This window comes from Streptomyces sp. NPDC088387 (assembly GCF_044753385.1).
Lineage (GTDB): Bacteria > Actinomycetota > Actinomycetes > Streptomycetales > Streptomycetaceae > Streptomyces.
The window spans coordinates 1-57,671 of the sequence record NZ_JBIVNC010000021.1; the positions used below are offsets into that span (position 1 = coordinate 1).

The 57,671-nt window shown below is 72.0% G+C and carries 48 protein-coding genes (1 of these 48 running past the window's edge); 33 read left to right on the top strand and 15 right to left on the bottom strand.

From position 1 onward, the window contains the following. Positions 1-139 (top strand): Fe-Mn family superoxide dismutase (locus tag ACIQAC_RS37255; RefSeq protein ID WP_402199600.1); only part of this gene is annotated, 139 nt, incomplete at its 5' end. Positions 140-271: 132 nt separating this feature from the next. Here ACIQAC_RS37255 and ACIQAC_RS37260 read toward each other — a convergent pair. Continuing rightward, positions 272-889, bottom strand: coding sequence for a histidine phosphatase family protein (locus tag ACIQAC_RS37260; protein WP_402199385.1), 618 nt, complete (start codon positions 887-889; stop codon positions 272-274). A gap of 124 nt (positions 890-1,013) precedes the next feature. After that, positions 1,014-2,438: an FGGY-family carbohydrate kinase gene (locus tag ACIQAC_RS37265; protein ID WP_402199388.1), complete on the bottom strand. Its 1,425-nt coding sequence runs from the start codon at positions 2,436-2,438 to the stop codon at positions 1,014-1,016. Positions 2,439-2,594: 156 nt separating this feature from the next. Here ACIQAC_RS37265 and ACIQAC_RS37270 point away from each other — a divergent pair, with 156 nt between their 5' ends. The 9 genes from ACIQAC_RS37270 (at position 2,595) to ACIQAC_RS37310 (ending at position 11,512) form a co-directional block, all read left to right on the top strand. After that, complete coding sequence (locus tag ACIQAC_RS37270) at positions 2,595-4,019, top strand: ABC transporter substrate-binding protein (RefSeq protein WP_402199390.1); 1,425 nt, start codon at positions 2,595-2,597, stop codon at positions 4,017-4,019. A 2-nt stretch (positions 4,020-4,021) separates the two neighbouring features. Next, entirely contained in the window at positions 4,022-4,897 is an 876-nt protein-coding gene (locus ACIQAC_RS37275) for a carbohydrate ABC transporter permease (RefSeq protein WP_402199391.1), read from the top strand. After that, positions 4,894-5,724 (top strand): carbohydrate ABC transporter permease, encoded by an 831-nt coding sequence (locus tag ACIQAC_RS37280; RefSeq protein ID WP_402199393.1) that lies wholly within the window; start codon positions 4,894-4,896, stop codon positions 5,722-5,724. The genes ACIQAC_RS37275 and ACIQAC_RS37280 overlap by 4 nt, the downstream gene beginning before the upstream one ends. Next, complete coding sequence (locus ACIQAC_RS37285) at positions 5,721-6,803, top strand: ABC transporter ATP-binding protein (protein WP_402199394.1); 1,083 nt, start codon at positions 5,721-5,723, stop codon at positions 6,801-6,803. The genes ACIQAC_RS37280 and ACIQAC_RS37285 overlap by 4 nt, the downstream gene beginning before the upstream one ends. Continuing rightward, positions 6,800-7,618 carry a DeoR/GlpR family DNA-binding transcription regulator gene (locus ACIQAC_RS37290; protein ID WP_402199395.1) on the top strand — a complete coding sequence of 273 codons (819 nt, stop codon included), beginning with the start codon at positions 6,800-6,802 and terminating at the stop codon, positions 7,616-7,618. Before ACIQAC_RS37285 ends, ACIQAC_RS37290 begins: the two co-directional genes overlap by 4 nt. Continuing rightward, positions 7,596-8,699, top strand: coding sequence for an ABC transporter ATP-binding protein (locus ACIQAC_RS37295; RefSeq protein WP_402199397.1), 1,104 nt, complete (start codon positions 7,596-7,598; stop codon positions 8,697-8,699). The genes ACIQAC_RS37290 and ACIQAC_RS37295 overlap by 23 nt, the downstream gene beginning before the upstream one ends. Further along, positions 8,696-9,736: a 2-hydroxyacid dehydrogenase gene (locus tag ACIQAC_RS37300; RefSeq protein WP_402199399.1), complete on the top strand. Its 1,041-nt coding sequence runs from the start codon at positions 8,696-8,698 to the stop codon at positions 9,734-9,736. The genes ACIQAC_RS37295 and ACIQAC_RS37300 overlap by 4 nt, the downstream gene beginning before the upstream one ends. Before the next feature lie 109 nt (positions 9,737-9,845). Continuing rightward, positions 9,846-11,288 (top strand): FGGY family carbohydrate kinase, encoded by a 1,443-nt coding sequence (locus ACIQAC_RS37305; RefSeq protein WP_402199402.1) that lies wholly within the window; start codon positions 9,846-9,848, stop codon positions 11,286-11,288. After that, on the top strand, positions 11,285-11,512 hold the full coding sequence (locus tag ACIQAC_RS37310) for a hypothetical protein (protein ID WP_402199405.1): 228 nt from the start codon (positions 11,285-11,287) through the stop codon (positions 11,510-11,512). Before ACIQAC_RS37305 ends, ACIQAC_RS37310 begins: the two co-directional genes overlap by 4 nt. Before the next feature lie 3 nt (positions 11,513-11,515). On the opposite strand, the gene ACIQAC_RS37315 is transcribed toward ACIQAC_RS37310, so the two are convergent. Then, complete coding sequence (locus ACIQAC_RS37315) at positions 11,516-12,154, bottom strand: DsbA family protein (protein ID WP_402199408.1); 639 nt, start codon at positions 12,152-12,154, stop codon at positions 11,516-11,518. A 149-nt stretch (positions 12,155-12,303) separates the two neighbouring features. On the opposite strand from ACIQAC_RS37315, the gene pepN (ACIQAC_RS37320) reads away from it, so the two are divergent. Then, on the top strand, positions 12,304-14,883 hold the full coding sequence (gene pepN, locus ACIQAC_RS37320) for an aminopeptidase N (protein ID WP_402199409.1): 2,580 nt from the start codon (positions 12,304-12,306) through the stop codon (positions 14,881-14,883). Positions 14,884-15,346: 463 nt separating this feature from the next. After that, the gene (locus tag ACIQAC_RS37325) at positions 15,347-16,420 is read left to right on the top strand and encodes a hypothetical protein (RefSeq protein ID WP_402199411.1); all 1,074 of its coding nucleotides are present in this window, start codon (positions 15,347-15,349) and stop codon (positions 16,418-16,420) included. Positions 16,421-16,508: 88 nt separating this feature from the next. Here ACIQAC_RS37325 and ACIQAC_RS37330 read toward each other — a convergent pair whose 3' ends face one another. Both ACIQAC_RS37330 and ACIQAC_RS37335 read right to left on the bottom strand, forming a co-directional pair. After that, positions 16,509-17,651: a serine hydrolase domain-containing protein gene (locus ACIQAC_RS37330; protein WP_402199414.1), complete on the bottom strand. Its 1,143-nt coding sequence runs from the start codon at positions 17,649-17,651 to the stop codon at positions 16,509-16,511. Between the two features lie 113 nt (positions 17,652-17,764). Further along, positions 17,765-19,531: a TIGR03767 family metallophosphoesterase gene (locus ACIQAC_RS37335; RefSeq protein ID WP_402199416.1), complete on the bottom strand. Its 1,767-nt coding sequence runs from the start codon at positions 19,529-19,531 to the stop codon at positions 17,765-17,767. 469 nt (positions 19,532-20,000) lie between these two features. On the opposite strand from ACIQAC_RS37335, the gene ACIQAC_RS37340 reads away from it, so the two are divergent. After that, positions 20,001-23,297, top strand: coding sequence for a S8 family serine peptidase (locus ACIQAC_RS37340; protein ID WP_402199418.1), 3,297 nt, complete (start codon positions 20,001-20,003; stop codon positions 23,295-23,297). Positions 23,298-23,360: 63 nt separating this feature from the next. Here ACIQAC_RS37340 and ACIQAC_RS37345 read toward each other — a convergent pair whose 3' ends face one another. After that, a complete protein-coding gene (locus ACIQAC_RS37345; RefSeq protein WP_402199420.1) occupies positions 23,361-24,233 on the bottom strand; it encodes a hypothetical protein in 873 nt (290 codons plus the stop codon). A gap of 1 nt (position 24,234) precedes the next feature. Continuing rightward, positions 24,235-24,768, bottom strand: coding sequence for an RNA polymerase sigma factor (locus ACIQAC_RS37350; RefSeq protein WP_402199421.1), 534 nt, complete (start codon positions 24,766-24,768; stop codon positions 24,235-24,237). Positions 24,769-25,012: 244 nt separating this feature from the next. Here ACIQAC_RS37350 and ACIQAC_RS37355 point away from each other — a divergent pair, with 244 nt between their 5' ends. Continuing rightward, positions 25,013-26,029: an aspartate-semialdehyde dehydrogenase gene (locus ACIQAC_RS37355; RefSeq protein ID WP_402199424.1), complete on the top strand. Its 1,017-nt coding sequence runs from the start codon at positions 25,013-25,015 to the stop codon at positions 26,027-26,029. A gap of 58 nt (positions 26,030-26,087) precedes the next feature. On the opposite strand, the gene ACIQAC_RS37360 is transcribed toward ACIQAC_RS37355, so the two are convergent. Genes ACIQAC_RS37360 through ACIQAC_RS37370 form a run of 3 tightly spaced genes read right to left on the bottom strand, consistent with a single transcriptional unit; the run spans position 26,088 to position 27,182 of the window. After that, positions 26,088-26,435: a type II toxin-antitoxin system PemK/MazF family toxin gene (locus tag ACIQAC_RS37360; protein WP_402199426.1), complete on the bottom strand. Its 348-nt coding sequence runs from the start codon at positions 26,433-26,435 to the stop codon at positions 26,088-26,090. Beyond that, positions 26,422-26,652 (bottom strand): ribbon-helix-helix domain-containing protein, encoded by a 231-nt coding sequence (locus ACIQAC_RS37365; protein WP_402199428.1) that lies wholly within the window; start codon positions 26,650-26,652, stop codon positions 26,422-26,424. Before ACIQAC_RS37365 ends, ACIQAC_RS37360 begins: the two co-directional genes overlap by 14 nt. Before the next feature lie 56 nt (positions 26,653-26,708). Continuing rightward, a complete protein-coding gene (locus tag ACIQAC_RS37370) occupies positions 26,709-27,182 on the bottom strand; it encodes a DUF1203 domain-containing protein (protein ID WP_402199430.1) in 474 nt (157 codons plus the stop codon). Positions 27,183-27,295: 113 nt separating this feature from the next. Between ACIQAC_RS37370 and pepN (ACIQAC_RS37375) the strand changes: the two genes are divergently transcribed. Beyond that, on the top strand, positions 27,296-29,866 hold the full coding sequence (pepN, locus tag ACIQAC_RS37375; RefSeq protein ID WP_402199433.1) for an aminopeptidase N: 2,571 nt from the start codon (positions 27,296-27,298) through the stop codon (positions 29,864-29,866). A gap of 109 nt (positions 29,867-29,975) precedes the next feature. Here the strand turns inward: pepN (ACIQAC_RS37375) and ACIQAC_RS37380 are convergent, their stop codons facing one another. Further along, the gene (locus tag ACIQAC_RS37380; RefSeq protein ID WP_402199435.1) at positions 29,976-31,265 is read right to left on the bottom strand and encodes a M14 family zinc carboxypeptidase; all 1,290 of its coding nucleotides are present in this window, start codon (positions 31,263-31,265) and stop codon (positions 29,976-29,978) included. Between the two features lie 385 nt (positions 31,266-31,650). Between ACIQAC_RS37380 and ACIQAC_RS37385 the strand changes: the two genes are divergently transcribed. Then, positions 31,651-32,178, top strand: a complete 528-nt coding sequence (locus ACIQAC_RS37385) for a MarR family winged helix-turn-helix transcriptional regulator (protein WP_402199438.1) — start codon at positions 31,651-31,653, stop codon at positions 32,176-32,178. Positions 32,179-32,346: 168 nt separating this feature from the next. Here ACIQAC_RS37385 and ACIQAC_RS37390 read toward each other — a convergent pair whose 3' ends face one another. The 3 genes from ACIQAC_RS37390 to ACIQAC_RS37400 form a co-directional block, all read right to left on the bottom strand. Further along, the gene (locus ACIQAC_RS37390; protein WP_402199440.1) at positions 32,347-32,622 is read right to left on the bottom strand and encodes a hypothetical protein; all 276 of its coding nucleotides are present in this window, start codon (positions 32,620-32,622) and stop codon (positions 32,347-32,349) included. A gap of 90 nt (positions 32,623-32,712) precedes the next feature. Beyond that, positions 32,713-34,791, bottom strand: a complete 2,079-nt coding sequence (gene malQ / locus ACIQAC_RS37395) for a 4-alpha-glucanotransferase (RefSeq protein ID WP_402199443.1) — start codon at positions 34,789-34,791, stop codon at positions 32,713-32,715. Next, a complete protein-coding gene (locus tag ACIQAC_RS37400) occupies positions 34,792-35,031 on the bottom strand; it encodes a hypothetical protein (protein ID WP_402199445.1) in 240 nt (79 codons plus the stop codon). Positions 35,032-35,243: 212 nt separating this feature from the next. On the opposite strand from ACIQAC_RS37400, the gene ACIQAC_RS37405 reads away from it, so the two are divergent. Genes ACIQAC_RS37405 through ACIQAC_RS37415 form a run of 3 tightly spaced genes read left to right on the top strand, consistent with a single transcriptional unit; the run spans position 35,244 to position 37,821 of the window. Beyond that, complete coding sequence (locus ACIQAC_RS37405; protein WP_402199447.1) at positions 35,244-35,777, top strand: PadR family transcriptional regulator; 534 nt, start codon at positions 35,244-35,246, stop codon at positions 35,775-35,777. Next, on the top strand, positions 35,774-36,481 hold the full coding sequence (locus tag ACIQAC_RS37410) for an ABC transporter ATP-binding protein (protein WP_402199449.1): 708 nt from the start codon (positions 35,774-35,776) through the stop codon (positions 36,479-36,481). The genes ACIQAC_RS37405 and ACIQAC_RS37410 overlap by 4 nt, the downstream gene beginning before the upstream one ends. Then, entirely contained in the window at positions 36,478-37,821 is a 1,344-nt protein-coding gene (locus ACIQAC_RS37415; protein WP_402199450.1) for an FtsX-like permease family protein, read from the top strand. The genes ACIQAC_RS37410 and ACIQAC_RS37415 overlap by 4 nt, the downstream gene beginning before the upstream one ends. Positions 37,822-38,031: 210 nt before the next feature. Here ACIQAC_RS37415 and ACIQAC_RS37420 read toward each other — a convergent pair whose 3' ends face one another. Then, positions 38,032-38,568 (bottom strand): HNH endonuclease, encoded by a 537-nt coding sequence (locus tag ACIQAC_RS37420; protein WP_402199453.1) that lies wholly within the window; start codon positions 38,566-38,568, stop codon positions 38,032-38,034. A gap of 311 nt (positions 38,569-38,879) precedes the next feature. Here ACIQAC_RS37420 and ACIQAC_RS37425 point away from each other — a divergent pair, with 311 nt between their 5' ends. From ACIQAC_RS37425 to ACIQAC_RS37490, 14 genes are all read left to right on the top strand, one after another. Continuing rightward, positions 38,880-39,986: a mechanosensitive ion channel family protein gene (locus ACIQAC_RS37425; protein ID WP_402199455.1), complete on the top strand. Its 1,107-nt coding sequence runs from the start codon at positions 38,880-38,882 to the stop codon at positions 39,984-39,986. Between the two features lie 220 nt (positions 39,987-40,206). Next, complete coding sequence (locus ACIQAC_RS37430) at positions 40,207-41,424, top strand: ROK family protein (RefSeq protein WP_402199458.1); 1,218 nt, start codon at positions 40,207-40,209, stop codon at positions 41,422-41,424. Between the two features lie 168 nt (positions 41,425-41,592). Continuing rightward, positions 41,593-42,930, top strand: a complete 1,338-nt coding sequence (locus ACIQAC_RS37435) for an ABC transporter substrate-binding protein (RefSeq protein ID WP_402199460.1) — start codon at positions 41,593-41,595, stop codon at positions 42,928-42,930. Between the two features lie 6 nt (positions 42,931-42,936). Then, positions 42,937-43,881: a carbohydrate ABC transporter permease gene (locus tag ACIQAC_RS37440; protein WP_402199463.1), complete on the top strand. Its 945-nt coding sequence runs from the start codon at positions 42,937-42,939 to the stop codon at positions 43,879-43,881. Further along, the gene (locus ACIQAC_RS37445) at positions 43,878-44,771 is read left to right on the top strand and encodes a carbohydrate ABC transporter permease (protein ID WP_402199465.1); all 894 of its coding nucleotides are present in this window, start codon (positions 43,878-43,880) and stop codon (positions 44,769-44,771) included. The genes ACIQAC_RS37440 and ACIQAC_RS37445 overlap by 4 nt, the downstream gene beginning before the upstream one ends. An 89-nt stretch (positions 44,772-44,860) precedes the next feature. Further along, positions 44,861-46,126: a 6-phospho-beta-glucosidase gene (locus ACIQAC_RS37450; protein ID WP_402199467.1), complete on the top strand. Its 1,266-nt coding sequence runs from the start codon at positions 44,861-44,863 to the stop codon at positions 46,124-46,126. Next, positions 46,117-47,085, top strand: a complete 969-nt coding sequence (locus ACIQAC_RS37455; protein ID WP_402199469.1) for an N-acetylglucosamine kinase — start codon at positions 46,117-46,119, stop codon at positions 47,083-47,085. The genes ACIQAC_RS37450 and ACIQAC_RS37455 overlap by 10 nt, the downstream gene beginning before the upstream one ends. 625 nt (positions 47,086-47,710) lie before the next feature. Continuing rightward, positions 47,711-49,165 (top strand): hypothetical protein, encoded by a 1,455-nt coding sequence (locus tag ACIQAC_RS37460; protein WP_402199472.1) that lies wholly within the window; start codon positions 47,711-47,713, stop codon positions 49,163-49,165. A 14-nt stretch (positions 49,166-49,179) separates the two neighbouring features. Further along, positions 49,180-50,196, top strand: coding sequence for a glutamate ABC transporter substrate-binding protein (locus ACIQAC_RS37465; protein WP_402199473.1), 1,017 nt, complete (start codon positions 49,180-49,182; stop codon positions 50,194-50,196). Between the two features lie 95 nt (positions 50,197-50,291). Next, positions 50,292-51,614 (top strand): hypothetical protein, encoded by a 1,323-nt coding sequence (locus tag ACIQAC_RS37470; protein ID WP_402199475.1) that lies wholly within the window; start codon positions 50,292-50,294, stop codon positions 51,612-51,614. 10 nt (positions 51,615-51,624) lie between these two features. Further along, complete coding sequence (locus ACIQAC_RS37475) at positions 51,625-54,381, top strand: tetratricopeptide repeat protein (protein WP_402199477.1); 2,757 nt, start codon at positions 51,625-51,627, stop codon at positions 54,379-54,381. A gap of 3 nt (positions 54,382-54,384) precedes the next feature. Beyond that, on the top strand, positions 54,385-55,887 hold the full coding sequence (locus tag ACIQAC_RS37480; RefSeq protein WP_402199479.1) for a PP2C family serine/threonine-protein phosphatase: 1,503 nt from the start codon (positions 54,385-54,387) through the stop codon (positions 55,885-55,887). 187 nt (positions 55,888-56,074) lie between these two features. Further along, positions 56,075-57,421, top strand: coding sequence for a VWA domain-containing protein (locus ACIQAC_RS37485; protein ID WP_402199480.1), 1,347 nt, complete (start codon positions 56,075-56,077; stop codon positions 57,419-57,421). Between the two features lie 106 nt (positions 57,422-57,527). After that, positions 57,528-57,671, top strand: the 5' end (the start) of a protein-coding gene (locus ACIQAC_RS37490; protein ID WP_402199481.1) for an FHA domain-containing protein. 1,227 nt of this gene lie beyond the right edge of the window; only the first 144 of its 1,371 coding nucleotides appear in the window; it begins with the start codon at positions 57,528-57,530; the stop codon falls past the right edge of the window.

Here is a 57,671-nt window from a genome sequence, read left to right on the forward strand (position 1 = left end):
GCACGCCTTCTACCTCCAGTACAAGAACCAGAAGGTCGACTTCATCGACGCCATGTGGGCCGTCGTCAACTGGCAGGACGTGGCCCGGCGTTACGAGGCCGCCAAGTCCCGCGCCGACGTCCTCCTGCTGGCCCCCTGACCCCACGAGGTCCCTGTGACGTCCTGCCTCGTGATCGTCTTCTCAACCTTCACCCGGCAGGCGGATGGAGGAAAGCCCCCGCGAGGACGTGACTCGCGGGGGCTTTCCCGTGCCCGGCACGGAAGCCGCCGCTCAGGCGTCCTCGCACGGCACGTTCAGTGACAGCAGGGCCGCCGGGCCGTTCGGGGCGAGCCGGAGTTCGGTGATCGCCGTGTTGCGCAGCCGCGGGAAGACCCGCCGGTACTCGCCGAGCGGGATGGACAGCAGCGCGCACAGGACCAGCCGGAGCAGGGTGTTGTGGGCGACGACCAGGACCCGCCCGTCCGGATGCGCGGCGGCGATCCGGCGCAGTGCCGCCGTGCCGCGGGCCGCCGCCGCGGCGGGGTCCTCGGCCGCGGGGAAGGGGTGCGCGACCGGGTCGGTGCGGAACGCCTCCGCGCGCTCCGGGTCCTCGGCCGCGAACTCCGCGAGGGTGCGGCCCTCCAGGACGCCGAAGTCGCACTCGGTCAGGGCCGGTTCGCGGTGCGGGGCGAGGGAGAGGGCGGCGCAGGCCGGTGCCGCCGTCTCGACGGCCCGGGACAGGGGGGACGTCCAGATCGCGTCGACGGGGTGCGCCGTCGCCCACCGTCCCAGGGCCCGCGCCTGTGCACGGCCCACGTCGGTGAGCGGGACGTCACTGATCCCGGCGTAACGGTTCTCGGCGTGCCAGACCGTCTGACCGTGCCGGGCGAGGAGGAGGGTGGCGCTCATGGTTCGCCAGTATCCCAACCGGCGGCCACCTCGCGCGCGGCGCGCATCCCGTCCGACGACCGCATCCCGCCCGACGACCGCATCCCGTCCGACGCCGGCCGCCCGCCCGGCCGCCCCATGGACGTCATCGACGTGAGTCCTCCTCCACCCGTCCCCGCGCATGCGCCGCCACCGGTGCCGGGAGCCAGCCGCGGGTCTCCAGTTCGTCGACCAGCCGGGTGTAGGGCTCGGCGTAACGGGTCGTGCCGGAGGGTTCGAGGACGGTACGGATGTGGACCATCCGCTCGGCCGTGGTGGCGAGGGAGTCGTCGGCCGCGGTGCCGTAGGCCGCCAACGCGGCCATGCCCAGGGCCGGTTGGGGCTGTTCCGGGACGCGGGCGGGGCGGCCGAGGATGTCGGCGCGGAGCTGGTTCCAGTAGGGGCTGCGGGCACCGCCGCCGGTGAAGGTGAGCGGGCCGTCGAGCGGGGCGCCGAGGTGGTGGAGGTAGTCCAGGCAGAGGCGTTCGGTGAAGGCGACGCCCTGGAGCAGCGCGGCCCACAGGTCGGCGGCGCCGGCCGGTTCGCCGAGGACCAGGGCGGTGGCGTCCGGCGCCAGGAAGGGGAACCGTTCGCCGGGCGACACCAGGGGGTAGGCGACCGCGCCGGAGGGTTCGTAGGCCGCCGCCCGTGCGTCCATGGCGGCGGGGTCGGCGCCCGAGAACGCGGCCGTGAGCACCCCGGCGCCCACGCTGGACGCCCCGCCGGGCAGCCAGCCCCCGTCCGGGGCCCGGTGGTTGTAGACCACGCCGGTACCGTCGTGGACCGGCGTCGGGGAGGCGCCCTTGAGGACGAGGGTGGTGCCGAGCACCGAGTTCCAGGAGCCGTCGCGCAGCGCGCCGGAGGCGATCTGGGCAGCGCAGCCGTCGGTCATCCCGGCGATCACCGGGGTGCCGGCGGGGATGCCGGTGGCCTCGGCGGCGGCCGTGCAGACCTCGCCGAGCCGGGTGCCGGGCCGTACGACGTCGGGGAGGGACCCGTCGGGCAGGCCGAGGATGTCGGGCCAGGCGTCGCGCTCGACGTCGTAGGCCGTCTTCAGGGCGTGGCTGGAGTCGGTGGGCACGGGCCGGCCGACGAGCCGGGTGGTGATCACGTCGGGCTGGTGGGTGAGCCGTCCGGGCCCGTACGTCTCGGCCAGCCAGCGGGCCTTGGGCAGCGCCCAGGTGTCCTGCACGGCGAGGCCCGCCGCCCGTGCGCGCAGGCCCTGCTCGGCGGCGCGTCCGTCGTCGTACATGAGGGCCGGTCCGGTGGGCCGGCCGGTGGTGTCGGTCAGCAGGACGGTCCCGGACGTGCCGCACACGGCGAGCCCGTCGACACGTACCGCCCCCGCGGTGGCCTGCCGGGAGGCGGCACACACCGCGTCCCACCACTGCCCCGGATCCTGCTCGTGCCGTACCCCGTCGCGGTGCCCGGTCAGCGGGGCCGTGCCGCTGCCGAGGACCGTGCCGTCCCGGGTCACGAGCAGCGCGCGTACACCCTGCGTACCGAGGTCGATCCCGAGCCATGCCTCCATCGGACCTCCCACCTTTGGCCGTGAACTTCTCACTGTGCACCGAGATTTCCGCCCGCGCGAGGGATTGACGGCCATCTTCCGCCGTTCCACCCTCTGTTAACGAGTCGACTCAACGTGTTATCGGACCGGACCGAACCCCCGACGTGGAGGTCACGGATGGACATGCACGTGCACGACCGCCGACGCTTCCTCACCCTCACCGCCGCGGCCGGCGCCGCCCCGCTGCTGGCGTCCTGCGGCACCGGGTTCGGCGGTGACGAGGCCGCGAACGGGGACGGCTCGGCCGCGGACGACGTCACCGGCTCCTTCGACTGGAGGCGCGAGCGGGGCACCACCGTCAAGGCGCTGCTCAACAAGCACCCCTACTCGGATGCCCTCGTCGCCGATCTGAAGTCCTTCACGGAGCTGACCGGTATCGAGGTCGAGTACGACGTCTTCCCCGAGGACAACTACTTCGACAAGCTCACCGTCGACCTGGCCGGCGGACGCGCCTCGTACGACGTGTTCATGCTGGGCGCGTACATGGTCTGGCAGTACGGGCCGCCGGGCTGGCTGGAGGATCTCGGGCCCTGGATGAGCAACTCGTCGGCCACCGGCGACGAGTGGGACCAGGCCGACTTCTTCCCGAACCTGCTCCAGGCCGACCAGTGGTCCCTGAAGGCGGGCGCGCCGCTCGGACAGGGCGGGCAGTACGCGCTGCCGTGGGGCTGGGAGACGAACGTCGTCGCCTACAACACCGAGGTGTTCGACAAGCTGGGCCTCCGGCCCGCCGAGTCCTTCGAGGAGTTGGCGGAGCTCGCCGCCGTGGTCAAGCGGCGGGCGCCGGGCGCGGGCTTCGACGGGATGTACGGGATCGCCGTACGCGGCTCGCGGAGCTGGGCGACGATCCACCCCGGCTTCATGACGATGTACGCCCGGTACGGGCTGCGGGACTTCACGGTCGACGGCGGGAAGCTCACACCGGCGATGAACACCCCGCAGGCGGTGGCGTTCACCCGTGACTGGGCCGACATGGTCAAGCGGGGCGGGCCGCCGTCCTGGACGTCGTACACCTGGTACCAGTGCTCCAGCGATCTGGGCGCGAAGAAGGCCGGGATGCTGTTCGACGCGGACACCGCCGCCTACTTCCAGGCGGTGAAGGGCGCGAGTCCCGCCTCGGGGAGGATCGCCTTCCATCCGGGGCCGAAGGGGCCCGACGGGTCGCTCGCCACCAACATGTGGATCTGGTCGCTCGGCATGAACGCCAGGAGCAGGCGCAAGAGCGCCAGTTGGCTGTTCCTCCAGTGGGCGACCGGCAAGGAGCATCTGCGCAGGGGCGCGATCACCCACAACCACATCGACCCCGTGCGCAGGTCCGTCAGCGAGGACGCCGCCTACAAGGACAAGATGGGCGCGCTGCCGGGGTTCCTGGAGACCTTCGAGACGGTCGTCGACCGGACCCGCATCCAGTTCACCCCGCAGGCGCAGTTCTTCGACGCGACGACCAGTTGGGCGGCGGCCCTCCAGGAGATCTACGGCGGCCAGGACGCCAGGTCCGTCCTCGGCGGCCTCGCGGACGACCTGGCCGACAAGGTCGACTAGGGATGCGGCTCGCCCTGCGCCCGTATCTGCTGGTCCTGCCGGCACTGGCCCTGACCTGCGGGATCCTCTACCCGTTCGGGCTCGGCCTCTACTACACGGTCTTCGACTTCTCGGCGGCCAAACCGCGGCCGGACATGGTGGGGTTCGAGAACTACGCGACCGTCTTCACCGAGGAGGCGTTCTGGAACTCGGCCTGGGTGACCGTGCTCTACGCCGTCGGCGCGGCGGGGGTGGAGACCGTGCTCGGTGTCGCCGTCGCCCTGCTCCTGTACCGCTCGTCGCTGCTGGGCCGGGTCCTGGAGAAGATCCTGATCCTGCCGCTGATGATCGCTCCGGTGATCGCGGCGATCATGTGGAAGCTGATGCTCCAGCCGTCGGTGGGGGTGGTGAACCATCTGCTCGGGCCGGTCGGTCTGGGTGAGGTGCAGTGGACGGACACCCCCACGGGCGCCCTGCTGTCGTCCATCGCCGTCGACGTGTGGGTGTACACGCCGTTCGTGGCGATCCTTGCCCTCGCGGGGCTGCGCTCGCTGCCCACCTCGCCCTTCGAGGCGGCGGCGGTCGACGGGGCGGGCTGGTGGTACACGTTCCGGCGGCTGACCCTGCCGATGCTGTGGCCGTACGTCCTGGTCGCGGTGATCTTCCGGTTCATGGACTCGCTGAAGGTCTTCGACATCATCTACGCCCTCACCGAGGGCGGGCCCGGCGACTCGACCGTGGTTCTCCAGATCCGGGCCTACCTGGAGGCGATCCGCTTCCAGCGCTACTCGTTCGGCATCAGCTACACGATCGTGCTGTGGGCCGTGGTGTACCTCGCCGCGATGGTCCTCGTACGCCGTCTGGGCCGGATCCAGCGGAAGGCGGCCGAGGCCAAGTGAATTGGAAGACAAGGCTGTTGGGGTGGCTGGCGGACGGGGCGCTCGCCCTCTACTTCCTGTTCGCGCTGTTCCCGATCGCCTGGATGGTGATCCTCTCCCTGAAACCCACGAACCAGCTCTTCAGCACGTACTTCTCCTTCTCCCCCACCCTCGACGGCTACCGGACCGTGCTCGGCGACAGCGGCGGCATCCCCTTCGTCCGCTTCTTCGTCAACAGCCTGGTGGTGTCCCTGGGGGCGGTCGCCCTCTCGCTCGTAGTGGGGCTGCCGGCGGCCTACGCGTCGGCGCGCTGGCGGTTCCGCGGCTCCGAGAACCTGATGTTCACCCTGCTGTCGTTCCGGTTCGCGCCCGAACTGACCGTGATCATCCCGCTGTTCGTGCTGTACCAGAAGCTGGGGCTGTTCGACACGTACGTCGGCATGGTGTGGGTGCTGCAACTCGTCACGCTGCCGCTGATCGTGTGGATCATGCGGTCGTACTTCGCCGACCTGACGCCGGAGCTGGAGCAGGCGGCGCTGCTGGACGGCTACACCCGCAAGCAGGCCTTCTTCAGGGTGGCGATTCCGCTGGTCAAGCCGGGTATCGCGGCGGTGTCGCTGCTCGCGTTCATTTTCGCCTGGAACAACTTCGTCTTCCCGCTGATCCTCACCTCCAACGAGGCCCAGACCGTGACGGTGGGCGCGCTGTCGTTCCTCGGCGGCGACCGACCCAAGTACAACCTGACGGCCGCGGCGGCGCTCGTCTCCGTCGTACCACCCCTGCTGCTCGCCCTGCTGATCCAGCGGTATCTGGTCCGTGGGCTCTCCTTCGGGGCGGTGAAGTCGTGATCAGGCTGACGGGGATCCGGAAGACCTTCGGGAAGAAGGTCGCGCTGGACGGGCTCGAACTCGACGTGCGGGAGGGGGAGTTCTTCTGTCTGCTCGGCCCGTCGGGGGCGGGCAAGACGACGACCCTGAAGACGGTCGCGGGGCTTGAGCAACCCGACGCCGGGACAGTGGTGCTCGACGGCAGGGACATGGCGGGTGTCGAGCCCTACGACCGGGGCGTCGCCATGTGCTTCGAGAGCTACGCCCTCTACCCGCACCGCTCGGCCTACGACAACCTCGCCTCCCCGCTGCGCTCACCCCGGTACCGGCTGCCCGCCGCCGAGGCCCGGGACCGGATCGGCGCGATCGCCGAACTCCTCGGCATCAGCGGCCTGCTCGACCGCCGGGTCGGTCACCTCTCCAACGGCCAGCGCCAGCGTGTCGCCCTCGGCCGGGTCCTCGTCCGCCCGGCCCGCGCCTTCCTGCTCGACGAGCCGCTCTCCCACCTCGACACCAAACTCCGCCAGCAGATGCGGGCCGAGCTGAAGGCGATCGGCGCGGTCCGCAACACCACGACCCTCTACGTCACCCACGACGCCGTGGAGGCGCTCGCCCTCGGCGACCGGATCGGCGTGGTCCGCGACGGGCGGATCGTGCAGACCGGCACCCGGGAGGAGATCTGGTACCGGCCCTGCGACACGGAGGTCGCGCGGGCCTTCGGCCGGCCCCGGATCAACCTGCTGCCGGGGACGGTCACCGGCACCGGCAGCTTCCGTACGGCGGACGGCGGGGTGGAGATACCGCTGGACACGCCCGCCCCGACCGGCGCCGAGGTCCTGGCCGGCGTACGCCCCCGGGACCTCACCCTGCACGGCCCCGGCCACGAGCTCACCGGGACGGTGTACGTCACCGAGGTGCTCGGGCGGTCCGTCGAGGTGACCGTGCGGGTGGGCGGGCAGTACGTGTCGCTCGTGGCGCCGCGCGCCGACACGGCGGGACTGCGCGCCGACGATCCGGTCCGGGTGCGGGTCCGGCCTGAGAACCTGCTCCTGTTCGAGGCCGACCGGCCGGAGCGTCCAGGACGAAGGATCGGGCGATGACCAACGCACAGCAGGGCCCCGCGGCCCGCCAGGCCGCCATGGCCGAGCAGGTCCTGGCCGACGGCACCGCCACCGCCGCCGACCTGGCCGAACGCTTCGGCGTCAGCCTGATGACCATCCACCGCGACCTGGACGAACTGGAACGGCAGGGCATCGTACGGAAGTTCAGGGGCGGCGTGACCGCACAGCCGTCCGGGGTCTTCGAGTCCAACGTGCAGTACCGGCTGAAGACCATGCGCGCCGAGAAGGCCGCCGTCGCCGCGCGGGCGGTGCAGTCGATAGAGCCCGGCATGGCGATCATGCTCGACGACTCCACCTCCACCCTGGAGATAGCCCGCATCCTCCGGCACGGCGACCTCACCCCGCTCACCGTCGTCACCAACTTCCTGGAGGCGATCACCCTCCTCGCCGACCAGCGCGGCATCCACCTCATGGCCCTCGGCGGCGACTACGACCCCCTGCACTCCTCGTTCCTCGGGGTGTCCTGCGTCGAGGCCGTGCAGTCGCTGCGCGTCGACGTCTGCTTCGCCTCCACGTCGGCCGTGCACGGGGGTTACGCCTACCACCAGGAACAGCACATCGTGTCCGTGAAGCGGGCGATGCTCGACGCGGCCGCGCGCAACGTCCTGCTCATCGACCACACCAAGCTGGACAGGACCGCCCTGCACCGGGTGGTGCCGCTGTCCCGCTTCGACCTCGTGCTGGTCGACGACGGGGCCCCGGACCAGGCGCTGCGGGAGCTGGACGAGCACAAGGTCCGTTACGAGGTCTGCGCGACGAAGGGCGGCGGTCATGACCCGGCTGGAGCTGTGTGAGCTGCGCAAGACCTACCGGGTGCGCGGCCGGCCACCGGTGGACGCCGTCCGCGGTATCGGCCTGACCCTGCGCTCCGGCGAACTCCTGGGTCTGCTCGGCCCCTCCGGCTGCGGCAAGTCCACCACCCTGCGGATGATCGCCGGCCTGGAGACGGTGACCGGCGGGGACATCCTGATCGACGGCACCTCGGTCGTGGACCGCCCGGCACAGCGGCGGAACATCGGTGTCGCCTTCGAGAACTACGCCCTCTACCCGCCGCTGACGGTCGCCGAGAACCTGGCCTTCGGCCTGCGCGCGCGCCGGCGGGCGGCCCGCGGTGACGTGGCCCGCAGGGTCGCCGAGATCGCCGAACGCGTGGACCTCACCGGCATCCTCGACGCCCACCCGGCGAGCCTGTCCAGCGGCCAGAAACAGCGGGTCTCGCTGGCCCGCGCCCTGATCCGCGAGCCGGACGTCCTGCTTCTCGACGAACCGCTCTCCCACCTGGACGCCGCCCAGCGCGACACCACCCGCCGCGAACTCAAGCGCATCCAGCGGGACCTGGGCCATACGACGATCCTGGTCACCCACGACCAGGAGGAGGCGCTCTCCCTCGCCGACCGCATCGCGGTGATGAAGGACGGCGTCGTCCAGCAGCTCGGCACCCCCTACGAGATCTACGACTCCCCCGCCAATGTCTTCGTGGCGGACTTCGTGGGCGAACCCGCGATCAATCTGCTCCCGGGGATCGTGGACGGCGAGGGGCGGGCCCGGCTCTCGGCGGCCGTGCACGTCGCGCTGCCGGTGCCGGTCGCGGAGGGCCACGAGGTCCTGGTGGGCATCCGCCCGGAGGACCTGCGCCTGACCACCGGCGCCTCCGACAGCACCGGCACCGCCGGCACCCTGCCCGCGCGGGTCAGGGCCCACGAGCCCCTTCTGGAGTCGGGCATCGCCACCCTCGCCCTCGACGGCGTCGAACGCCCCCTGGTCGTCCTCACCGACCCGGAGACCCGCCTCACCCACAACGAGCGGGTCCGGGTGCGCCCCGACACCCGACTGACCCATGTGTTCGACGCCGGAACAGGGAAGGCACTGCGATGAGCGAGCCACTGCGGGTACTGGCCGCGGGAGACCACTTCGTCCTGCCGGGACTGATCACCTCGGCACTCGCCCACGAGCTGCCGGAACACCCGCACGATGTACGGGAGTTGACGCTGGGCTGGCCGCTGGAGCCGTTCGGTCCGGTGGCCGAGGTGACGGAGGCCAGTGACGCCGAGGACACGCTGATCGAGGCGCTCTCGGACGACCGCGAGGTGCTCGTCACGCAGATGGCCCCGGTCACCGAACGGGTCCTGGCCGCCTGCCCGGCGCTGCGTCTGGTCGTCGTCTGCCGGGGCGGCCCGGTCAATGTGAACACGGACGCGGCCAAGTCCCGTGACGTACGGGTCTGTTACGCGCCGGGGCGCAACGCGGCCGCCACGGCCGAGTTCACCGTCGGCCTGCTGCTGGCGGCCCTGCGCCGCATCCCGCACGCCCACGACCTCCTTGCCCGGCAGGGGAGTTGGCAGGGGTCGGCGTACTACACGTACGCACACAGCGGCCTCGAACTGGAGGACCTGCCCGTCGGGCTCGTCGGCTACGGGGCGGTGGGCAGCAGGGTGGCCCGCGTGCTGAGCGCCTTCGGCGCCCGGGTCATGGTCCACGACCCCTATGTGCAGGGCGAGATCCACGGTCTGCGGGTGCCGACGCTGGACGCGCTCCTCGCCGCGTCCCGCGTCATCACCCTGCACGCCCGGCTCACCCCGGAGACCCGCGGTCTCGTCGGCCGGCGGGAACTGGCCCTGCTGCCCGAGGACGCGGTGGTCGTGAACGTGGCCCGCGGGCCCCTCCTGGACGAGGAGGCGCTGTGCGACGCGCTGGAGAGCGGGCGGCTGCGCGCGGCGGCCCTGGACACGTACACCCACGAGCCGCTGCCCGCGGACTCCCGGCTCCTCTCCCCCGCCCTCGCCGAACGTGTCGTCCTCACGCCGCACCTGGGCGGCGCGAGCCGGGCCACCGCGGAGAAGGCGGCGGTGATCGCGGCCGGCGAGGTCGGCCGGTGGGCGCGCGGGGAGGCGCCGGCGCATGCGGTCGAGTGAGATCGCTCAAGGTCGCTGAACCCGGCGAGCGAAAGCCGGTGAGGGCCGGTGACCGGTGGGGGCCGGTGGGGGCCGGTGGGGGCCACAACGAGCAGAAGGCGGTGACGACATGTACATCGGCATCGACGTGGGCACGTCCACGGTCAAGGCGGCCGCGTTCGACCACTCCGGCACCGAACTGGCCGTGGAGGCACGGCCGGTACGGCTCTCGCTGAGCGGCGGGTTCGTCGAGCAGGACATGGAGGAGGTGTACGGGACGGTCGTCGCCGTGCTCGACGCGCTGACGGCCCGGCTCCCCGGGGAGCCGGTCGAGCTGGCCGGGCTCACCGGGCAGGGCGACGGGGTGTGGCTCGTCGACGGGGAGGGCCGGCCGGTGCGGCCCGCCGCCTCCTGGATGGACGGCCGTGCGCACGAACTGCTGGACCGCTGGATGGCGGACGGGACCTTCGAGACGGTGTTCCGGCGGACCGGCAACGCCATGTTCCCCGGCTGTCCCGGCCCGCTTCTCGCGTGGCTGGACGCGCACGAGCCGAAGAGCCTCGACGCCGCGCGGGCCGCCGTGTACTGCAAGGACATGGTCTTCCAGCGGCTGGCGGGGGCGGCCGGGCCGGCGACGGACGTGTCGGACGCGTCGATGCCGTTCCTGGACCCACGGACCCGGGCGTACGACGAGGAGACCGTGGAGCTGCTCGGGCTGACCCACCGCCGGGGACTGCTCGCGCCGGTCAGCGATCCGCCGGCCACGGCCGAGGCGCGGGGCGCGGGGCTGCCGGCCGGGACGCGGCTCGCGAACGGGCCGTACGACCTGCCCGCGAGCGCGCTGGGGGCCGGGGTCACGACTCCCGGCGACGGTCTGCTGATCGTCGGCACCTGTCTGGCTGCGCTGGTCGCGACGGCCGAGCTGGATCTGACCGGCGAGCCGGCCGGTATGTACATCTCGACGGACCGGCCGGGGTACTGGCTGCGCGCGATGCCCGCGATGGTGGGGACGGCGGCCCTGGACTGGGTGCTGTCGACGACGGGCGTCGCCCACGAGGAGGTGGACGGGCTCCTCGCGGATACTCCGCCGGGGGCGCACGGGGTGCGGGTGCTGCCGTACTTCGCGCCGTCCGGCGAGCGCGCCCCGTTCGTCGAACCGGGCATGCGGGCCGAACTGACCGGCGTCAGCCTGGAGTCGACCCGGGGTGATCTGGTCCGGGCGACCTGCGAGGGCATCGGCTACGCCGCCCGGCACTGTCTGGAGGCGGCCGGACTGGACGGCACACTCGCCGTGTGCGGCGGGGGCACCCGCAGTCACGCCTGGATGCGGCTGCTGGCGGACGTCCTGGGGCGGCCGCTGCGGGTGGTGGGGGGCGAGGTGGGGGCGCGCGGCGCGGTGCTGGCGGCGGCCGAGCGGTACGGGGTCGCGCTGGACGCCGGGACGTGGACCGAGCCGACGGAGATCGTCCGGCCGGACGCGGGGCGGGCCGCGTACTACACCGAGGGATTCGCGGAGCATCTGGACCGGCTGGCGCGGGCGCGGGTCCGTGCCGGGGCGCGGAGGGGCCGATGACGATCAGCCGAATGTGCCCGACCTGCCGGAACCGGCAGGACTTCCGCAAGCTCGACGACGCCGAGCAGGCGGCCGTACGGAAGGAGAAGGGCGAGCGGCACTACGTACACGACCTGTGGCGGTGCACCGCCGAGGGCTGCCGCTGGTACCAGCCGTATCTGCACACGGCCGGCGGGGGTCTGCTCCCCGAGCGGTTCGGGAAGCAGGCCGCCGCCGACGGATAGGTCCTACAGGTTGCTGAAGTCGGGGCCCTTGGTGCGGGTGCGCTTGATCTCGTAGAAGCCGGGGACCGAGGCCACCGCGAGGGTGCCGTCCCACAGACGGGCGGCGTCCTCACCCTGCGGGGTGGGGGTGACGACCGGGCCGAAGAAGGCGATCTGCTCGCCGTCGGCGCCGGGGACGGCGATGACCGGCGTGCCGACCTCCTGGCCGACCTTGTCGATGCCCTCCTTGTGGGAGGCGCGCAACTGCGGCTCGTAGGCGGTGCCGTCCCAGTGGTCCATGAGGGAGTCGGGCAGACCGACCTCCTTCACGGCGGCGGCGACGGCCTCCTTGGTCGGGCCCTCGCCCTGGTTGTGGATACGGGTGCCGAGCGCGGTGTAGAGGCCGCCGAGCACCTCGGCGCCGTGCTCCTCCTGCGCGGCGATGACGACCCGGACCGGGCCCCACGCCTTCTTCTCCAGCAGCTCGCGGTACTCCGCGGGGAGGTCGTCCAGCTTGTCCTCGTTGAGGACCGCGAGGCTCATCAGGTGCCAGCGGACCTCGATGTCACGGACCTTCTCCACCTCCAGGACCCAGCGCGAGGTCATCCAGGCCCAGGGGCACAGCGGGTCGAACCAGAAATCAACGGGGGTCTTGTCCGACATGTCTCTCCTCATGAGGCAAGCAGGTCTCTCGGCTGAACCTCTCGGGCAACGCCTCCGGCCGCCCGGTCATTCCCCGGTGCCAGGGGTCGGGGGCGCATGGCAGGATCGGGCTGTCCGCATACTGAACACCACCTCAGGGAGTGCCGCCCGTGCCCGGTGAGAATCTGTCCCGCGACGAGGCCCGCGAGCGGGCCGCCCTGCTGTCGGTCGACGGATACGAGGTCTCCCTCGACCTGCGCTCCGCCGTGGGCGGCGACGAGACCGGTCCGCGCACCTTCCGGTCCGTGACCACGATCCGCTTCCGGTGCGCCGAGCCGGGCGCGGCGAGCTTCGCGGACCTGATCGCGCCGAGCGTCACGGCGGTCTCCCTCAACGGCCGCGATCTCGACCCCAGCGAGGTCTTCGACGGCTCCCGGATCGCCCTGGAGGACCTTGCCGCGGACAACGAGCTGGTCGTGGACGCCCAGTGCGCCTACTCGCGCACCGGTGAGGGCCTGCACCGCTTCGTCGACCCCGAGGACGGCGAGGTGTATCTGTACACGCAGTACGAGCCGGCCGACTCGCGCCGGGTCTTCGCCAACTTCGAGCAGCCGGACCTCAAGGCGCCCTACCGCTTCGAGGTGCGGGCGCCCGAGGGCTGGACGGTGTGGAGCAACGGCGCCGGAACGCTCGCGGACGGGGTGTGGCGGTTCGCGGAGACGAAGCCGATCTCGACGTACATCACGTGTGTCGTCGCGGGCCCGTACCACTACGTCACGGACAGCTACACCCGGACCTTCGACGACGGTACGACGCTGGAGATCCCGCTGGGCGCGCTGTGCCGCAAGGGGCTCGCGCCGCACTTCGACGCGGACGACGTGTTCCTGGTGACGAAGCAGGGGCTGGACTTCTTCCACGACCACTTCGACTACCCGTACCCGTTCGGCAAGTACGACCAGGCGTTCGTGCCCGAGTACAACCTGGGCGCGATGGAGAACCCTGGTCTGGTCACGTTCCGCGAGGAGTACATCTTCCGCGGCAAGGTGACCCGGGCCTCCTACGAGGGCCGGGCCAACGTCATCCTGCACGAGATGGCGCACATGTGGTTCGGCGACCTGGTCACCATGGAGTGGTGGGACGACCTGTGGCTGAAGGAGTCCTTCGCGGACTTCATGGGCGCGTTCTCGCTGGTCGGCGCGACCCGGTTCACCGACGGCTGGATCACCTTCGCCAACCGCCGCAAGGCGTGGGCCTACCGGGCCGACCAGCTGCCCTCCACCCACCCGATCACGGCCGACATCCGTGACCTCCAGGACGCCAAGCTCAACTTCGACGGCATCACGTACGCCAAGGGCGCGTCGGTGCTCAAGCAGCTGGTGGCGTACGTCGGTCAGGACGCGTTCCTGGAGGGCGCGCGGCGCTACTTCAAGCGGAACGCCTACGGGAACACGCGCCTCGGCGACCTGCTGTCGGTCCTTGAGGAGACCAGTGGGCGGGACATGGCCGGCTGGGCGCGGTCGTGGCTCCAGACGGCGGGGGTGAACTCGCTGACCCCGGCCGTGCTGCTGACGCCCGAGGGGCTGGTCGACGAGCTGGCGGTGGTGCAGGAGGCTCCGGAGTCGCATCCGGAGCTGCGGCCGCACCGGGTGGCGGTGGGTCTGTACCGGCTGACGTCCGAGGGCGCCCTTGAGCGGTATGCGCGGGCGGAGGTGGACGTCGACGGGCCGCGTACGGTCGTGACGGAGCTGGCCGGTGCGCAGGCGCCCGCGCTGGTGCTGGTCAACGACGACGATCTGACGTACTGCAAGATCCGGTTCGACGAGACGTCGCTGGCGACGCTGCGGGACGCGCTGGGCGGGATGCGGGATCCGCTGGCGCGGGCGCTGTGCTGGTCGGCGCTGTGGAACATGACGCGGGACGCGCTGCTGCCGGCGCGGGAGTTCGTGGACCTGGTGCTGCGGTTCGCGGGGCGCGAGAGCGACATCGGGGTGCTGCTGATGCTGCACGCCTGGGTGCGGTCGGCGCTGACGCACTACGCGTCGCCGGCGTGGCGGGCGGACGGGGAGCGGCTGTTCGCGCGGGGTGCGCTGCGGGAGCTGCGGCTGGCCGAGCCGGGCAGTGAGCACCAGCTGGCGTGGGCGCGGTGCCTGGCCGCGGTGGCGTCCGGCGACGACGAACTGGGGCTGCTGCGGGGTCTGCTGGAGGGCACCGAGAAGATCGACGGGCTGGCGGTGGACCAGGAGCTGCGGTGGGCGTTCCTGGAGCCGCTGACGGCGCACGGGGTGGTCGACGAGAAGGTGCTGGCCGCGGAGCTGGCGCGGGACGACACGGCGTCCGGGAAGCGGCATCAGGTGCGGTGTCTCGCTGCGCGGCCGTCCGCCGCGGTGAAGGCGCAGGCGTGGGCGCAGGTCGTGGAGTCCGAGGTGTTGTCCAACGCGTTGGTGGAGGCGACGATCTCGGGGTTCGTGCAGGGGTCCCAGCGGGGGTTGCTCGCGCCGTACGCGACCCGCTATTTCGAGGTGATCGAGCGGGTGTGGGGCGAGCGGTCGATCCAGATCGGGATGGATGTGGTGCGGGGGCTGTTCCCGGAACTGGCCGACTCGCCGGAGACGCTGGCGGCGGCGGACGCGTGGCTGTCGGCCCACGAGTCCGCGGCGCCTGCGCTGCGACGGCTGGTCCTGGAGGCGCGTGACGATCTGGCGCGGGGGTTGCGGGGACAGGCGTGCGACGCCGCCGCGGCGGTGGGCTGAGCTCCCGTCCCCGGCGACCCGGTGGGCCCCGTTCGCGCAGTTCCCCGCGCCCCTGGGGATCAGCGGCCGTCGTTCGGGTGCGGGTCCGTCGTGGCTCGTCGCGCAGTTCTCCGCGCCCCTAGAAGCAAAAGCCCTCCCCCCGCGTAGCCGCGGGCAGTCGTGCCGCTGGGGCGGCACGGGTGGGCGCGGCGGCACCCCGTATGCGCCGGGCTGCGCAACGTCCCCCACCCGCACCCCATGCCGGGCATCAGTGTCGGGTGCGGGACGGTGGGGGGCTGGGCGTGCAGTTCTCCGGGGTCGTTACGGAATGCGTGGGGTGTGGGCCGTAACCGCTGGGCGGTGTTGAGGCCACCAGGGAGTTTCGGCATCCGAACATCTGTCCTTTAGGGCAGGGTTGTCCTGGTTTGTCGACGGGGTTGTAACAGGGGTTCAGAGAGGGGCCGGGGGCGGGAAATTGCGGGTCATGAACCACGACACCCCGCTCTCCCCGCTCACCCCCCGCCCCCTGGCCCAGCTCTCCGCGGAACGCCACCGCGTACTGACGGCGGCACAGCTGCGCGCCCACGGGGTCGGCCCCGCCGAGGCCAACGAGCAGTGCCGCCCGGGCGGCCCCTGGCAGCAGATCCTGCCCGGTGTGTTCCTGCTGCACCCCGGCCCGCCGACCAGCGAGGAGCGACTGCACGCGGTGCTGATGTACGCCACGCGCGAGCCCGCGCCGGGCGTGCCGGTCCAGCCCGCGACCGGGCCCGGGGGCGGCGGACGGCGGCCGGTCCCGGCGTACCCCGAGGCAATGGTCACCGGACTCGCGGCGCTGAATCTGCACGGGTTCACCTCGGCACCCCCGCTGCTGTCGCTGGACCACGTCGACGTGCTGGTGCCCAGGCTGCGGCGGCTGCGGACGACCGGCTGCGCGCGGATCGTACGGACCGCGGAGCTGCCCACGCCGGTGCAGCGGACGGGCCTGCCGGTGGCGCCGGTGCCGCGCGCCCTCGCCGACGCGGTGGCGCAGCTGACGGACGCGGTCGCCGTACGCCGGCTGCTGACCGAGGCGGTGCGCGGCGGGCACTGTGAACCGGGGGCCGTGGTGCGGGAGTTGAACCGGGCCAAGCTGCTGGGCCGCCCGCACGTGGTGGACGCGGTGGACTCGCTGCTCGCGGAGGGGCGCGCGATCGCCGAGGACCGGCTGTACCGGATGGTCCGCGAGCACGGTCTGCCCGAGCCGCTGTGGAACGTCGATCTGCGGCTGCCCGGCGGCCCGCACCTGGGCGGTCTGGACGCGTACTGGCCGGAGCAGGCCGTCGCGGTGGAGCTGGACACCCGCGCGCCGCGGCAGGGCGACCCGCAGGACGAGGACGCGCTGTGGGAGGAGTACGCCCTCAAGCGCGAGCACCTGGAGCGGCTGGGCATCTCGGTCGTGCACATCACGCCCCGCAAGCTGCGGGACGCGATGGAGCAGCAGGCCGCGGTGGTCCGTACGGCCCTGATGGCCTCCGGCGACCGCGAGCCGGCCGCCTATGTCGTGGTGCTGCCCCGGTAGTGACGGACCGGAACGGCTGCATCAGGAGGGGAGAGGAGGGGCCGCCGGGCGCCCGGCGGCCCCTCCTCGTGTCTTCGTCCCGGTGCGGCTACTTGTTGCAGAACTCCGCGGTGATGACGGCCACGCTGTCGCCGGACCAGTCGCCGTTGAAGTTCAGCGCGAGGCTGTGCTTGCCGTCCGCGGTGGAGACGGCCTCGCTCGTGGAGCCGTGGATGCCGCCGCTGTGGCCCCAGACGGTGACGCCGCAGGACAGGTTGTACTCGATCAGGCCCAGCCCGTAGCGCATGCCGGGGAAGTCCGGCGAGGAGATCGTGGTCTTCATCTCCTTGAGCTGCTGGGGCGGCAGCAGCTTGCCGCGCAGCAGGGCGCTGGTGAAGCGGTTGAGGTCGTCCGAGTCGGAGATCATCTCGCCGGCCGCGGACGCGGCGGTCGGGTTGAGCCGCGTGACGTCGTAGGTGGGGCCGGTGGGCAGCCGGGAGAGCTTGGAGTAGGCCCGGCTGCTGGGCTTCGGGACGCTCACACGGTCGCCGGGCACGGACGTCTCGTCCAGGTCCAGCGGTTCGATGATCCGGTCCTCGATCTCCTCGCCGTAGGGGTTGCCGGTGACCCGCTCGATGAGCATGCCGGCCAGGACGTAGTTGGTGTTGGAGTAGCTCCAGGACGTGCCGGGCTTGAAGTCCGGCTTGTGGGTCATGGCGATGCCCACGAGGTCGGCCGGGTCCCGGTGGTCGTAGCGGTACTGGAAGAAGCCCTCCGCGAGGAAGATCTGGCGCTCGAACTCCTCGTCGGACGTGTAGTCGTAGATGCCGCTGGTGTGGTTGAGCAGCTGGCGCAGGGTGATCTTCCTGCCGTCGTTGCCGTTGCCCCGGACAACGCCGGGCAGCCACTTGTCGACGGTGTCGTCGAGGGACAGTCTGCCCTCGGCCTCCAGCTGGAGCACCACGGTCGCCACGAAGGTCTTGGTGATGCTCGCGATGCGGTAGTGGTCGTCGGCCGAACGCGGGGCGCCCGTCCGGAGGTTGCCCACGCCCTCGGTCGCCCGCCAGGTGCCGCGGGAGTCACGCGCGGTGGCCGTCACGCCGGGTACCCCGATCTGCACGGCGGCCCGGATCGCGTCGCGCGTGGCGTCGTGGTCCCGGTCGGTCGGCGCCGCGAAGGCGGGAGCCGCGAGGGACAGCGACAGCGCTGCCGCCGTCGCCGCCAGCACGGTCGCCCGAACACGTACGGTCATGTCTTTCCCCCTGTCTCGCCCGCCCCCCGTCGGAGCGGGTCGTGGTCAGTTCGAGGGCGAAGACCTGCACCGATTCGCGAGGGTTGCTCGCCTGTCACCCGGTTGAGTGACTTTCAGCCCTTCTTGAGTACGAGTTCCGTGTTGCGGTCGCGGGCGGATCCGCCGAGGTCGGTGCGGGAGCCGGGGGCGTTGTAGGACAACTCCCGGTAGAGGGCGGCGAGTCCGGTCTGGGAGAGGTCGGCGAAGTCGGTGGAGTGCGGGGCCGCGGACTCCACGAGCGTGGTGAACAGCGAGAGGGTGCCGTCCTTGTTGTCGGCCAGCTCGACGACCCGGGCGAGCTGCGGGTAGTCGACGTGGGAGGCGGTGGAGATCTCCCAGAACGAGTAGCCGTCGCGGCCCGGGTGCGCGGTGATGACGTTGCGGTGGATGTGGCCGTTGACCCAGGCCAGGACGTTGCGGTGCTGGTTGAGCAGGGCGACGACCTCGCCGCCGTTGTGGCGGCGCTCGCCCGGGCGGGCCGGGTCCGGGCGGGTGTTGTCCATGGACTCGCTGGTGTGATGGCTGAAGATCACCGCGTACGAGTCGCTGTGCTCGCGCAGCGTGCGCTCCAGCCACTTCAGCTGGGCGGTGCCGATGGAACCCTCGTAGTGGCCGCCCGCGTCGGTGGTGTCGAGGCTGATGCCGATGACGTCGTCCGCGATGCGGAACGAGTAGTACTGCGTGCGCGCGTCGACGTTCGCCGTGGAGTAGCCGTGGCCGACCGGGCCCATGCCGGTGTAGGCCGGGTCGAGGTGGGCGTTGAGGTACTCGGTGGCGGTGAAGGGGGCGCGGCGCTCGTCCGGCGTGATCGAGCGCAGGTCGCGGCTGTGCGCCCTGAGCAGGTCGCGGAACTGCGTGCCGATCGGGTCCTTGGCCTTCTTGATGGCGTCCTGGAGCTTCTTGGCCTCGCCGGCGGCCAGGCTCATCAGCTTCCTGCCGCCGGTGGCGAACTCGGCGAGGTAGGAGTCACCGTGCCCGTAGCAGCCGAGCGGCAGGGAGTCGTGGTTGCCGACGGTGGAGTACCAGGGCAGGTTGAGGCCGGGGCTCTGCACCTCGCGTACGGCGGCGGCGAGGAAGCCGTCGAGCCGCGGGAAGCCGCGCTGCTTGTCGGCGTCGCGGACGGTGGCGTCGGGCTGCCAGTACTGCTTGAGGCCGCTGTTCTGGACGCCCTCGTAGCGGCGCGGGTCACCGGAGTTGGGGGTGATACGGCCGCCGCTCATGACGGTCAGGTACCACTCCAGCTCGGTCCTCGCGTTGTTGTCCGTGTTGTCGCCGGTGGTGATGGCGAAGTGCAGCGGGGAGCCGGTGACGGGGGCGCCGCGCAGCGCGTTGACCCGCTCCACGAGCGAGATCGCGCCCTGTACGGTCAGCGCCTCCTGGGGCCGCCAGGCGTGCACGTCGGCGGAGCGCAGGAACTCCAGGCGCAGCGGGTGCTGGGCGTCGATGATGTGCAGGTCGGTGAGCTGGACGAAGGCGGCGAGGGCGGTACGGCGGTCGGCGCGCCCGGACCTGGCGGCGGCGAGGTCGCCGCGTACGACCCGCTTCCAGCCGATGCCGTCGCCGAGCCGGCGGTATCCGGTGCCCGCGCGGGGCGTGGCGACGGTGTTGAGGGTGGTGCCGCGGCTGTAGGGGGCGAGGGGTGCTGCGGGTGCCCGGCGGGAGACGGCGATGGGCGCCTCCTCGGCGGCCACCGGTACGGCGGCGGCCTGGCTGTCGGTGGGCCGCAGGGCGTAGCCGACGCCCGCGGAGAGCGTGACGGCTCCGGCGGTGGCGAGGACGGCGCGGCGGTTGACCGCCACGTTTGCGGCGGCGGAGCTGGCGACAGAGCGTATGCGCGACATGGCGCGATCTCCCCGAGTACGGACGCGTCGGCAGTGGTCGCGGGTGGTCGCAGTCGCGAACCTCCCGCTCGTACTGGATGCTTGGCACCAGGGGTGGCCTGCGCGTAAACGAGACGACAACGCACAACGCCGATCTCCGTACGTCGATCTTGGGCCGACCGGCGCGCCCTGTGCCGCTCCCTCAGCGGCTCGCAGACCGTCACTCAGGGTTCATCTGGCGGGGTAGGAGGGCCCTCACGCGGGGCCGCACCATGCCGGGAACGGGCGACTTGTCACGGCTCGGGGGTTGTCTCCGGATAAGTCGTCGCGGGTTTTCCCCACGAATCCATCTCCATGCTGCCAACTCTTCCCAAACATCTGTCGCTTGCGTAAGGCTGAGCGGTCGTCCGGGATCGCGTTCCGGACAGTCGCGGCCAGGACCGATCGGCCCAGGTCGCTCCACGCTCGTTCCTTACCTATAGGGATGCCGATGACCCTCACCCCCGAGAGCGAACCGAGACCGGGCGCGAGACGCGCGGCCCGGATCGCCGTGGCCGCCGGCCTGGTGGCCGCACTCGCCGCGGCCGGGCCCGTACCCGTGGCCCTCGCCGCCGACGCCCCGCCCGCCGCGGCGGACCCGAGCGTCAAGTCCGCCCACGACAAGCTGGGTTCGGACGACGCGGAACTGCTCGCCGACGCCAAGGCCGAAGGCGACAAGACCATCACGCTGATGGTCGCCACCGCACCCGGCCAGACCGAGCAGGTCGCCGGACAGCTCGACGCGGTCGACGGCGGCCTCGTGGGCCAGACGTACGACAAGCTCGGCTACGTCCGCGCGACCGTCCCGACCGGCCGGGCGGACGCGGCGATCGCCGCCGCCACCAAGCTGTCCTCCGTGCACGGCATCGACCTGCGCGAGGAGATACCCCTGGAGGACCCGCGTCCCGACGCGTCCTCCACCAAGGGGGCTTCGGCCACCGGCACCTACCCGGCGCCCGGGAAGAAGACCCCGGCCGAGAACCCGTACAACCCGTCCTTCGAGACCGGTGCCGTCGACTTCGTCGACGACCACCCCAAGGCGGACGGCCGCGGCATCACCATCGGCATCCTGGACTCGGGCGTCGACCTCGGCCACCCGGCGCTCCAGAAGACCACCACCGGCGAGCGCAAGATCGTCGACTGGGTGACGGCGACGGACCCGGTCTCCGAGGGCGACGGCACCTGGCGCCGGATGACCACCTCGGTCTCCGGGCCCGCCTTCTCCATCACCACGCAGGACCTCGGCACGGAGGCCTTCAAGGCCCCGGCCGGCAGCTACAAGTTCAACTACTTCGCCGAGTCCGCCACCACCGGCGGCGAGATGGCCGGCGACCTCAACCGCGACGGCGACACCACGGACGTCTGGGGTGTGCTCTACGACCCGGCCTCCGGCACCGCGCGCGTCGACCTGAACGACAACCTCGACTTCACCGACGACACCGCGATGAAGCCGTACAAGGACGGCTACCAGATCGGCTACTTCGGGACCGACGACCCGGCGACCGCCATCGCCGAGCGGATCCCGTTCGTCGTCGAGATCCGCAAGGACGTCGTCTACAACGCGGCCGGCGCCAAGGCCGACTACGTCAGCATCGGGGTCATCGAGGGCGCGCACGGCACCCACGTGGCCGGCATCACCGCCGCCAACGGCCTGTTCGGCGGCGAGATGAACGGCGCGGCGCCCGGCGCCAAGCTGGTCTCCTCGCGCGCCTGCACCTGGACCGGCGGCTGCACCAACGTCGCGCTCACCGAGGGCATGATCGACCTCGTCGTCAACCGTGGCGTCGACATCGTCAACATGTCCATCGGCGGCCTCCCGGCGCTCAACGACGGCAACAACGCGCGCGCCGAGCTCTACACCCGCCTCATCGACACCTACGGCGTGCAGCTGGTGATCTCCGCGGGCAACTCCGGCCCCGGCGCGAACACCATCGGCGACCCCGGCCTGGCCGACAAGGTGATCTCGGTCGGCGCGACCATCTCCAAGCAGACCTGGGCCGCCAACTACGGCTCCAAGGTGGAGAAGTCGTACGCGATGATGCCGTTCTCCTCGCGCGGTCCGCGTGAGGACGGCGGCTTCACGCCGACCCTGTCCGCGCCCGGCGCGGCCATCAACACCACGCAGACCTGGGCGCCGGGCGGTCCGGTCGCCGAGGCCGGCTACACCCTGCCGCCCGGCTACTCGATGCTCCAGGGCACCTCGATGGCCTCCCCGCAGCTGGCCGGCGCGAGCGCGCTGCTGCTGAGCGCGGCGAAGCAGCGCAACCTCGATCTGACCCCGGCCGTGCTGCGCACGGCGCTCACCTCCACCGCCGACCACATCAAGGGTGTGCAGGCGTACGAGGAGGGCGCGGGCCTCATCAACATCGAGGACGCCTGGGACGCGATCCGTGACGGGGCGACCGCGCACGAGTACACCGTCAAGGCTCCGGTGGACACCGCGATCGACCAGTTCCTGAAGACCCCCGGCTTCGGCACCGGCATCTACGACCGCGAGGGCGGTCTGAAGGCCGGCCAGAAGAAGACGTACGAGATCACGCTGACCCGTACGTCCGGCGCGGACAAGGCGCTCCGGCACGAGCTGCACTTCGAGAACAACGCCGGCTCCACCTTCCGGATCGTCGGCTCCGACGAGGTGAAGCTGCCGCTGAACCAGCCGGTCACCGTCAAGGTGCAGGCCGCGCCGAAGTCGGCCGGTCTCAAGAGCGCGATCCTGGAGGTCGACGACCCGCGCACCGAGGGCATCGACAAGCAGGTGCTGAGCACGGTCGTCGTCGCGGCGCCGGTGAACTACAGCTACTCCGCGTCGGGTTCGGTCCAGCGCAACAGCACGACCTCGTACTTCGTCGACGTGCCCGCGGGCGCGAAGACGCTGGAGGTCGCGATCGGCGGGCTGAAGGACAAGAGCCAGACCCGGTTCATCTCCATCCACCCGTACGGCGTTCCGCTCGACAACACCTCGACGCCGTTCTGCTACAACAACTACCTCGACGGCAACGGCTGCCGCCCCGACGTGCGTTCGTACGTGGACCCGCAGCCCGGCGTCTGGGAGATCGAGGTCGAGTCGCGGCGTACGTCGCCGCTGCTCGACAACCCGTACAAGCTGGACGTCACCGTCCTCGGCGCGGCCTTCGACCCGGAGACCGTGACCGTTCCCGAGGCGAAGGTCGGCACGCCGGCCCCCGCCTCCTGGAAGGTGACCAACGAGGCCGGCGCGATCGACGGCAAGCTGGTGGGCGGCCCGCTCGGCTCGTCGCTGACCACCCGTCCGGAGATCCGGACCGGTGAGGTGGACACCACGACGGTCGTGGTGCCGGAGGGCGCCAGCTCGCTGGACGTGGCGATCGGCAACGTCTCCGACAACAGCGCCGACCTGGACCTCACGGTCCTGGACGACAAGGGCGTCGTCGTGGGCGAGGCGGCCGACGGCGACTCCGAGGAGGCCGTGTCGATCCCGCAGCCCAAGGCGGGCACGTACACCGTGCGGGTGATCGGCTACTCGGTTCCGGCCGGGACGACCGCGTACGACTACCGGGACGTCTTCTTCTCCCCGGCGCTGGGCAGTGTGAGCGTCGACGGTACGCCGGTGAAGCTCGGTACCGGTGACTCCGTGGACGTCTCCGCGAGTGTCACGGCCGCCGCGCCGGCGCCCGAGGGACGGGCGTTCTTCGGCGAGGTCCGGCTGGTCAACGCGCGCGGCACCACCGCGGGCGTGGGCAGCGTGGTGATCGGCAAGGTCACGCCGTAACCCGAACCACTGAGGGCGGGCGTCTTCGGGCGCCCGCCCTTTGTGTTGCCCGCGCGACCCGCGCTACCCGCAGCCGAGTCCCCGGGAGGCGGGCAGGGCGTTGGTGATCCAGTCCCGGTCCTCGGCGATGGCACGGGCGCCCACGGTCCACAGTTCGGGTACGTCGGTGTCGGCGCGGAAGCCGACCAGGGCGGGTTCGCCCTCCTGGAGCGGGGGCTGGGCGTCCTGCGCCATGAGGAAGGTGATCTCCCGGTCGCCCTTGTCCGGTTTGAAGTAGCGGGTGACGTCCAGGGTGATCTGGTACTGGTCGCCGCCCGGCCGGCGGCGCACGGTGGTGACGTCGCCCTCGACGACGAGGTTCAGACAGGCCAGATAGGTGGGGCCCGTCTGGGCCGCGGTGGCGGGTGCCGTCGCCTTGTCCTCCGCGGCCCCGCCGGCGTCGCTGTCGCTGCTGCTGGCCGCCTCGTTCGGCCCACCCGAGCCGACGACGAGCCAGCCGAGGCCGGCCAGCACGGTGACCGCGCAGGCCGCGGCGAGGGTGCCGAGGGCGATGGGCAGGAACCGGCGGCGGGGGCGGGGGGCGCCGCGCCGCGCGGGGACGGGGGTGGGGATGGGCTTGGTCGTGGGCCCGGGTTCGGTTTCGGCGGCGGGTACGGGCTCGGGTTCGGGTTCGGGGGCCGTGAGGGCTTCGGCGAGGACTCCCAGCTGCTCGCGCAGCAGCTCCACGTCGGTGGCCGCGGAGCGGTACCCGGCCATGAACGCCGCGTCCGCGCGGGCCTCGTCGGTCAGCGGCTCCTCCAGGAGCACGGCCAGCAACGGGTCCATGGCGTCGTACGGCCCGTCGGACGCACGGTCGGACCTGCGGTCGGACCTGCGGTCGTCCTCATGGCCGTCGGAGCCGTCGTAGCCGTCGTAGCCGTCGTGTTCGACGGACACGTCACACCACCTCGTCCTCGTGCAGCCGGGCGCGCAGGGCCCGGACCGCGGTGTGCAGCCTGCTCTTGACCGTGCCCTCCGGTATGCCCAGCTCCTCGGCTATCCCGCGGACCGGAAGGTCGGCGTAGAACCGCAGGATCAGGACCTGGCGCTGGGCGTCGGGCAGCTCGTCCAGGCCGCGGGCGACGGCCAGGGAGAGCAGACGGGTGTCCTCGCCCGAGGGCAGCACCGGCTCGTGGAGTGCGGCGAGCCGTTCGCCGAGCCGCTCCTGGCGGCTTCTGGCGCGATGCCAGTCCATGGCGAGGTTGGAGGCGACGACCGCCGCCCAGGCGGAGACGTTCCGCGGTGCCTCGCGGCCGCTCGCCGCCCGTTCCAGCAGCCGCAGGCGGACCTGCTGCACCCCGTCCGGCAGGTCCGCCTGCGGTACGCCGCCCAGCGCGAGCACGGCTCGCACCCGGCGTTCCTGGGCCGCGTCCAGCGGGTCGTCCGCCAAGCGGTCCGCCCCCTGGCCGCGGCGGGCCATTCTGCGCAGCACAGCCACCCCTCTCTTGCCGCGTTTCCCCTAGGACGCCGGTCCGGGCCAAAACGTTCGGTGGTGGTCCGAAGATCTTCCGGAGTCCTCGAGTCGTACGTCACACCGGGCCCGCGGCCCGGCCCCCGCGCGCGTGCCGGTCCACCCCTTGGGCAAACGACTGGACACATGTGGCGGGGTCCCGCGCATGATGGAAGGGTCCGGATCGTCCCGGGCACGCACACGCACGTCACGCAGAGGAGTCGCAGTGAGGGTCGGAATCGTCGGAGCCACCGGTCAGGTCGGCACGGTCATGCGCGGGATTCTCGCGGAGCGGAAGTTCCCGGTCGAGGAGCTGCGTCTGTTCGCCTCGGCCCGCTCGGCGGGGACGGTCCTCGACGGCGTCACGGTGGAGGACGCGTCCACGGCGGACTACTCGGGCCTGGACATCGTGCTGTTCTCGGCGGGCGGCTCGACGTCGCGGGCGCTGGCGGAGAAGGTCGCCTCGCAGGGTGCCGTCGTGATCGACAACTCCTCGGCGTGGCGCCGGGACCCGGACGTGCCGCTGGTGGTGTCCGAGGTGAACCCGCACGCGATCGCGAACCGGCCCAAGGGCATCATCGCCAACCCGAACTGCACCACGATGGCCGCGATGCCGGTGCTGAAGCCTCTGGCCGAGGCGGCCGGGCTCGAAGCGCTGGTCGTCTCCACCTACCAGGCCGTGTCCGGCTCCGGTCTCGCGGGTGTGGAGGAGCTGTTCGAGCAGGTCAAGAAGGTCGGCGACGACGCGCCCAAGCTGACCCACGACGGTGCGGCGGCAGAGTTCCCGGCGCCGAACAAGTACGTCGCGCCGATCGCGTACAACGTGCTGCCGCTGGCCGGCTCGATCGTGGACGACGGTCTGCACGAGACCGACGAGGAGCAGAAGCTCCGCCACGAGTCCCGCAAGATCCTGGAGATCCCGGAGCTCAAGGTGTCCGGCACCTGTGTGCGCGTCCCGGTCTTCACCGGCCACTCGCTCCAGATCAACGCCCGCTTCGCCCGTCCGATCAGCGCCGAGCACGCCAAGGAGCTGCTGGCCGGCGCGCCGGGTGTGGCCATCGCGGAGGTGCCGACCCCGCTGACGGCCGCCGGCCAGGACGTCTCGTACGTCGGCCGCATCCGCGAGGACGAGACCGTCGACAACGGCCTCGCCCTCTTCGTCTCCGGCGACAACCTCCGCAAGGGCGCCGCCCTCAACGCGGTGCAGATCGCGGAACTGGTGGCGGCGGAGCTGAAGAGCTGACGCCGGTACGTGCCGGAAAGGGGGCGCTCCGCTTGAAGGGGCGCCCCCTTCGACGTGCTCAGAGGTCCAGGTGCAGTCGCAACGCGGCCTCGATCTGTGCCATGCGCTGACGGGGTACCGACCCGATCTGCCGCAGCAGCCGATCCGGAGCCAGCGCCCGGATCTGCTCGCACTGCACCTTGGAGTCCTTGAGGAGACCGGCCTCCCCTGCGGGAAGCAGCACCTGGAACGGGTACACGCGCGCGGTGTTCGTGGTCAGGGGGACCAGGGTCACGACTCCCTGCCGGGTTCGCTCCACGGCCGTGTTGGCGCCGTCGTTCGAGACGATCACCGCCGGTCGGGACTTGTTGGCCTCGCTGCCGCGCGCCGGCTCATAGTCGACGAGGTAGACGTCACCGCGCTTCATCTGTCAGCCCGTCCCCTGAGAACTGGTCCCAGAACGCGGCGTCCTCACTGCCGTCCCACTCGGCGAACGCCTCCGCGTATTCCTGCTCCAGGTGGGCCTTGCGGAGCAGATCGATGGCGTCGTGTATCACCGCGGACCGGGAATCCGCCGATCTCCTGGCGACGTACTCGTCGACGAACGTCACATCCTCCTGCGGCAGACTCACGCTGATCTTCATACCCCACAGATTACCAGGGTATGACTCACTTGGCTACCAATGCTACTACCGTTCGGTCACTCACCCCTGCCCACCTCGAAGAGGAAACACCCGTACTCCACCGCCCGCACATGGACCAGTGCCACCTCCGGATCCGCGAAGGCAGCCGTGAGGGCCTCGTCGAAGGCGGTCTCGACCAGCTCGCCGCCCAGGATCCGGCCCGCCGCCGAGTAGCGGCGCAGTACCCGGTGGGAGGTGGTGAACGGCAGGGCGGGCGTCTCCGGCCCCGCGCAGTCGCCGGCGTGGACGAAGACCGGGCCCTGTTCGTCGTACGCGCCCGGATCGGCGCCGGTCCCGGCCGCCCAGCGGCGCAGGGGGGCGTACGAGACCAGGGCGATCGACTCGCCGGGCATGCTGCGGCGCAGGCAGCAGCGCAGTGGGGCGCCGCCCTCCTCGTCGGTCAGGGGAACCATCGGGCGTCCGGCGTCGTCCACGGTGCGCAGTTCCTTCAGGACCACGGGTGCGATCGGTCGTGCGGTGTAGGTCGTCATGAGGCCCAGCCTCACGCGCGTACGCCCCGCTGACCGGCGGGATCCGGACATCGCGCTCCCCGCGGCTCCCGTGGAAGGATGGCGCGAACCACACATAACGAGGAGATGACCGCGTGCCTGGCACAAACCTGACTCGCGAAGAGGCACAGCAGCGGGCGAAGCTGCTCACCGTTGACTCGTACGAGATCGATCTCGACCTCTCCGGCGCGCAGGAGGGCGGCACCTACCGGTCGGTGACCACCGTGCGCTTCGATGTCGCCGACAGCGACAGCGAGTCCTTCATCGACCTGGTGGCGCCCGCCGTCCACGAGGTCACGCTGAACGGCGACGCGCTCGACCCCGACACCGTGTTCAAGGACTCGCGGATCGCGCTCGCCGGCCTGCCGGCGGGCCGGAACGTGCTGCGGGTGGTCGCGGACTGCGCGTACACCAACACCGGTGAGGGCCTGCACCGCTTCGTCGACCCGGTCGACGACCAGGCCTACCTGTACACCCAGTTCGAGGTGCCGGACGCCCGCCGCGTCTTCGCGTCCTTCGAGCAGCCCGACCTGAAGGCGACCTTCCGGTTCACGGTGAAGGCGCCGACCGGCTGGACCGTCATCTCCAACTCCCCGACGCCCGAGCCCAAGGACGACATCTGGGCCTTCGCGCCGACGCCGCGCATCTCGTCGTACATCACCGCGCTGATCGTCGGCCCGTACCACTCGGTGCACAGCGTGTACAAGAAGGACGGGCAGAGTGTGCCGCTCGGCATCTACTGCCGGCCCTCGCTCGCCGAGTACCTGGACTCCGACGCGATCTTCGAGGTCACGCGGCAGGGCTTCGACTGGTTCCAGGAGAAGTTCGACTACGCGTACCCGTTCGAGAAGTACGACCAGCTGTTCGTGCCGGAGTTCAACGCGGGCGCGATGGAGAACGCGGGCGCGGTCACCATCCGCGACCAGTACGTGTTCCGGTCGAAGGTGACGGACGCCGCGTACGAGCTGCGCGCCGAGACCATCCTGCACGAGCTGGCCCACATGTGGTTCGGCGACCTCGTGACCATGGAGTGGTGGAACGACCTGTGGCTGAACGAGTCGTTCGCCACCTACACGTCCATCGCCTGCCAGGCGTACGCGCCCGGCTCGCGCTGGCCGCACTCGTGGACGACGTTCGCCAACTCCATGAAGACCTGGGCGTACCGGCAGGACCAGCTGCCGTCCACGCACCCGATCATGGCGGAGATCGGCGACCTGGACGACGTCCTCGTCAACTTCGACGGCATCACCTACGCCAAGGGCGCCTCCGTACTGAAGCAGCTCGTCGCCTACGTCGGCATGGACGAGTTCTTCCGGGGCGTGCAGGCCTACTTCAAGGCGCACGCGTACGGCAACACCCGGCTGTCCGACCTGCTGGGCGCCCTGGAGGAGACCTCCGGGCGGGATCTGAAGACCTGGTCGAAGCAGTGGCTGGAGACCGCCGGGATCAACATCCTGCGCCCGGAGATCGAGACGGACGCCGACGGTGTCATCACGTCGTTCGCCGTCCGCCAGGAGGCGCCCGCGCTGCCGGCCGGCGCCAAGGGCGAGCCAACGCTGCGCCCGCACCGCATCGCGGTCGGCGCCTACGACCTCGACGCCAACGGCCGGCTGGTGCGCGGCGACCGCGTCGAGCTGGACGTCGACGGTGAACTGACCGCCGTACCGGAGCTGGTGGGCAAGCGCCGCCCGGCGGTGGTACTGCTCAACGACGACGACCTGTCGTACGCGAAGGTCCGCCTCGACGAGGAGTCCCTCGCGTTCGTCACCGAGCACCTCGGCGACTTCGAGGCCTCGCTGCCGCGCGCCCTGTGCTGGGCGTCGGCGTGGGACATGACCCGGGACGCCGAACTGCCCGCCCGCGACTACCTCTCGCTGGTGCTGTCCGGCATCGGCAAGGAGACCGACATCGGTCTGGTGCAGTCGCTCCAGCGGCAGGTGAAGCTGGCGATCGACCTGTACGCCGACCCGGCCGCCCGGGAGGCGCTGCTGACCCGCTGGACCGACGCCACGCTCGCGCATCTGCGGTCGGCGGCGCCGGGCAGCGACCACCAGCTGGCCTGGGCGCGGGCGTTCACGGCGACCGCGCGGACGCCGGAGCAGCTGGATCTGCTGGACGCGCTGCTCGACGGGTCGGGCAGCGTCGAGGGGCTGGTCGTGGACACCGAGCTGCGCTGGGCGTTTGTGCAGCGGCTCGCCGCGGTGGGCCGCTTCGACGAGGCGGAGATCGCCGGCGAGTACGAGCGGGACCGCACGGCCGCCGGTGAGCGCCACGCGGCCACCGCGCGGGCCGCGCGTCCGACGGCGGAGTCCAAGGCGGAGGCCTGGGCGTCGGTCGTGGAGTCGGACAAGCTGCCCAACGCCGTGCAGGAGGCGGTCATCGCGGGCTTTGTGCAGACCGACCAGCGTGAGCTGCTCGCGCCGTACACGGAGCGGTTCTTCGAGGCGGTCAAGGGCGTGTGGGAGTCCCGCTCGCACGAGATGGCCCAGCAGATCGCGGTCGGGCTGTACCCGTCGGTGCAGGTCGCGCAGGACACCCTGGACCGGACGGACGCCTGGCTGGCGGCGGCCGAGCCGAACGCGGCCCTGCGCCGCCTGATCTCCGAGTCCCGCGCGGGCGTGGAGCGCGCCCTGAAGGCCCAGACGGCGGACGCGACGGCGGAGTAACACGCGGGTTCCGCGAGCACGGACACGCAGAGGGAGGCGGGCGACCGGACGGGTCGCCCGCCTTCCCCATGGCCGAAGGGGCGGGTCCGAGGGGCGGGTGGCCGGACGGTCATCCGTCCTTCGCGTGGTCCCGGTCGTGGTTGCGGGTGCAGACTCGGCCCGCTATGTCCACCATCGTCCGTACGTGCAGGCCGGTCTGGGCGGAGATCGGCACCCAGCGTGGCGCGTACGTCTTGTCCAGTTCCTGGCACCACTCGCGCACCAGGTCGCCGAGGGCGTCCGCGGTGCGGGGCGCGACGGGGGTCAGTGCGCGCCGCATCATGCCGGCCGCGCGCAGCGGGATGCGCCGGGCGGCGACGGCGAGGGTCGCGAAGTGGCCGCGGGAACCGCCGAGCTCCTCCGCGGCCCAGGTGGCGGCGACCGACGGCGCGACCGCGACCAGCTCCCGGGCGGCGTCCCGCAGCGGCGCGAGTTCCTCCGGTACGTCCGCCCCGGCCCGGGCGCCGAGCACGTCCGCCAGCTCTCCGGTCCGGCCCATCAGCAGCCGCCCGATCCGGGTGACCTCGCGGCCGGGGTCGGTGGCGGTCCGGGAGTCGCTCACCGCGGGAACGGACCAGGCCGGCGCCTCGACGAGGGTGGTCAGCGTGCCGTACCGGCGCGGGTAGAGCCAGGTGCTCTCGGCGACGAAGCCACTCGGGTCGCGCTCGGTGCAGGTGCGGCCGTCGGGGAGCAGCAGCACACCGGGCGGGGCGGGCAGCCAGTCGGGGCCGTCGCAGGGGTGGTCGTCGAGCGGGACGCGGAGCAGCGCGGCCGTGGTGCGGAAGGCGCGGGCGGCGCCGGGCACCGGGCGGGTCATCATCGTGAAGGCGCCGCCGAACTCGATGCCGTGCAGGGTGAACTGGGCCACCGGCCGCAGTTCGTCGAGGAGCCGGACCAGCGTCGCCGACTCGGGCAGGGGGCGGCGGTCCTCGCCGCGCACGGGCAGTGACTCGGGCTGGCGGGCGAACGCGGGCCGGTAGAAGCGCAGATGGCACTCCTCCAGCGAGGGCGCGGGCTCCTCGGGGACCCAGCCGTGCGCGAGGCTCGCCCCGTCGGGGTCGAGGCAGAGCAGGAAGTGCCAGGTGCAGCCGAGCCGTTCGAGGGTCTCGGGGCGGCGGGCGAAGAGACGGGCGAGGCGGAGCGCGGAGGCGCCGCCGACCGGTTCGTTCGCGTGGGCGCCGGCGACGGTGAGGATCTGCCGCTCGCCGTGGCCGGCCGAGAGCAGCCACAGCGGGCGTCCGGCGCGGCTCTCGCCGGCGGCGCGCAGCCGCAGGGTGCCGGGTGCCGCGGCGGCCAGTGCGTGGGCCTGCCGCTCCAGTTCACCAACGGCCGGGTACACCGGCTGCCACGAGGTCCGCACGCCGGCGTCCGCTCAGGCGTCCTGGAAGGTGCGTTCCCCGGGGGTCTCGTGTGTGTCGAGCGGGTCGGGCCTGTCCAGCGGGCGCGTCACGGTCGCCTCGGCCATGTGAATGTCCTCCCCGTTCAACTCTCCTGCTGCGCACACCACTTGACTGAAAACAAAGCCCCCTCGCGGGAGCTTCCTGCCCACTGTCGTGCGGGTGAACAACAGTGTCAAGGGTGCGTTTTCGAGTCGGATGTCGCAGTTGGGAGCGTACCTGCGTATCGGTGCGGTGTGGCCGAAAATGTTGGTCGCTTTTGTTGGGAGGTGACAGTGCGCGACGCCGTCTGCTCCCTCTGCCGGGTCGCTTGCTTGCGACTGACCAAAGCGGGGCACATAGTCCCCCATGACCTCGAACCCGACCCCCGCCGACGGCCACCACGACGACGTCGACACAATCGTCGAGCAGTGGGCCGACGTGCGGCCCGATCTGGACGCGCGCGCGATGGAGGTCTTCGGCCGGGTCTTCCGGCTGTCGCGGGTGATGGGCGACCGGATGGAGGGCGCGTGCGCGCGGTTCGGGATCTCCCGCGGGGAGTTCGACGTCCTGGCGACCCTGCGGCGCTCCGGCACGCCGTACACGCTGTCGCCGCGCCGGCTCTCGGCGACGCTGATGCTGACCACCGGCGGTATGACCGGCCGCCTCGACAAGCTCGAACGCGCGGGGCTGCTGCGGCGCTCGCCCGATCCCCACGACCGCCGGGGCCTCAAGGTGACCCTCACCCAGGAGGGGCTTGACCTGATCGAGGAGGCGGTCGACGCGGGCCTCGCGGTCCAGTCGGCGGCCCTGTCCGTCCTCGACGAGCAGGACGCGGCCCAACTGTCCCACCTGCTCCGCAAGCTACTCGCCGGGGCACAGACCGAGCGGGGCTGACCACCTCAGGAGGGTCACCCGAACGGCCCCGGCAGCCACCGGCGAGGAGGCCCGTGGGGGCGGAAACACGTCGAGGGCGGCGGTCCCGGCGTCGTATGCCCATCGGGATACGGCGGCGAGATCGGCGCCCTCGTGCGAGAACCGGCCCGCGTGCGAGAACCGGAAGGGTCAGGCGTCCGCCTTCGCCTTGGGGCGGGTGGCGGGGACGGTCACCCGGTGCGACGGGTGGGACTTGTCCAGGACCAGCACCAGTCCGGTGATGACGCCGAACAGCACCAGCGGGGCAAACACGAACCAGCCCAGCGTCTCGATGACGCTCAGGCCCGTGCCGGGGTCGTCGCCGTCGTCGCGGGTCAGCGCGAGCGCGGGGGACGACATGAGCAGCATCATCAGCGTCGTACCGGCAGCCAGGGCGCCGGCGCGCAGGGCGTTCTTCTTGTCCACGGGCCCAAAAGTACCGAACGCCGGGTGACGGCGCGCGTCCGGGGTGCCGTAAGGCCTCCGCGTCGCGCGCCCCGCCCTCTCGGAGGCGCCCTACGGGACCCCGTCGATCTCCCCCCGCACAACCTCCAGCAGCGCGTGCAGCCGTGCCGAGGCGGCGAGTCCCTCCAGCGTGACCGGCCGGCCCTCGGCGTCGGCGATCGGCAGCCGCCAGTTGGGGTACTGGTCCCAGGTCCCCGGCAGGTTCTGCGGGCGCCGGTCGCCGACCGCGTCCGGGAGCCAGAGGCCGACCAGCCGGGCCGGTGTGCGCAGCAGATAGCGGTGGAGTGCCTGTACCTCGGCCTCCTCCTCCGAGGTGCCGATCCCGCCGCTGCCGGAGAGCAGGCCGAGCCGGGTGAGCAGGGCCAGCCACTCGCTGGTGTCGGCGGCGGCCTCGGCGCGCTCCACGGACAGCGGGCGGGTCAGCAGGCCCAGGCGGTCGCGGAGTTCCACGTGGTCGCCGGTGAGGCGGGACGCCGTGGGCGGCAGATCGTGGGTGGTGGCGGTGGCGAGGCAGTCGGAGCGCCAGCCGTCCGGCGGAAGCGGGGTGCCGTCGCCCGCCCAGTCCCGCTCGAACCACAGCACGGACGTGCCGAACACCCCGCGCTCGCGCAGCGTCTCGCGGACACCCGGCTCCACGGTCCCCAGGTCCTCGCCGATCACCACGGCCCCGGCGCGCGAGGCCTCCAGGACCAGGACGGCGAGCATGGCCTCGGCGTCGTAGCGGACGTAGGTGCCCTCGGTGGGCGGTTGGCCCAGCGGGACCCACCAGAGGCGGAACAGGCCCATGACGTGGTCGAGACGCAGGGCGCCCGCGTAGCGGAACAGGCCGCGCAGGAGTTCACGGAAGGGCGCGTAGCCGGAGTCGGCGAGCCGGTCCGGGCGCCACGGGGGCAGGCCCCAGTCCTGGCCGCGGGCGTTGAAGGCGTCGGGCGGGGCGCCGACGGACATGCCTGCGGCGAAGTACTCCTGCTGCGCCCAGGCGTCGGCGCCGCCGGGGTGCACACCGACGGCGAGGTCGTGCACGATCCCGACCGGCATACCGGCCTCGCGGGCGGTGCGCTGGGCGGCGGACAGCTGGGTGTCGGTGAGCCAGGCGAGCCGGCAGTGGAAGTCGACGCGGTCCATCAGCTCGCCGCGCGCGCGGGCGGTCTGCGGCGAGCGGGGGTCGCGCAGCTCCGCCGGCCAGTTGTGCCAGTCGGAGCCGTGCACCTCGGCGAGCGCGTTCCAGGTGGCGTGGTCCTCCAGGGACTGGCCACGCGCGGCGAGGAAGTCGCAGTAGGCGGCCCGGCGTCCGGGCCCGAGCGGCACCTCGGCGAGCAGCTCCAGCGCCTCCCGCTTGAGCGCCCACACGGCGTCCCGGTCGATCAGCTCGCCCTTGTCCAGCACGCTCTCGCGCAGCCGCCCGGCCCGCTCCAGCAGCCCGCGTACCCGGTCGCGGTCCTCGGCGTAGGCGAACTCGGGCACGTCCTCGACGCGCAGGTGCACGGGGTCGGGGAAGCGGCGGGAGGAGGGCCGGTAGGGCGAGGGGTCGGTGGGTGTGCCGAGTACGGCCGCGTGCAACGGGTTGACCTGCACGAATCCGGCGCCGAGCGAACGTCCTGCCCAGGCGGCGAGTTCCCCCAGGTCACCGAGGTCGCCCATGCCCCAGGAGCGCTGCGAGAGCAGCGAGTACAGCTGCACCAGAAGTCCGTACGAGCGTCCCGCGGGCGTCGGCAGCCGCGGCGGGGCGACGACGAGGTGGACGTCGGCGGTGCGGCCGTCGGGCGCGGTGGCGGTCAGCCGGTGGACGCCGGTCGGCAGTTGGGCGACGAACTCGCTGGTCTCCCCCTGCTCGGTCTCGACCCGCAGCCGGGTGCCCTCGGGCAGCGCCTCAAGGGCGGCGGGGAGGGTGTCGCCCCAGGCGACGACGGTCGGCGGCAGCAGCCGCTCGTCGAGCGCGCGGCGGCGGTCGGCGAGTGCGGCGCGCGCGGCCTCGGGGGTGGCGGTGTCGACACCGAGTGCGGTCAGGGCCCGGGTGATCGCGGCGGCGGAGGCCGTGACGGTCTGGTCCGGGGCGGGGCTGTAGGAGGTGGCGACGCCATGCAGTTCGGCGAGACGGATCAGGTCCTCGGCCGGCCGGGGTGCGTTCATCTACGGCCTCGTGGTGTCGGAGTCCACGGCGGCGAGCGGCGGCTCGCTGGTGAGGGGTTCGGCGTGTGGCAGCGGCGGCTCGCTGGTCAGTGGTGCCTGCGCGCAGCTGCTCTCGGAGTGGAAGACGCAGATGTGCCAGTCGTCGGGGTCGGTGACGGCATGGTCGTCGGACGGGCCGCCGGGCCGGTCGTCGGGCCGTTTGGAGAGGGCCGAGAGCAGAAGATGCGCCGATGCGGCCACGGGGGCCTCCTTCTTGTCGTGTACCGGCCCGCGGACGGGACGGTGTACGTCATGGGCTAAGGCAGCCCTACCCAGTGCACGCCGACACAGACGTGTCTCCTGTGACCGACTGCTGTGACCGGCTGTGACCGAATGTGACCGGCCGATGTGACCTGCCGATGTGGCCGGGAGACTATTCACTCAGTACATGTACTCAGTGCATACTGATGCCCATGAGCACCCGCCACATCCTGCTCGGCCTGCTCGGCACGGGTTCCAGCCATGGCTACGACCTCAAGCGACGCCACGACGAACGTTTTCCGCAGGCCCGGCCGCTGGCGTACGGGCAGGTGTACACCACGCTCCAGCGGCTGGTCCGCGACGATCTCGCAGAGGTCGACGGCACCGACTCCGACGGCGGCCCGGAGCGCACGCTGTACCGGGCCACCGAGGCCGGCCGCCGCGAACTGGCGCGCTGGGTGGGCGAGGTCACCCCGCCCGCGCCCTTCGTCACCAACGAGATCTTCACCAAGGTCGTCGTCTCGATCCTCGCCTCGGCGGACCCGGCGGGCCATCTGCGCGACCAGCGCGCGGCCCACATGGCGCGGATGCGGGAGCTGACGGCGGTCAAGACCGCCCCGGACGCGGACCTGTCGACGGTTCTGTCGGCCGACTACGCCCTGTCCCACCTGGACGCCGACCTGCGCTGGATGACCACCACCGCGACCCGGCTGGCGTCCCTGACCGCGGAGGTAGACACCGCATGAGCACAGCATCCGCCGCCCCCGACACGCCCCTGCTGGAGGCACGGCACGTGTCCAAGGCGCACGGCGCGACCCGGGCACTGCGCGGCGCGTCGGTCGCGCTCGGCGCGGGCGAGATCCTCGCCGTCACCGGACCGAGTGGCAGCGGCAAGTCCACGCTGCTGCACTGCCTGGCCGGGATCGTCCGGCCCGACGCGGGCGAGGTGCACTACCGCGGCGAGCGCGTCGACCGGCTCCCGGAGCACCGGCTGAGCGAGCTGCGGCGTACCGGGTTCGGTGTGGTGTTCCAGTTCGGCCAGCTGATCCCGGAGCTGACGGCGCTGGACAACGTGGGGCTGCCGCTGCTGCTGGCCGGCCGGGGGCGCGGGGAGGCGCGGGCCGCGGCGGGCGAGTGGCTGGAGCGGTTCGGGGTGCTCGGGCAGGGGGAGCTGCGGCCGGGCGAGATGAGCGGCGGGCAGGCACAGCGGGTGGCGCTGGCACGGGCCCTGGTGACGTCTCCGGCGGTGGTCTTCGCCGACGAGCCGACCGGCGCCCTCGACTCGCTCGCCGGGGAGCAGGTGATGACGGCCCTGGTGCGTACGGCCCGCGAGGCGGGCACCGCCGTGGTGCTGATCACGCACGACGCGCGGGTGGCGGCGTACGCGGACCGCGAGGTGGCGCTGCACGACGGCACGGTCGTCTCGCGGGATGCGGCGGTGGCGCTGTGAGGGCGGATCTGCGGCTGGCGTGGGCGCTGCTGGCGGGGTCGGACCGGCGGGAGTGGTGGCGGATCACGCTCACCGCGGTCGGGGCGGTGGCGGCGACGGGGTTCGCGCTGGCCGCGGTCACCCTCGCCTCGCTGGACGGGCAGTACTCGATCGGCGTCGCGCACGGACTGCTGGACCAGCCAGGGGAGCGGGCGGGTGTGGTGCTCGCGCTGGTGCTGCTGCTGATCCCGGTGACCGGGTTCCTCGGGCAGTGCGCGCGGATCGGGGCGGCGCACCGGGACCGGCGGCTGGCCGGGCTGCGCCTCGCGGGCGCCTCACCGTGGCAGGTGCGGCGGATCGCCGCGTACGAGACCGGGCTGACGTGTCTGGTGGGCTCGGCGGTCGCGACCGTGTTCTCGGTGTTGATGCTGCTGACCCGGTGGGGGCGGCCGCCGGCCCTGGCGTGGGCCGGGATCGCGGCGGTGGCGGTGGCCGTGCCGGTGGTCGGGGTGCTGGTGAGTGTGCTGGCGCTGCGCCGGGTGGTGGCGTCGCCGCTGGGCCGGGTACGGCGGGTGCGGGCTCCGCGTGGCCGGGCGTCCGGGTTCGTGGTGGCGGGGTCGGTGGTCGCGGTGGCGGCGCTGCTCGGGCTCGCCCCGCTCCGGTTCGCGGACGGGTCCGTGGGCGCGCTGCCGTTGGCGGTGTGCGCGGCGGTGTTGCTCGTCGGGGCGGGCGCGGTCGCGCTGTCCGGGGCGTCCGCGCTGCTGACCGGACGGCTGCTGGCGGCGCGGACGGACCGCCCCGCGGTGCTGATCGCGGCGGAACGGCTGCGTGACGACCCGTGGACGGCGGCCCGTACGCATGCGGCGGTGCTGCTGGTGACCGTGGTGGCGACCGGGTTCGTCGGCGTACGCCAGGTGTTCCTGGCCGAAGTCCGCACCGACGTGCACCTGGCCGACTCTCGGGCCTTCTACACCACCGGCGTCGACCTGGCGGGCGCGGCCGTCGCCGTGGGCCTGCTGATCACCCTGTGCGCGCTCGCCGTCGGCACCGCGGAGTCGGTCGCCGCCCGGCGCCGGGGCCTGGCCGCGCAGCGGGCCGCCGGGGTGCCCCGTTCGGTACTGGCCCGCGCCCTGCTCCTTGAGACCGCGCTCCCGCTCGCCCCCGCGCTGGCCCTCGCGGGCACCGGCGGCATGGCGATCGGCGTCTCGTACGCGGCCGTGGCGTCCGGCGGCACCTGGTCGTTCCCCTGGCCCGCCCTCCTGGTCCCGGCCGCGATCTACACGGCGGCCCTCCTGTCGGCGGCCACCTCACTGCCGCTGCTGGGCAGGTCAACGGGTGTGGGAGAACTGCGGTACACGTAGGCCTCCGCGCCCCGAGGGCCAACCGGTGCCCGCCGGCCCGGCGCGGGTCGGAGCCACGCCGGTCAGGGGCGGAGGGTGGCTCTCGGGGGTGGCCCGGGGTGGGTTCGGGCATGCCGGGGGGATGCCCGGCGGGTGGGGGCGGGGGGCCGCCCGGGGGGACCGGGGGGTGGGGGCCGGTCCCGTGCGGGGCAATGTGAAAGCCCGGATCCGTCAGGCGGAAATGCCGTCGATCCGGGCCAAGGCGTCGTCCGCGCCGTATGGCTGCAAGTACGGCAGCCAGCGCGGGTCCCTATGTCCTGTCCCGATGATGCGCCAGGCCAGGCCGGTGGGTGGGGCGGGTTTGTGGCGCAGCCGCCAGCCGATCTCCACGAGGTGTCGGTCGGCCTTCACGTGGTTGCAGCGGCGGCACGACGCCACCACGTTGTCCCAGACGTGTTTGCCCCCGCGGCTGCGCGGGATGACGTGGTCGACGCTGGTTGCGACGCCACCGCAGTACATGCACCGGCCCCCGTCGCGCGCGAAGAGCGCCCGGCGGGTAAGAGGAACGGGCCCCCGATAGGGAACCCGGACGAATCGCTTGAGCCGGACCACGCTGGGTGCGGGGACTGTGACGGTTGCGCTGTGCAGAAAGGCGCCGGACTCCTCAAGGCATACGGCCTTGTTCTCGAGGACGAGGACGAGCGCGCGGCGGAGCGGTACGACGCCGAGCGGCTCGTACGACGCGTTCAGGACCAGGACATGCGGCACGGATGCCTCCTTGGGCGTCGGCGGCGCGTGGCTCGCGCCGGGACGATCTGCACTCAGTCTCCCCTCATGCCTGGTCGAAGCGCCACCATGTGCCGGTAACGGGCTGGGAGTGTTTTCGACCACACGGGGAAGCGCCCCCGGGATCACCGGCGGTTCATCCCTCCTGTTCACCCCGGGGGGAGCCCGATCTCCGCGCCGGACATCACGACGATCCCCACCGGATGCCCCGTTAGTGTGGTTGCTCGACCCCTTCCAGTGACCTTTTCGTGACCTTGGACCGGGCCGGACCACTGCTCCAGGAGGTACCCGCTGTGTCGTCGTTGTCCGATCCACTGACCCCCGTACTGCTGGCCGACGCGTCCCCGTCGCCCTCGCCGTCGGAGTCGACCGGGCCGGCGGTGCCCTCACTCAAGGACGCGCACGAGAGCGCGACGAACGCGGCGGGCTGGGTCGAGCAGAACTGGTCGACGTGGCTCGCCATCGGTCTGCGGGTGCTGCTGATCCTGGTGATCGCGATTGTGCTGCGGGTGGTGGTGCGGCGGGCGATCACCAAGCTGATAGACCGGATGAACCGCTCGGTGCAGGCCGTCGACGGCACCGCGATCGGCGGCCTGCTGGTCAACGTGGAGCGGCGCCGCCAGCGCTCCCAGGCGATCGGGTCGGTGCTGCGCTCGGTCGCGAGCTTCCTGATCCTCGGCACGGCCGCCCTGATGATCCTGTCGACCTTCCAGATCAATCTGGCGCCCCTGCTGGCCTCGGCCGGTGTCGCGGGCGTGGCGATCGGCTTCGGCGCCCGCAACCTCGTCACGGACTTCCTCTCCGGCGTCTTCATGATCCTGGAGGACCAGTACGGCGTCGGTGACTCCATCGACGCGGGTGTCGCCTCCGGCGAGGTGATCGAGGTCGGTCTGCGCGTGACCAAGCTGCGCGGCGACAACGGCGAGATCTGGTACGTCCGCAACGGCGAGGTCAAGCGGGTCGGCAACCTCTCGCAGGGCTGGGCCACGGCCGGCGTCGACGTCACCGTCCGCCCCACCGAGGACCTCGACACGGTGAAGGAGCTCCTCGTCAAGGTCGGCGAGGACATGAGCAAGGAGGAGCCCTGGAACGAGATGCTGTGGGGCCCCATCGAGGTGCTGGGCCTGGACAGCGTCCTGCTGGACTCCATGGTCGTACGCCTCTCCGCCAAGACGATGCCCGGCAAGGCCCTCACGGTGGAGCGCGAGCTGCGCTGGCGCGTCAAGCGGGCCCTGGACGCCGCGGGCATCCGGATCGTCGGCGGTCTGCCGCTCCAGATGGAGGCCGACGCGGTGACCGACCCGACGGCCGGCATGGCGGCCCCCTCGGTCTACGCCAACACCGCGTCCCCGCAGTCCGCGGCCGCCTCGCCGATAGCGCCGCCGAGCGTCACGAAGTAGCCCGCCCCTCGCATACTTCGCGCCCCCGCAGGTAACGACTGAGTTGCCGCGGGGGCGCTCGCTATTGACGCCCCCTTCGCGCCGGGATTACGTTCCTGCCAACTGAATAGGAAAGTTTCCTAACAGTGGCGGGCAAGCCTGTCGTCAACGCCGGATGGACGGTGCGTCCGCGGCGCTGACAAGCTGGCCCACGAACAGGCGAAAGGCAGGTGTCGACCCCATGGCAGGAACCGCCGGCACGCCGGGCACCCCCCGCGTTCTGCGGGCCATGAACGACCGGGCCGCACTGGACCTGCTGCTGGAGCACGGCCCGCTGTCCCGGACCCGCATCGGCAAGCTCACCGGACTGTCGAAGCCGACCGCCTCACAGCTCCTGGCCCGCCTGGAGGCCGCGGGACTCGTGCAGGTCACCGGCACCACCGAGGGCCGCCCGGGGCCCAACGCCCAGCTGTACGCGGTCGACCCGGCCGCCGCGTACGCCGCGGGACTGGACGTCACCCCCGGCCGTATCCGCGCCGCGGTCGCCGACATCACCGGCCGGACCGTCGGCGAGTTCGAACTGCCCACCCCCGGCAGACGCTCCACCCAGCCCGCCGTCCGCCAGGTCACCGACGCCCTGGACGGCGCCGTCAAGACGGCCGGACTGACCCGCGCGGACGTCCACCGCCTGGTCATCGGCACCCCCGGCGCCTTCGACCCCGGCACCGGGCGCCTGCGTTACGCCTCCCACCTGCCCGGGTGGCACTCCCCCACCCTGCTCGACGATCTCGCCGCCGCCCTGCCGATGCCGGTGGAGTACGAGAACGACGTCAATCTCGCCGCCGTCGCCGAACAGCGGCTCGGCGTGGCCCGCGGGCACGACGACTTCGTCCTGCTGTGGAGCCAGGACGGTCTCGGCGCCGCCCTGGTCCTCGGCGGCCGGCTGCACCGCGGCTGGACCGGCGGCGCCGGGGAGGTCGGGTTCCTCCCGGTCCCCGGGACCCCGCTCGTACGGCATGTCACCAAGGCCAACAGCGGCGGCTACCAGGAGCTGGCCGGCTCCCAGGCCGTCCCCGAGATCGCCCGCGAAATCGGCCTCACCGCCATCCCGTCGGGCTCCTACACGGAGGTCGCCGCCGCGCTCGTCGGACAGGCCGCCGCGGAGGATTCCGGGCTCGGGCGGCTGCTTCTGGAGACCTACGCGACCCGGCTCGCGACCGGTCTCGCCTCGCTGGTCTCCGTCCTCGACCCCGAACTCGTCGTCCTCAGCGGGTCCGCGCTCAGCTCCGGCGGTGAGGTGCTGCGTGGCCTGGTCCAGGCCGAACTGGAGGAACTGGCCCCGTCCCGGCCGCGGCTCGTGGTCGGGGACGTGACCGAACATCCCGTGTTGCGGGGGGCGCTGGAGAGTGCGCTGGCCGCCACGCGGGACGAGGTTTTCGACACGTTGTCGCTTCGCTAGAGAAGCCCACGAGGGAAACACCGGTAGTCATCACGCTGCGGGCCGGATGTGGCTGGTCGCGCCCACGCGGCGGAGCCGCAGATCGAGACAGCCCCGCGCCCCTTTCAGGGGCGTTCCGCCCCATCAATGGCCCATCCCCGCCCCGTCCTTGCCCAAGGAGAGCCTGATATGGCTGGAATATCCAGAAAAGTCGTTGTTGCCGTTGCCGCCACCGCCTCGCTCGCGTTGCTCACCAGCGCCTGTACCGGGTCCTCCGAGTCGGGGGCGTCCGACGATCCCAACGCGAAGACCACGATCACCTTCTGGCACGGGTGGAGTGCGCCCTCCGAGGTCGAGGCGGTCCAGGCCAACGTGGACCGGTTCGAGAAGGAGCACCCGAACATCAAGGTGAAGGTCGTCGGCAACATCAACGACGACAAGCTCAACCAGGCGCTGCGCGCGGGCGGTTCGAACGGCCCGGACGTGGTGTCGTCGTTCACCACGTCCAACGTCGGAAAGTTCTGCTCCTCGGGCGCCTTCCTCGACCTGAAGCCCTTCATCGAGAAGTCGAAGCTCGACCTCGAGAAGATCATCCCGAAGCCGATGCTGGACTACACCCAGTTCGAGGGCACCCGCTGCGCGCTGCCGCTGCTCGGTGACGCGTACGGCCTCTACTACAACAAGGACGCCTTCGAGGAGGCCGGGATCAAGGCCCCGCCGAAGACCTGGTCGGAGCTGGCCGAGGTCGCCAAGAAGCTGACGAAGAGCAAGGGCGACAGCTACGAGCAGCTCGGCTTCATGCCGAACTTCCACGGCTACGAGACGGTCGTCGAGCACTACATGTCCCAGTGGGACCGCACCTACTTCGATGCCGACGGCAAGTCGACCGTGGCCAAGGACCCGGCGTTCGCCGAGATGTTCACGTTCCAGAAGAAGCTGATCGACGACCTCGGCGGGTTCTCGAAGCTGGAGAAGTACCGCAGCACCTTCGGCGACGAGTGGGGCGCCAAGCACCCCTTCCAGACCGGCCAGGTGGCGATGCAGCTGGACGGCGAGTGGCGGCTGGGCATGGCCAAGGACGCTGGAGTGGACTTCGAGGTCGGCACCGCGCCGCTGCCGGTCGCGGACGACGAGGTCGACCAGTACGGCAAGGGCTTCCTGGCCGGCACGATCCTCGGCATCGCCCCGCAGAGCGACAAGCAGAACGCCGCGTGGGAGCTGGTGAAGTACATGACGACGGACACCGACGCCGTGGTCGCCTTCTCCAACGCGATCCGCAACGTGCCCTCCACGTTCGAGGCGCTGAAGTCGCCCGACCTGAAGCACGACCCGGAGTTCCAGACCTTCCTGGACATCGCCCAGCACCCGAAGTCGAACACCCCGCCGGCCTCCATCAACGGTGCGACGTACCAGACGACCTTGCAGGACTTCGGCTACCAGTACGAGTCGGGCAAGGTGAAGGATCTCAAGGCCGGTCTGGAGAAGACCGCCCGGCAGATCGACCGTGACATCGAGCAGGCGAAGTAGCGCTCCATGACCACGCACACTCTCCGCGCGAAGCGCCGCAACTCGGCGCTTCGGACGGTGGCGTTCCTGTCACCGTGGCTCATCGGGTTCAGCGTGTTCTTCGCGTACCCGCTGCTGTCCACCGTCTACTTCTCCTTCATGAAGTACGACGGCTTCGGGGTCCCGGAGTTCCGGGGCCTGGACAACTGGACGTACGTCTTCCAGGACTACCCGCTGTTCTGGCCGGCCCTGCGCAACACCCTGTGGCTGGTCGTGGTCATGGTCACCTGCCGGGTGATCTTCGGACTCGGCGTCGGCCTGCTCATCACGAAGATCAAGACCGGTGCGGGTGTCTTCCGGACGCTGTTCTACCTGCCGTATCTCGCGCCGCCGGTGGCCGCGACCCTGGCCTTCGTCTTCCTGCTCAACCCCGGCACCGGACCGGTCAACTCGGTGCTGGAGAACCTCGGTGTGCAGGCGCCCGGCTGGTTCACCGACCCCACCTGGTCGAAGCCGGCCCTGACGGCGCTCGCGCTGTGGGGCGTCGGCGACCTCATGGTCATCTTCATGGCCGCGCTGCTCGACGTGCCCAAGGAGCAGTACGAGGCGGCCGAGCTGGACGGGACGTCGGCATGGCAGCGGTTCCGGTACGTCACGCTTCCCAACATCTCGCCGATCGTGCTGTTCGCCGTCGTCACCGGCGTGATCCAGACGATGCAGTACTACACACAACCCCTGGTCGCGGGGAAGGTCGCCTCGGGCATCATCGGCGGCTCCGGCCAGCAGTTCGAACCGGGCTACCCGGAGAAGTCGACCCTGACCCTCCCCCAGCTCGTCTACAACCTCGGCTTCCAGCGCTTCGACTACGGCTCGGCCTGTGTGGTCGCGCTGGTGCTGTTCGCGCTGTCCATGGCGTTCACGGCCCTGCTGATGCGGCGCCGGGGCGGACTGATGCAGGCAGGTGAACGATGACCCAGCTACTGGAACGGCCCGTCCTCACGGACGACACCCCGTCCCCCGCCCGCCGTACCGCCCGCCGCCGGGCCATGCTGGAGTGGATCGCGATCCACTCGCTCGGCATCGCCGTCGCGCTGTTCTTCACCCTGCCGTTCGTCTTCGTGGTGCTGACCTCGCTGATGAGCGACCAGCAGGCGCTCACCCGCGACCTCGTGCCGGACACCTGGGAGTGGGCCAACTACCGCAAGGTGTTCGACACCCCCGGCTTCCTCACCTGGTGGCGCAACACACTGCTGTACGCGGGACTGGGCACGCTCCTCACGGTCGTCTCGTCGGTCCCGGTCGCCTACGCGCTCGCCAAGTTCCGCTTCCGCGGCCGGAATCTGACGATGATGCTGGTCATCTCGATGATGATGCTGCCGCCGCAGGTGATCATCATTCCGATGTATCTCTTCTGGGCGAAGCAGCTGGACCTGTCCGGCACGTTGTGGCCGCTGATCATCCCGATGGCCTTCGGCGACGCGTTCTCCATCTTCCTGCTGCGGCAGTTCCTCACCACCATCCCGGACGAGTACCTGGACGCGGCGCGTGTGGACGGCTGCGGCGAACTGCGCACCCTGCTCAGGGTCGTCCTGCCGATGGCCAAGCCGGGTATCGCCGCCGTCGCCCTGTTCCAGTTCTTCTACGCCTGGAACGACTACTTCGGGCCGCAGATCTACGCCTCGGAGAACCCCGGCGCCTGGACGCTCTCGTACGGCCTGGAGTCCTTCAAGGGCGCGCACCACACCGACTGGAACCTCACCATGGCCGCGACCGTGCTGGTCATGGCCCCCGTGATCCTCGTGTTCTTCTTCGCGCAGAAGGCGTTCGTCGAGGGCGTCACGCTCACCGGAGTGAAGGGTTGACGATTCATGCGCCATCTCCCCGGGGGACAGCCCCCGGACCCCAGGCCGATGATCGGCGTCCCCGGCCCCAGGAAGCGAGGGAATCTACTGTGAAGCTCACCGTGGTCGGCGGAGGTTCGACCTACACACCCGAACTCATCGACGGATTCGCGCGGTTGAGGGACACCCTGCCGGTGGAGGAACTGGTCCTGGTCGACCCGGCCGCCGACCGGCTGGAGCTGGTGGGAGCGCTCGCCCGGCGGATCTTCGCCAAGCAGGGCCACAGCGGGCGGATCGTCACGACCGCCGACCTGGACGCCGGCGTCGAGGGCGCCGACGCGGTCCTGCTCCAGCTGCGCGTCGGCGGCCAGGCCGCCCGCGAGCAGGACGAGACCTGGCCCCTGGAGTGCGGCTGCGTCGGCCAGGAGACCACCGGCGCGGGCGGCCTCGCCAAGGCGCTGCGTACGGTCCCGGTCGTCCTCGACATCGCCGAGCGGGTCCGCCGCGCCAACCCGGACGCCTGGATCATCGACTTCACCAACCCGGTCGGCATCGTCACCCGCGCACTGCTCCAGGCCGGGCACAAGGCGGTCGGCCTGTGCAACGTGGCGATCGGCTTCCAGCGCAAGTTCGCCGGCCTGCTGGGGGTGACCCCGGCGGACGTCCACCTGGACCACGTGGGCCTGAACCACCTCACCTGGGAGACGGCCGTACGGCTCGGCGGCCCGGAGGGCGAGAACGTCCTGCCGGCGCTGCTGGCGAACCACGGCGAGAACATCGCCGCCGACCTGCGGCTGCCCGGCTCGGTCCTGGACCGGCTCGGCGTCGTCCCCTCGTACTACCTGCGGTACTTCTACGCGCACGACGAGGTGGTCGAGGAGCTGCGCACCAAGCCGTCGCGCGCGGCCGAAGTGGCGGAGATGGAACGCCAGTTGCTCGACCTGTACGCCGATCCGGCGCTGGACGAGAAGCCCGAGCTGCTCGCGAAGCGCGGCGGTGCCTACTACTCGGAGGCGGCGGTCGACCTCGCGGCGGCGCTGCTCGGCGGCTCCGGCAGCCCGTACCAGGTGGTCAACGCCCGCAACAACGGCACGCTGCCCTTCCTGCCGGACGACGCGGTGATCGAGGTGCAGGCGGCGGTCGGTCCCAAGGGCGCGTCGCCGCTGGCGGTCCCGGCCGTGGACCCGCTGTACGCGGGGCTCATGGCACATGTGACGGCCTACGAGGACCTGGCGCTGTCGGCCGCCCTGCACGGTGGGCGCGAGCGGGTCTTCCGGGCGCTGCTCGCGCACCCGCTGATCGGTCAGTACGCGGCCGCGGACCAGCTCACCGACCTGCTGATCGCGCACAACCAGGAGCACCTCGCGTGGGCATGACGGCAGCGGTCCTCGCGGTCGACGCGGGGAACAGCAAGACCGACGTCGCGGTCGTGGCGGCCGACGGCGAGGTACTCGCCACGGCCCGCGGCCGCGGCTTCCGGCCACCCGCCGTGGGTGTGGAGACGGCGGTGAACACGCTGGCGGAGACCGTCGACCGGGCCCTCGCCATGGCCGGCGTCGCCTCCGTCGCGCATGTCTCGGCCTGTCTCGCCAACGCCGACTTCCCGGTGGAGGAGGAGCAGTTGTCGGCGGCGCTGCACGCGCGCGGGTGGGGTACGACCATCGAGGTCCGCAACGACACGTTCGCGATCCTGCGGGCCGGCGTCACCGAGCCGCGCGGTGTCGCCGTCGTCTGCGGCGCCGGGATCAACTGCGTCGGGATGCGGCCCGACGGCCGTACCGCCCGCTTCCCGGCCGTCGGCCGGATCTCCGGCGACTGGGGCGGGGGGTGGGGGCTCGCGGAGGACGCGCTGTACCACGCGGCCCGCGCGGAGGACGGGCGTGGTGGGCCGACCGCGCTGGCGCGCACGCTTCCCGCGTATTTCGGGCTGCCGTCGATGCACGCCCTGATCGAGGCGCTCCATCTGGAGCACATCGCGGTGCGGCGGCGGCACGAGCTGACGCCGGTGCTGTTCGCGACCGCGGCGGAGGGGGATCCCGTGGCGCGGTCGCTGGTCGACCGGCTCGCCGAGGAGATCGTCGCGATGGCGGTGGTGGCGCTGGGGCGGCTGGATCTTCTGGAGGAGGAGACGGCGGTGGTGCTGGGGGGCAGTGTGCTGGCCGCGCGGCATGCGCAACTGGACGCGGGGATACGGGACTTGCTGTCGGCGCAGGCTCCCAAGGCCGTGCCGGGGGTGGTGACGGCGAACCCGGTCCTCGGCGCGGCTCTCCTGGGCCTCGACGCGATCGCCGCGGGCCCGGCACCCCGGGAAAAGGTACGCGACCACTTCACGTAGGGGCTGAGCACGCCCCGCCGACCCCCTGAAAAAGCACCGGCCCGATGGTGCCCCGATCGCACGGTCCCCCGCGCCCCTGGAACCGTGCGGGCCCGGTGGGAGCTGATCGCGCAGTTCCCCGCGCCCCTCGAAACCGGGCGCGGCCTGTGCCGCCCGTTCTCCCCCAGCCGCGGGCTATACGTGCCGGATGTCGGGCGCGGGCCCGGTGGGGCCCGGTCGCGCAGTTCCCCGCGCCCCTGGAAACGTGCGGGCCCGGTGGGGGCTGATCGCGCAGTTCCCCGCGCCCCTGAAAGCGGGGCGTTGCCGCCCCTGCCCCTCCAGCCCAAGCCGCGGGCATGCGTGCCGCCTGGGGCGGCACGGGTGGGCGCGGGCGGCGCCCCGCCAACGCCGGGCTGCGTGACCCACCCCCGCCTCAGCCACCGCGCCGGGCCGCGCGACGACCCGCCTCAGCCGCCCTGTCCGGTGCACGTCGCCACCCCCGTCCCCTTGGGAACCGAACCGGTTCCGGGGGCGTATTCATGGGAAGGGGGGCTTTGAGAAATCAAGATCGTGCGAAGCCCGATGCGAATGTCGGCCCCGCCAGCGATACTTGCGGCGACGGATGACCATGGGGGAGGTCGAAGCAGTGACACAGACGCCGAAGAGCACCACCGCACCACCGGGCCCAAGCACCGGCACCGGCACCCCCACCATGCCCGCGATCCCACCGCAGCAGGGCCACCAGGCCACCCCGCCCGCCCCCACCCCCGCCCAGCCCCGCCGCACGGCGTTCGCCGAGGGCCTGGACCAGCTGCGCGCCGCCGCGACCACCGAGCCCGGCAGGCTCCGCATCATCGGCGCCGTACTCGCGCTTCTCGTCGTCGCGTTCGGCGCGGTCACCGCCTGGCAGACCACCGAGCGCTCGGCCGCCGCCGACGACGTGCTCCACACCAGCCAGCCCCTCAGCTCCGCCGCGGCCGACATCTACCGCTCGCTCGCGGACGCCAACACGGCGGCCTCCAGCGGCTTCCTGGCCGGCGGCCAGGAGACCAGAGCCTCCCGCGACCGGTACGAGAAGGACATCCGTACGGCCGCCGAGGGCCTGGTCCGCGCCGCCAACAGCTCGGACCCCGGCTCCGCGTCGGCGAAGACGATCGCCGAACTCAACCGGCTGCTCCCGGAGTACAAGGGCCTCATCGAGCGCGCCCGCGCCAACAACCGCCAGGGCTACCCGCTGGGCGGCGCCTATCTGCGGTACGCGAACGACAAGATGCAGACGCAGATGCTCCCGGCCGCGGAGGACCTGTACACGAAGGAGAACGAGCGGCTGCGCGGCGACTACGCGGACGCGACCCCGTACCCGTGGGTGGCCATCACGCTCGGCGTCCTCGCCCTCGGCGCCCTGGCCTGGGCCCAGCACCGCAACTACCGCCGTACCAACCGGGTCCTCAACCACGGCCTGGTCGCCGCGTCGGCGGCCACGGCGGTGGTGCTGCTGTGGCTGGTCGTCGGCCACACCGTGGCCCGCGCGGGGCTGAACGACTCCTACGACCACGGCGTCCGCTCGCTGAACGTGCTGCACGACGCCCGGATCGCCTCCCTGAAGGCCCGCGGCAACGAGAACCTCACCCTGGTCAACCGCGGCGCGGAGACCGTGGAGGTCAAACCGGGCGAGTTCCAGGACAAGTTCGACGTCGCCTTCAAGCAGTCCATGGAGGACCTCGCCAAGGGGCTGGCGGCCGCGGAGAACCTCGCCGACGACGAGTCGGGTGAGCAGCCTGTGACGGCGGCCACGGGGAACATGAAGGAGTGGCAGACGCGGCACGGCGAGGCCCGCGCCGCCGACGACTCCGGCGACTACCAGACCGCGCTGAACCGGATCATCGGCGCCAAGGCCGACAAGCCGACCGGCGAGTGCTTCGACAGCGTGGACCGCAATCTGGAGACGGCACTCGCGCATGAGCAGCAGGAGTTCAGGCAGGCCGCGGGCGACGGGCTCGACGCGATGACCGGGCTGTCGGTCGGCGCGGCGCTGCTGGCGGTCCTCGGCGGCGCCGGCGCGGTCCTCGGCATCGGCCGCAGGCTTTCGGAGTACCGGTGAAAGGGGGCGTGACGATGCATCTACGACGGTTGCGGGCCAGTCTGCGGGGCTGGGGCGGCGTAGGCGCCATGGCGGTCGTCTGCACCCTGGCCGCGCTGTTCACGCTGCTGCTGCCGCTGGCCGGTCCGGGCGGCGACGGCAGCACCGGTCTGGGCGGGCCGGGTTCCGCCGACGCCTCGCGGGTGAAGGCGGAGGACTGCGAGAACCCGCAGAACCAGAGCCTGCCGCCGTCCACCGCCGACGGCGCCTCGGTCCGGGCGATCAAGGAGCGCGGCTATCTCCAGGTCGGCGTCGACCAGAACAGCTACCGCTGGGGCTACCGCGACCCCAACAGCCAGGCGGAGAACGTGCAGTTGGAGGGCTTCGACATCGACCTCGCGCGGCGGATCGCGCAGGATCTGCTCGGCTCCCCCGACAAGATCCGCTTCAAGGCGATCCCCACCAACCAGCGGGTGCCCGCGATCGAGAGCGGCCGCGTCGACATGGTCGTCCGTACGATGACGATCAGCTGCTCGCGGCTGGAGGACGTCTCGTTCTCCGCGCCGTACTTCCTGACCGGCCAGCAGGTGCTGGCGCCGGCCACCTCTCCGGTCACCGGCTACGACGACAGTCTCGACGGGCAGCGGATCTGCTCGGCGACCGGCTCGACGGCGTACGAGAAGCTGGACGCGGACCGCAAGGCCGGTGAGCTCGCGAAGGACGTCGACATCTCGACGACCGTGCCCAACCAGCTCGACTGCCTGGTGCGGCTCCAACTCGGCGAGGTGGACGCGGTGGTGACCGACGGCGCGCTCGCCGCGAGTCAGGCCGCGCAGGACCCGACGGTGGAGCTGAAGGGCGAGCGCTTCACGACCGAGTACTACGGCGTGGCGATGAAGAAGGGCGCACAGGATCTGGTACGCCGGGTCAACCGGATACTGGAGGACTACCGGGACGACGGTGGTTGGCGGACGTCGTACGACAAGTGGCTGTCGGCGACGATGGGTACGGACTCGGAGTCGGCGACACCGCCCGAGCCCGAGTACGCGTGAACGGCACCACGGCACAACGGCAGAAGACGGACACACCACGGACCGACGGACGAACCACACGACGCGACAGCACCGACAGCAGCGAGAGGTGATCGATGGGCAGCGCGGGACCCACCGGGCCGGTTATGGACCGGGACGAGGTGGACCGTGCGCTGGCGCGGCTCGGTGCGGAGCACGAGGCGATCGAGACGTCGCTGCTCGCCCTTCAGGACCACGCGGGCCGCAGGCTCCTCGAAGGCGCCCGGCTGACCGGTGTCACCGAGGAGCGCTGGGGCACGGCGGAGGCGTCGATCACCCTGCTGTGGGCGTACTTCGACGCGTACGCGGGCGCGTTGCGCTCCGCGCGTGAGATCCGCGCCCGGCGCCGCTGGTCCGCGCGCGAGGACCTGGTCGAGCTGACCGAGCTGCTGCGCGGCGAGTCCGTCACGGTCGCCGGCAGCCACACCGCCATGGCCAACGCGCCGACCCTGTCCGGCACGGGCCGGCTCAGCCAGAGCTTCTCGCTGTCGACGCTGGTCGACCGGATGAACGAGCTCTACGCGAGCTCCCTCGACATGGTGGTCGCGGCCGACGCGGTCTGGTCGGCGCTGCCCGCGCGGATCGATCTGCTCGCCGCCGAGTTGCAGCGCACCCGCAAGCTCGCGCACTCGGTCGGTGTCCGTCCCGGCGAGCATCCGGCGGGCGACGACCTGGAGCGGATCACCCGCACGCTGACGTCCCTGCGTGAGCAGGTGATCTCCGATCCGCTGGCGTACTGGCTGCCCGCGGAGGGCAGTTCGGCGCCCGGCGGCGGCCGCCCGGACACCGCGGTCTACGACCGGGAGGCGCGCGCCCTCGACGAGGTGCGGCGCGAGATCGACGCGGTGCTCGGGGTGCGGCAGGACGCCGAGCAGCGGCTGATCAGGCTGCGGGACGTGCTCAGCCGCGCGGACCGCACCCTCGCCGAGGCCCGTAACGCGCGCGGTGAGGTCCTCGCGAAGATCGCCGCGACGGAGGTGCCGGTCGTCAGCGGCCCGCCGACCGCGCTCCAGGAGCAGTTGACGACGGCCGCGGAGTACCGCAGGCACGCCCAGTGGCACCGGCTGTCGCCGCTGCTCGAATCACTGGAGCAGAAGGCGGAGGACGAACTGCTGCGCGCCCGCGAGTCGTTGACGGCGGTCACCGCGCCGCTGGCGGTCCGCGCGGAGCTGCGCGGCCGGCTCGACGCATACCGGGCGAAGGTGACCCGGCACGGCCTGGCGGAGGACCCGTTCCTCGTGGAGCGGTACGACGCGGCCCGCCGGATGCTGTGGAGCGCGCCCTGCGATCTGCGGGTCGCGGAAGAGGCCGTGCTGCGCTACCAGTACGCGGCCGCGGAGCTGCTCGGCGGCGGGCCCCAGGTGCCCGGCCAGGGCGGGCCTCAGGACCGTAGGGGGTAGGGGGATCGTCATGAGTCAGGCACAGGGGAGTTGTCAGCGGCCCGGCTGCGACGGGTCGTACGAGGACATGGGCGGCGGCGAGCTGTACTGCGACACGTGCGGTCTGGCGCCGGTGGTGTCGCCTGGGGGTATCCCCTCCGGGGAAGGCATGGTCGGTTCGCCGCCCACCGGGATCACCGGTGGTGGCAGGGGGTCGGCGGCGAGCGCGAGTTCCCGCGCGAGCTCGCGCGCCAGTTCCCGTACGTCGTCGCAGTCGGCGAAGTCGCGGCGCTCGGTGTCGGGCCGGCTCTCGCGGGCGCTGTCCGGCAGTTCGACGGGCCGCTCGGTGTCGGTGCGCAGCTCCGGCGCCTCCGCGGGCACGTCGACACGGGGCCGGCTCGGCGTCGGTCTGGTGGAGGTGCCGGCGATCCCGCGTCCGGACCCGCGCGCGATGGTGCTGGACAACCCGGAGGTTCCCGAGCGCAAGCGGTTCTGCTCGCGTTCGGACTGCGGGGCGCCGGTGGGGCGTTCGCGCGGCGAGACACGCGGCCGCACCGAGGGGTTCTGCACCAAGTGCGGGCATCCGTACTCATTCGTCCCGAAGCTGAAGACGGGCGACGTGGTGCACGGCCAGTACGAGGTGGTGGGCTGTCTCGCGCACGGCGGGCTCGGCTGGATCTATCTCGCCGTGGACCGCGCGGTCTCCGACCGTTGGGTGGTCCTCAAGGGCCTGCTCGACACCGGTGACCAGGACGCGATGGAGGCCGCGATCTCCGAGCGGCGCTTCCTGGCGGAGATCGAGCACGGCAACATCGTGCGGATCTACAACTTCGTGGAGCACCTCGACCAGCGCACGGGCTCGCTGGACGGGTACATCGTCATGGAGTACGTCGGCGGCAAGTCCCTCAAGGAGATCGCCAACGACCGCCGTACGCCGGAGGGCCGGCGCGATCCGCTGCCGGTGGAGCAGGCGTGCGCGTACGGCATCGAGGCGCTGGAGGCGCTCGGCCATCTGCACAGCCGCAACCTGCTGTACTGCGACTTCAAGGTCGACAACGCCATCCAGTCCGAGGACCAGCTCAAGCTGATCGACATGGGCGCCGTGCGCCGGATGGACGACGACGAGTCCGCGATCTACGGCACGGTCGGGTACCAGTCGCCGGAGGTCGCCGAGACCGGTCCTTCGGTGGCGTCCGACCTCTACACGGTGGGCCGTACGCTCGCCGTGCTGACCTTCGACTTCCAGGGCTACACCAGTGTGTTCGTGGACTCGCTGCCCGACCCGGACAACATCGAGGTGTTCCGGCAGTACGAGTCCTTCTACCGCCTGCTGGTCCGCGCCACCGACCCCGACCCGGTCCGCCGGTTCGCCTCCGCACAGGAGATGGCGGAGCAGCTCACGGGCGTGCTGCGCGAGGTCGTGTCCCTCCAGACCGGCCGGGCCCGCCCGGCCCTGTCGACCCTGTTCGGCCCCGAACTGCGGGTGACGGACACGGAGTTGTTCCCCCAACTGGACGGAGAGGTGTCGCTGCTGGGGGCACGGGCGATCGTGCGGGGGGCGAAGGCCGGGGCGAGGTCCGGGCCGGGGTCTGCCGCGTTGCCGGCCGGTACGGGGGCCGGCGCGCCGGCGGCCGCGGGTACGGGGGGCGGCGCGCTGCCCGCCGGTGGCACGCCCGGCGTACTGCCCGCCAGTGGTGGACCCGGCGTACTGCCCGCCGGTGGTGGACCCGGCGCGTTGCCGGCCGTTGCCGGAGTGGGCGCGTTGCCGGTGAGCAATGGTCCCGGCGGACCCACCGGTCCCGGCGCTCCCGGCCCGGCAGGTGCCTCCCCCACCCCCCGGCTCGTCAGAGGCGTCGACACCGCCGCCGCGGCCATCGCGCTGCCCGTTCCGCACGTCGACCCCGCGGACCCGAACGCCGGCTTCCTGGCCGGTCTGATGGCGTCCGCGACCGGCGAGCTGATCACCGCGCTGAAGGCGGCGCCCGCGCCGTCCACCGAGACCCGGCTGCGGCAGATCCGCGCCTGGCTGGAGAACGGCGAGTCGGCCCCGGCCATGGAGGCCCTGGACCGGCTGGAGGACGAGCGGCCCGACGACTGGCGTGTGGTCTGGTACCGGGGTGTGGCCGCGCTGGTCACCGGCGACTTCGAGGGGGCCGCGCTGGCCTTCGACGCGATCTACGACGCCTTCCCCGGCGAGATGGCGCCGAAGCTGGCGCTCGGCCTGTGCGCGGAGGTGCTGGGCCAGCTCGACAACGCCGCCGAGTACTACCGGCTGGTGTGGACGACCGACCCGAGCTTCGTGTCCGCGGCCTTCGGGCTGGCGCGCGTCCAGCTCGCGACCGGCGACCGGGCGGGTGCCGTACGCACGCTCGAATCGGTGCCGGAGTCGTCGATCCACTACACGGGCGCGCGGGTGGCGGCCGTGCGGGCGCGGCTGCGGCACCGGGTCGCGACCACCTCCGACGTGGCGTTCCTCGACGACCTGGGGGCCTCCGCGGGCCAGGTCGAGGCGTTGAACGCGTACGGTCTTGACCCGACCCGGCGCGAGCAGTTGGCGACCGAGGTGCTCGGCAGTGCCCTGGACTGGATACTCTCCGGTGGCCAGGGTTCCGTCCCCCCTCCAGCCGCCGGAGGACGGACGCTGCTCGGCAGCGGCCTGGACGAGCGGGGTCTGCGCTTCGGCCTGGAGCGTGCCTACCGCACTCTGGCCCGCCTGGCGCCGGGCGGCGAGGAGAGGATCGACCTGGTGGAACGAGCCAACCGTTACCGCCCCCGGACGTGGGTGTAGTTGATGTCGCAGATGCCCCAGCAGGCCGCTGTGTCGAATTGCCCGAGCTGCGCGGAACCGCTCGAATCGGGCGACCGCTTCTGCGGTGCGTGCGGTTACGACCTGTCCGCGGTGCCGCGGCGGCCGGACGAGAGCCCGACGCTGCCGTTGAACGGCGTGGCGGCGTATCCGCCCGCCGGCGGCTGGCCGGCCGCGACGGACGCCTCCGGCAGCCAGTCGGCCCATCTCCCGACCGACCTCCCAGGCACCGACTCGGGCGGCTCCCCCCTCCACGAGCCCCCTCACCCACCGCCTCCGGCCCACCAGGGCCCGCCCCCGCCGCCGCCCCTGGGCGCCACGGCCCCGCGGGGAGCCACGCCTCCTCCGCCCGCGGGCGCCCCGGCCCACCAGGCACCGCCGCCCCCGCCCCCCGCTCCGACCATGGGTGGCGCCTTCCCCCAGCAGGCTTCGCCGGCTCACCCCGCCCCGTCCGCCGCCCCCGGCGATCCCGTCGCCGAGGTCCGGTTCGATCGGCGGGGGGAAGGGCCGGACGAGTATCCGTTGCAGGCGCCGGATCCGCGGGTGGCCGAGCAGCACGCGCAGGCCGAGGGGGCCTCGCTCTGCGTGGCCTGCCGCGCGGGCCGGGTCGACGACGACGGCTACTGCGAGAACTGCGGGCACGCGCAGCCGCGTGAACGCGACCACATGGAGCAGGAGCTGGGCCCGGTGGCCGCCGTCAGCGACCGCGGGCTGCGCCACCACCGCAACGAGGACGCGTTCGCGGTGGCGTGCACCGCGCTGTCCGACGGTTCGCCCGCCGTCCTGGCGATCGTCTGCGACGGTGTGTCCTCCGCGACCCGCCCGGACGACGCCTCGCTGGCGGCCTCCCGCGCGGCCAGCGAGGCCCTGCTCGCGGCGCTGCCCACGGGCACCCACCCGCAGCAGGCCATGCACGACGCGATCGTCGCCGCCTCCCGCGCGGTCAACTCGCTCGCCAACGAGCCCGCGACGGCCCGCGAACACGCCCCGCACCAGAACGCCCCGGCCTGCACCCTGGTCGGCGCCGTCGTCACCGCCGGACTGCTCGTGGTCGGCTGGGTCGGCGACAGCCGCGCCTACTGGGTGCCGGTCGACCGCACCTCGCCGCCCGCCCGCCTCACCGAGGACGACTCGTGGGCGGCCCAGATGGTGGCGGCGGGCCTGATGAACGAGGCGGAGGCCTACGCCGACGAGCGCGCCCACGCGATCACCGGCTGGCTCGGCGCCGACGCCTACGAACTGGAGCCGCACACCGCGTCCTTCAAGCCCGACCGGCCCGGTGTGGTGGTGGTGTGCACCGACGGCCTGTGGAACTACGCGGAGGCGGCCGACGAGATGGCCCGTGCCGTGCCCGCGGACGCCGCCGTGCGCCCGCTGCACAGCGCCCGGGTCCTGGTCGGTCACGCCCTGGACGGCGGGGGCCACGACAACGTAACAGTGGCCGTCCTGCCGTTCCCGGTCCCGCCGCAGGGGGCAGGATCGGCCTGAGACCGCGGCGGTACGGGGAAGCACCGCGGGTCTCGACCGGCCCACACCGATCACACGGATCAGACGGATCACACGGATCACAGGGGCCACAAGAGCCGCTTCGACAAGAACGTCAGCGGACCGGAGGGGACCGGTCCGCCACCGGCGTCGCCCCGTCTGGGGGCGTTCAAGGGGGATTTGAACAGGGATGGCCAATTTCTCGAAGTCCAGCGTGCCGCAGTTCTCGATGGACGTGTACCAGAACGAGTACCTGCCGGAGGGCGGCCGCGAGGTCAACGCGATCGTCACGGTGACCTCGACCGGCGGCGGCACCGTCGGCAGCGCGGTCTCGGCACCGCACCTCTTCACACCGGGGCAGGGCCCGTCCGCGGCCGTGGCCCTCATGGTCGACTGCTCGGGTTCGATGGACTACCCGCCGACCAAGATGCGCAACGCCCGGGACGCGACGGCCGCCGCGATCGACACCCTGCGCGACGGGGTGCACTTCGCGGTGATCGGCGGCACCCATGTCGCCAAGGAGGTCTACCCGGGCAACGGGCGCCTCGCCGTCGCCGACGCGAGCACCCGCGAGCAGGCCAAGCAGGCGCTGCGCCGGCTGAGCGCGGGCGGCGGCACGGCGATCGGCACCTGGCTGCGCCTGGCCGACCGGCTGCTGTCTTCGGCGGACGTGTCGATCCGGCACGGCATCCTGCTCACCGACGGCCGCAACGAGCACGAGTCGCCCGAGGACCTGAAGGCCACGCTGGAGGCGTGTGCCGGACGGTTCACGTGTGACGCGCGGGGCGTGGGCACGGACTGGGAAGTGAAAGAAGTCACAGGGATCGCCTCGGCCCTGCTCGGCACCGCCGACATCGTCGCCGACCCGGCCGGTCTCGCCGCCGACTTCACGCAGATGATGGAGACGGCGATGGGCAAGGAGGTCGCCGACGTCGCCCTGCGGCTGTGGACGCCGGTCGGCACCACGGTCAAGTTCGTGAAGCAGGTCGCGCCGACGGTCGAGGACCTCACCGCGCGCCGCACGGAGGCGGGCCCGCGTGCGGGCGACTACCCGACCGGTTCCTGGGGCGACGAGTCCCGCGACTACCACGTGTGTGTCGAGGTCCCGGTCGCCGGCATCGGCCAGGAGATGCTCGCCGCCCGCGCCTCGCTGGTGATACCTCAAGGCGACGGCTCGGTGCAGAACCTGGGCGCCCAGGGGCTCGTACGGGCGGTGTGGACCGACGACATGACGGCGTCCACGTCGATCAACCCGCAGGTCGCCCACTACACGGGTCAGGCAGAACTGGCACAAGTCATCCAGCAGGGGCTTGATTTGCGCAAATCCGGCGATTTCGACGGAGCAACGGCCAAACTGGGACGTGCCGTTCAGCTCGCGAGCGTCTCGGGCAACGCGGATACGGCGAAACTCCTTGCGAAGGTGGTGGACGTCGTGGACGCCACGACGGGTACTGTGCGACTGAAGGCGAAGGTCGCGGACGCCGACGAGATGACTCTCGAAACCCGGTCCACAAAGACTGTTCGTGTAAAGAAGTAGCAGCGGAGGTCCGGGACGACGAGGTCCCGGACCACAGCGAGCCCGACCCCTCGGGGTGGGAGAAATCCGGCCGGACGGCCGGAAAAGGAGAGGGGGAAGCGCCGACATGCCGACCTGCCCGAACGGACACCAGTCGGGTTCCGACGACTGGTGCGAGGTCTGCGGTCACCGCATGGCCGGTGCCGTGCCTCCCCCTCCCCCGCCACCGCCCCCCGGCGGCTACGGCTTCCCGCCGCCCGGCGGACAGCAG

What these genes read in the sequence shown, in the direction of transcription:
- ACIQAC_RS37470 (WP_402199475.1), top strand. Translation starts at nt 50,292, where the DNA reads ATGGGCAGCGCGGGACCCACCGGGCCGGTTATGGACCGGGACGAGGTG.
- ACIQAC_RS37480 (WP_402199479.1), top strand. Translation starts at nt 54,385, where the DNA reads ATGTCGCAGATGCCCCAGCAGGCCGCTGTGTCGAATTGCCCGAGCTGC.
- ACIQAC_RS37315 (WP_402199408.1), bottom strand. Translation starts at nt 12,154, where the DNA reads ATGTCGGACAAGACCCCCGTTGATTTCTGGTTCGACCCGCTGTGCCCC.
- ACIQAC_RS37290 (WP_402199395.1), top strand. Translation starts at nt 6,800, where the DNA reads ATGACCAACGCACAGCAGGGCCCCGCGGCCCGCCAGGCCGCCATGGCC.
- ACIQAC_RS37300 (WP_402199399.1), top strand. Translation starts at nt 8,696, where the DNA reads ATGAGCGAGCCACTGCGGGTACTGGCCGCGGGAGACCACTTCGTCCTG.
- ACIQAC_RS37360 (WP_402199426.1), bottom strand. Translation starts at nt 26,435, where the DNA reads ATGAAGCGCGGTGACGTCTACCTCGTCGACTATGAGCCGGCGCGCGGC.
- ACIQAC_RS37265 (WP_402199388.1), bottom strand. Translation starts at nt 2,438, where the DNA reads ATGGAGGCATGGCTCGGGATCGACCTCGGTACGCAGGGTGTACGCGCG.
- ACIQAC_RS37340 (WP_402199418.1), top strand. Translation starts at nt 20,001, where the DNA reads ATGACCCTCACCCCCGAGAGCGAACCGAGACCGGGCGCGAGACGCGCG.
- ACIQAC_RS37325 (WP_402199411.1), top strand. Translation starts at nt 15,347, where the DNA reads ATGAACCACGACACCCCGCTCTCCCCGCTCACCCCCCGCCCCCTGGCC.
- ACIQAC_RS37305 (WP_402199402.1), top strand. Translation starts at nt 9,846, where the DNA reads ATGTACATCGGCATCGACGTGGGCACGTCCACGGTCAAGGCGGCCGCG.
- ACIQAC_RS37310 (WP_402199405.1), top strand. Translation starts at nt 11,285, where the DNA reads ATGACGATCAGCCGAATGTGCCCGACCTGCCGGAACCGGCAGGACTTC.
- ACIQAC_RS37430 (WP_402199458.1), top strand. Translation starts at nt 40,207, where the DNA reads ATGGCAGGAACCGCCGGCACGCCGGGCACCCCCCGCGTTCTGCGGGCC.
- ACIQAC_RS37445 (WP_402199465.1), top strand. Translation starts at nt 43,878, where the DNA reads ATGACCCAGCTACTGGAACGGCCCGTCCTCACGGACGACACCCCGTCC.
- ACIQAC_RS37335 (WP_402199416.1), bottom strand. Translation starts at nt 19,531, where the DNA reads ATGTCGCGCATACGCTCTGTCGCCAGCTCCGCCGCCGCAAACGTGGCG.
- ACIQAC_RS37295 (WP_402199397.1), top strand. Translation starts at nt 7,596, where the DNA reads ATGACCCGGCTGGAGCTGTGTGAGCTGCGCAAGACCTACCGGGTGCGC.
- ACIQAC_RS37440 (WP_402199463.1), top strand. Translation starts at nt 42,937, where the DNA reads ATGACCACGCACACTCTCCGCGCGAAGCGCCGCAACTCGGCGCTTCGG.
- ACIQAC_RS37385 (WP_402199438.1), top strand. Translation starts at nt 31,651, where the DNA reads ATGACCTCGAACCCGACCCCCGCCGACGGCCACCACGACGACGTCGAC.
- ACIQAC_RS37405 (WP_402199447.1), top strand. Translation starts at nt 35,244, where the DNA reads ATGAGCACCCGCCACATCCTGCTCGGCCTGCTCGGCACGGGTTCCAGC.
- ACIQAC_RS37475 (WP_402199477.1), top strand. Translation starts at nt 51,625, where the DNA reads ATGAGTCAGGCACAGGGGAGTTGTCAGCGGCCCGGCTGCGACGGGTCG.
- ACIQAC_RS37330 (WP_402199414.1), bottom strand. Translation starts at nt 17,651, where the DNA reads ATGACCGTACGTGTTCGGGCGACCGTGCTGGCGGCGACGGCGGCAGCG.
- ACIQAC_RS37370 (WP_402199430.1), bottom strand. Translation starts at nt 27,182, where the DNA reads ATGACGACCTACACCGCACGACCGATCGCACCCGTGGTCCTGAAGGAA.
- ACIQAC_RS37465 (WP_402199473.1), top strand. Translation starts at nt 49,180, where the DNA reads ATGCATCTACGACGGTTGCGGGCCAGTCTGCGGGGCTGGGGCGGCGTA.
- ACIQAC_RS37410 (WP_402199449.1), top strand. Translation starts at nt 35,774, where the DNA reads ATGAGCACAGCATCCGCCGCCCCCGACACGCCCCTGCTGGAGGCACGG.
- ACIQAC_RS37275 (WP_402199391.1), top strand. Translation starts at nt 4,022, where the DNA reads ATGCGGCTCGCCCTGCGCCCGTATCTGCTGGTCCTGCCGGCACTGGCC.
- ACIQAC_RS37270 (WP_402199390.1), top strand. Translation starts at nt 2,595, where the DNA reads ATGGACATGCACGTGCACGACCGCCGACGCTTCCTCACCCTCACCGCC.
- ACIQAC_RS37485 (WP_402199480.1), top strand. Translation starts at nt 56,075, where the DNA reads ATGGCCAATTTCTCGAAGTCCAGCGTGCCGCAGTTCTCGATGGACGTG.
- ACIQAC_RS37365 (WP_402199428.1), bottom strand. Translation starts at nt 26,652, where the DNA reads ATGAAGATCAGCGTGAGTCTGCCGCAGGAGGATGTGACGTTCGTCGAC.
- malQ (WP_402199443.1), bottom strand. Translation starts at nt 34,791, where the DNA reads ATGAACGCACCCCGGCCGGCCGAGGACCTGATCCGTCTCGCCGAACTG.
- ACIQAC_RS37260 (WP_402199385.1), bottom strand. Translation starts at nt 889, where the DNA reads ATGAGCGCCACCCTCCTCCTCGCCCGGCACGGTCAGACGGTCTGGCAC.
- ACIQAC_RS37435 (WP_402199460.1), top strand. Translation starts at nt 41,593, where the DNA reads ATGGCTGGAATATCCAGAAAAGTCGTTGTTGCCGTTGCCGCCACCGCC.